The sequence below is a fragment of the Mangrovimicrobium sediminis genome, assembly GCF_004745945.1.
Lineage (GTDB): Bacteria > Pseudomonadota > Gammaproteobacteria > Pseudomonadales > Halieaceae > Mangrovimicrobium > Mangrovimicrobium sediminis.
In genome coordinates, this window is record NZ_SRLE01000005.1 from 343445 (window position 1) to 400505 (window position 57061).

General features: G+C 66.4%; 49 protein-coding genes (1 of these 49 only partly in view). 16 read left to right on the forward strand and 33 right to left on the reverse strand.

The window, feature by feature from the left end:
- Positions 1-1533, reverse strand: the 5' portion of a protein-coding gene (locus E4634_RS06465) for an acyl-CoA dehydrogenase (protein ID WP_135441967.1). The gene continues 969 nt to the left of window position 1, outside the view; only the first 1533 of its 2502 coding nucleotides appear in the window; it begins with the start codon at positions 1531-1533; its stop codon lies beyond the left edge, outside the window.
- Positions 1534-1665: 132 nt separating this feature from the next.
- On the opposite strand from E4634_RS06465, the gene E4634_RS06470 reads away from it, so the two are divergent.
- Positions 1666-3714 (forward strand): alpha/beta hydrolase family protein, encoded by a 2049-nt coding sequence (locus E4634_RS06470; protein WP_135441969.1) that lies wholly within the window; start codon positions 1666-1668, stop codon positions 3712-3714.
- A gap of 42 nt (positions 3715-3756) precedes the next feature.
- Here the strand turns inward: E4634_RS06470 and E4634_RS06475 are convergent, their stop codons facing one another.
- The gene (locus E4634_RS06475) at positions 3757-4983 is read right to left on the reverse strand and encodes a 4Fe-4S dicluster domain-containing protein (RefSeq protein ID WP_167854794.1); all 1227 of its coding nucleotides are present in this window, start codon (positions 4981-4983) and stop codon (positions 3757-3759) included.
- A gap of 242 nt (positions 4984-5225) precedes the next feature.
- Here E4634_RS06475 and E4634_RS06480 point away from each other — a divergent pair, with 242 nt between their 5' ends.
- Positions 5226-6191 (forward strand): alpha/beta hydrolase, encoded by a 966-nt coding sequence (locus tag E4634_RS06480; protein WP_135441973.1) that lies wholly within the window; start codon positions 5226-5228, stop codon positions 6189-6191.
- An 18-nt stretch (positions 6192-6209) separates the two neighbouring features.
- On the opposite strand, the gene E4634_RS06485 is transcribed toward E4634_RS06480, so the two are convergent.
- Together E4634_RS06485 and E4634_RS06490 are read right to left on the reverse strand one after the other, a co-directional pair.
- Positions 6210-6767 carry a c-type heme family protein gene (locus E4634_RS06485; protein ID WP_135441975.1) on the reverse strand — a complete coding sequence of 186 codons (558 nt, stop codon included), beginning with the start codon at positions 6765-6767 and terminating at the stop codon, positions 6210-6212.
- A complete protein-coding gene (locus tag E4634_RS06490; protein WP_135441977.1) occupies positions 6767-8059 on the reverse strand; it encodes an NAD(P)/FAD-dependent oxidoreductase in 1293 nt (430 codons plus the stop codon). The genes E4634_RS06485 and E4634_RS06490 overlap by 1 nt, the downstream gene beginning before the upstream one ends.
- Before the next feature lie 135 nt (positions 8060-8194).
- Between E4634_RS06490 and E4634_RS06495 the strand changes: the two genes are divergently transcribed.
- Both E4634_RS06495 and E4634_RS06500 read left to right on the forward strand, forming a co-directional pair.
- Complete coding sequence (locus E4634_RS06495) at positions 8195-8533, forward strand: ArsR/SmtB family transcription factor (protein WP_206046816.1); 339 nt, start codon at positions 8195-8197, stop codon at positions 8531-8533.
- 422 nt (positions 8534-8955) lie between these two features.
- Positions 8956-9678, forward strand: coding sequence for a Crp/Fnr family transcriptional regulator (locus E4634_RS06500; RefSeq protein WP_135441979.1), 723 nt, complete (start codon positions 8956-8958; stop codon positions 9676-9678).
- Positions 9679-9717: 39 nt separating this feature from the next.
- Here E4634_RS06500 and E4634_RS06505 read toward each other — a convergent pair whose 3' ends face one another.
- The 5 genes from E4634_RS06505 to E4634_RS06525 form a co-directional block, all read right to left on the reverse strand.
- Entirely contained in the window at positions 9718-11571 is a 1854-nt protein-coding gene (locus E4634_RS06505; protein WP_135441981.1) for a hypothetical protein, read from the reverse strand.
- Positions 11572-11903: 332 nt separating this feature from the next.
- Positions 11904-12206 (reverse strand): DUF3240 family protein, encoded by a 303-nt coding sequence (locus tag E4634_RS06510; protein ID WP_135442146.1) that lies wholly within the window; start codon positions 12204-12206, stop codon positions 11904-11906.
- A 2-nt stretch (positions 12207-12208) separates the two neighbouring features.
- Positions 12209-15274, reverse strand: coding sequence for an efflux RND transporter permease subunit (locus E4634_RS06515; protein WP_135441983.1), 3066 nt, complete (start codon positions 15272-15274; stop codon positions 12209-12211).
- Positions 15274-16302, reverse strand: a complete 1029-nt coding sequence (locus E4634_RS06520) for an efflux RND transporter periplasmic adaptor subunit (RefSeq protein ID WP_135441985.1) — start codon at positions 16300-16302, stop codon at positions 15274-15276. Before E4634_RS06520 ends, E4634_RS06515 begins: the two co-directional genes overlap by 1 nt.
- Positions 16299-17510: a TolC family protein gene (locus E4634_RS06525; RefSeq protein WP_167854795.1), complete on the reverse strand. Its 1212-nt coding sequence runs from the start codon at positions 17508-17510 to the stop codon at positions 16299-16301. Before E4634_RS06525 ends, E4634_RS06520 begins: the two co-directional genes overlap by 4 nt.
- A 132-nt stretch (positions 17511-17642) precedes the next feature.
- Here E4634_RS06525 and E4634_RS06530 point away from each other — a divergent pair, with 132 nt between their 5' ends.
- Positions 17643-18140 carry a helix-turn-helix transcriptional regulator gene (locus E4634_RS06530; RefSeq protein ID WP_135441989.1) on the forward strand — a complete coding sequence of 166 codons (498 nt, stop codon included), beginning with the start codon at positions 17643-17645 and terminating at the stop codon, positions 18138-18140.
- Between the two features lie 83 nt (positions 18141-18223).
- The gene (locus E4634_RS06535; RefSeq protein WP_206046817.1) at positions 18224-18877 is read left to right on the forward strand and encodes a hypothetical protein; all 654 of its coding nucleotides are present in this window, start codon (positions 18224-18226) and stop codon (positions 18875-18877) included.
- Between the two features lie 79 nt (positions 18878-18956).
- Here E4634_RS06535 and E4634_RS06540 read toward each other — a convergent pair whose 3' ends face one another.
- Positions 18957-19673 (reverse strand): hypothetical protein, encoded by a 717-nt coding sequence (locus E4634_RS06540; protein ID WP_135441991.1) that lies wholly within the window; start codon positions 19671-19673, stop codon positions 18957-18959.
- An 80-nt stretch (positions 19674-19753) separates the two neighbouring features.
- On the opposite strand from E4634_RS06540, the gene E4634_RS06545 reads away from it, so the two are divergent.
- A complete protein-coding gene (locus E4634_RS06545; protein ID WP_434783496.1) occupies positions 19754-20815 on the forward strand; it encodes a zinc-binding alcohol dehydrogenase family protein in 1062 nt (353 codons plus the stop codon).
- A complete protein-coding gene (locus E4634_RS06550) occupies positions 20812-21552 on the forward strand; it encodes an SDR family oxidoreductase (protein ID WP_240725108.1) in 741 nt (246 codons plus the stop codon). Before E4634_RS06545 ends, E4634_RS06550 begins: the two co-directional genes overlap by 4 nt.
- Before the next feature lie 13 nt (positions 21553-21565).
- Here the strand turns inward: E4634_RS06550 and E4634_RS06555 are convergent, their stop codons facing one another.
- On the reverse strand, positions 21566-22717 hold the full coding sequence (locus E4634_RS06555; RefSeq protein WP_135441993.1) for a hypothetical protein: 1152 nt from the start codon (positions 22715-22717) through the stop codon (positions 21566-21568).
- Between the two features lie 12 nt (positions 22718-22729).
- A complete protein-coding gene (locus tag E4634_RS06560; protein WP_135441995.1) occupies positions 22730-25285 on the reverse strand; it encodes a M1 family metallopeptidase in 2556 nt (851 codons plus the stop codon).
- A gap of 150 nt (positions 25286-25435) precedes the next feature.
- Between E4634_RS06560 and E4634_RS06565 the strand changes: the two genes are divergently transcribed.
- A complete protein-coding gene (locus E4634_RS06565; protein ID WP_135441997.1) occupies positions 25436-26401 on the forward strand; it encodes a porin family protein in 966 nt (321 codons plus the stop codon).
- On the opposite strand, the gene E4634_RS06570 is transcribed toward E4634_RS06565, so the two are convergent.
- From E4634_RS06570 to E4634_RS06580, 3 genes are read right to left on the reverse strand one after another with little or no spacing between them, the layout of a single operon-like run.
- Positions 26383-27663: a TIGR03790 family protein gene (locus E4634_RS06570; protein ID WP_135441999.1), complete on the reverse strand. Its 1281-nt coding sequence runs from the start codon at positions 27661-27663 to the stop codon at positions 26383-26385. The genes E4634_RS06565 and E4634_RS06570 overlap by 19 nt on opposite strands.
- Before the next feature lie 41 nt (positions 27664-27704).
- The gene (locus E4634_RS06575; protein ID WP_135442001.1) at positions 27705-28586 is read right to left on the reverse strand and encodes a ribose-phosphate diphosphokinase; all 882 of its coding nucleotides are present in this window, start codon (positions 28584-28586) and stop codon (positions 27705-27707) included.
- Positions 28586-30151, reverse strand: a complete 1566-nt coding sequence (locus E4634_RS06580; RefSeq protein ID WP_135442003.1) for a thymidine phosphorylase family protein — start codon at positions 30149-30151, stop codon at positions 28586-28588. Before E4634_RS06580 ends, E4634_RS06575 begins: the two co-directional genes overlap by 1 nt.
- A 235-nt stretch (positions 30152-30386) precedes the next feature.
- Here E4634_RS06580 and E4634_RS06585 point away from each other — a divergent pair, with 235 nt between their 5' ends.
- Positions 30387-32675 (forward strand): fatty acid cis/trans isomerase, encoded by a 2289-nt coding sequence (locus tag E4634_RS06585; RefSeq protein ID WP_135442005.1) that lies wholly within the window; start codon positions 30387-30389, stop codon positions 32673-32675.
- Positions 32676-32682: 7 nt separating this feature from the next.
- Here the strand turns inward: E4634_RS06585 and E4634_RS06590 are convergent, their stop codons facing one another.
- Complete coding sequence (locus E4634_RS06590) at positions 32683-33927, reverse strand: cytochrome P450 (protein WP_135442007.1); 1245 nt, start codon at positions 33925-33927, stop codon at positions 32683-32685.
- A 256-nt stretch (positions 33928-34183) separates the two neighbouring features.
- On the opposite strand from E4634_RS06590, the gene E4634_RS06595 reads away from it, so the two are divergent.
- Positions 34184-34627: a tellurite resistance TerB family protein gene (locus E4634_RS06595; protein ID WP_135442009.1), complete on the forward strand. Its 444-nt coding sequence runs from the start codon at positions 34184-34186 to the stop codon at positions 34625-34627.
- A gap of 21 nt (positions 34628-34648) precedes the next feature.
- Here E4634_RS06595 and E4634_RS06600 read toward each other — a convergent pair whose 3' ends face one another.
- A complete protein-coding gene (locus E4634_RS06600; RefSeq protein WP_135442011.1) occupies positions 34649-36328 on the reverse strand; it encodes an HAD family hydrolase in 1680 nt (559 codons plus the stop codon).
- Positions 36329-36503: 175 nt separating this feature from the next.
- Here E4634_RS06600 and E4634_RS06605 point away from each other — a divergent pair, with 175 nt between their 5' ends.
- The 3 genes from E4634_RS06605 (at position 36504) to E4634_RS06615 (ending at position 38908) form a co-directional block, all read left to right on the forward strand.
- A complete protein-coding gene (locus E4634_RS06605) occupies positions 36504-36713 on the forward strand; it encodes a cold-shock protein (RefSeq protein ID WP_135442013.1) in 210 nt (69 codons plus the stop codon).
- 106 nt (positions 36714-36819) lie between these two features.
- Positions 36820-37008 (forward strand): hypothetical protein, encoded by a 189-nt coding sequence (locus E4634_RS06610; RefSeq protein ID WP_135442015.1) that lies wholly within the window; start codon positions 36820-36822, stop codon positions 37006-37008.
- 313 nt (positions 37009-37321) lie between these two features.
- Positions 37322-38908, forward strand: coding sequence for a cryptochrome/photolyase family protein (locus E4634_RS06615; RefSeq protein WP_135442017.1), 1587 nt, complete (start codon positions 37322-37324; stop codon positions 38906-38908).
- A 77-nt stretch (positions 38909-38985) separates the two neighbouring features.
- On the opposite strand, the gene E4634_RS06620 is transcribed toward E4634_RS06615, so the two are convergent.
- Positions 38986-39351 (reverse strand): YkgJ family cysteine cluster protein, encoded by a 366-nt coding sequence (locus tag E4634_RS06620; RefSeq protein ID WP_135442019.1) that lies wholly within the window; start codon positions 39349-39351, stop codon positions 38986-38988.
- A 307-nt stretch (positions 39352-39658) separates the two neighbouring features.
- Between E4634_RS06620 and E4634_RS06625 the strand changes: the two genes are divergently transcribed.
- Positions 39659-40408 carry an MBL fold metallo-hydrolase gene (locus E4634_RS06625; RefSeq protein ID WP_135442021.1) on the forward strand — a complete coding sequence of 250 codons (750 nt, stop codon included), beginning with the start codon at positions 39659-39661 and terminating at the stop codon, positions 40406-40408.
- Positions 40409-40411: 3 nt separating this feature from the next.
- A complete protein-coding gene (locus tag E4634_RS06630; RefSeq protein WP_135442023.1) occupies positions 40412-41245 on the forward strand; it encodes a sulfite exporter TauE/SafE family protein in 834 nt (277 codons plus the stop codon).
- Between the two features lie 10 nt (positions 41246-41255).
- Here the strand turns inward: E4634_RS06630 and E4634_RS06635 are convergent, their stop codons facing one another.
- The 15 genes from E4634_RS06635 to E4634_RS06700 all read right to left on the reverse strand — a co-directional run bounded on the left by E4634_RS06635 (position 41256) and on the right by E4634_RS06700 (position 57002).
- Positions 41256-41684 carry a DUF6691 family protein gene (locus tag E4634_RS06635; protein ID WP_135442025.1) on the reverse strand — a complete coding sequence of 143 codons (429 nt, stop codon included), beginning with the start codon at positions 41682-41684 and terminating at the stop codon, positions 41256-41258.
- Entirely contained in the window at positions 41681-42145 is a 465-nt protein-coding gene (locus tag E4634_RS06640) for a YeeE/YedE family protein (RefSeq protein ID WP_135442027.1), read from the reverse strand. Before E4634_RS06640 ends, E4634_RS06635 begins: the two co-directional genes overlap by 4 nt.
- A 73-nt stretch (positions 42146-42218) precedes the next feature.
- Positions 42219-42743: a carboxymuconolactone decarboxylase family protein gene (locus E4634_RS06645; RefSeq protein WP_167854796.1), complete on the reverse strand. Its 525-nt coding sequence runs from the start codon at positions 42741-42743 to the stop codon at positions 42219-42221.
- Entirely contained in the window at positions 42740-43105 is a 366-nt protein-coding gene (locus tag E4634_RS21445; protein WP_167854797.1) for a hypothetical protein, read from the reverse strand. The genes E4634_RS06645 and E4634_RS21445 overlap by 4 nt, the downstream gene beginning before the upstream one ends.
- 115 nt (positions 43106-43220) lie before the next feature.
- Positions 43221-45161, reverse strand: coding sequence for an outer membrane protein assembly factor BamB family protein (locus E4634_RS06650; protein WP_135442031.1), 1941 nt, complete (start codon positions 45159-45161; stop codon positions 43221-43223).
- Between the two features lie 96 nt (positions 45162-45257).
- Positions 45258-46484: an OmpP1/FadL family transporter gene (locus tag E4634_RS06655; protein WP_135442033.1), complete on the reverse strand. Its 1227-nt coding sequence runs from the start codon at positions 46482-46484 to the stop codon at positions 45258-45260.
- A 61-nt stretch (positions 46485-46545) separates the two neighbouring features.
- Positions 46546-47163 carry a cadmium resistance transporter gene (locus E4634_RS06660; RefSeq protein ID WP_135442035.1) on the reverse strand — a complete coding sequence of 206 codons (618 nt, stop codon included), beginning with the start codon at positions 47161-47163 and terminating at the stop codon, positions 46546-46548.
- 32 nt (positions 47164-47195) lie between these two features.
- Positions 47196-47798 carry a hypothetical protein gene (locus E4634_RS06665; RefSeq protein ID WP_240725109.1) on the reverse strand — a complete coding sequence of 201 codons (603 nt, stop codon included), beginning with the start codon at positions 47796-47798 and terminating at the stop codon, positions 47196-47198.
- 83 nt (positions 47799-47881) lie between these two features.
- Complete coding sequence (locus tag E4634_RS06670; protein WP_135442155.1) at positions 47882-49789, reverse strand: DUF3604 domain-containing protein; 1908 nt, start codon at positions 49787-49789, stop codon at positions 47882-47884.
- A 23-nt stretch (positions 49790-49812) separates the two neighbouring features.
- Entirely contained in the window at positions 49813-50577 is a 765-nt protein-coding gene (locus tag E4634_RS06675; RefSeq protein WP_135442037.1) for a hypothetical protein, read from the reverse strand.
- Positions 50578-50604: 27 nt separating this feature from the next.
- Complete coding sequence (locus E4634_RS06680; protein WP_135442039.1) at positions 50605-52032, reverse strand: DUF1254 domain-containing protein; 1428 nt, start codon at positions 52030-52032, stop codon at positions 50605-50607.
- Positions 52033-52046: 14 nt separating this feature from the next.
- Positions 52047-53087, reverse strand: coding sequence for a DUF1214 domain-containing protein (locus E4634_RS06685; RefSeq protein WP_135442041.1), 1041 nt, complete (start codon positions 53085-53087; stop codon positions 52047-52049).
- Between the two features lie 35 nt (positions 53088-53122).
- Complete coding sequence (locus E4634_RS06690) at positions 53123-54331, reverse strand: hypothetical protein (RefSeq protein WP_135442043.1); 1209 nt, start codon at positions 54329-54331, stop codon at positions 53123-53125.
- A gap of 104 nt (positions 54332-54435) precedes the next feature.
- Complete coding sequence (locus E4634_RS06695) at positions 54436-55485, reverse strand: DUF2860 family protein (protein WP_167854798.1); 1050 nt, start codon at positions 55483-55485, stop codon at positions 54436-54438.
- A 497-nt stretch (positions 55486-55982) separates the two neighbouring features.
- Positions 55983-57002, reverse strand: a complete 1020-nt coding sequence (locus E4634_RS06700) for an AraC family transcriptional regulator (protein WP_167854799.1) — start codon at positions 57000-57002, stop codon at positions 55983-55985.
- Positions 57003-57061 lie beyond the last annotated feature (59 nt).

Below are 57061 nucleotides of genomic sequence, written 5' to 3' on the forward strand. Positions count from 1 at the left end.
GCCGAACACCATGAGACTGCGGGTGAGGATGTTTGCCCCCTCGACGGTGATGGCGATGGGTACGGCCTGGTAGGCGCGGGCGAGGAAATTGCGTGGCCCGGTGATCACCCCGCGCCCGGCGACCACGTCCATGGCGTGGTTGATCGCCTGGCGCATGAGTTCCGTGTTGTAGTACTTGAGCAGCGCCGACGGCACCGAGGGGCGTACGCCGCGATCGAGCATGCCGGCGGTCAGCAGGCGTGCGGCGTTCATCTGGTAGGTGTAGCCGGCCAGCGGTTCCAGGGCCTCCTGCACGCCTTCGAACTGGCTGATCGAACGCCCGAACTGTTCGCGGGTGAAGGCGTAGCTGCCAGCGGCCAGGCCGGCCAGCTTGCCGGCGCCGGTACCCAGCGCGGGCAGGGAAATCGAGCGGCCGATGGACAGGCACTCAAGCAGCATGGTCCAGCCCTTGCCGAGCATGTCCTGGCCGCCGATCACCTGGCTCATGGGGATGAACACGTCGGTGCCCCAGGTGGGGCCATTCATGAACACGGTATTCATCGGCAGGTGGCGGGCGCCGGCGTTGACGCCCGCCAGGTCCCGCGGCACCAGCACGCAGGTGACTCCGACCACTTCGTCCTCACCGAGCAGTCGTTCCGGGTCGTAGACCTTGATGGCCAGGCCGATCAGCGTCGCCACCGGCGCCAGCGTGATGTAGCGCTTGTTCCAGGTGACCTTGAGGCCGAGTACCTGTTCACCCTCCCAGTCGCCCATGCAGACGATGCCCTTGTCGGGAATCGCGCCGGCGTCCGAGCCGGCGATCGGCGAGGTCAGCGCGAAGCAGGGTACCTCCTCGCCGGCGGCGAGGCGCGGCAGGTAGTGCCCTTTTTGTTCATCCGTGCCGTAGTGGTGCAGCAGTTCGCCCGGTCCCAATGAGTTGGGCACCATGACGGTGACCGCCCCGGACACACTGCGCGTGGAGATTTTCATCACGATTTCCGAGTGCGCGGTGTGGGAGAAACCCAGGCCGCCGAACGCCTTGGGGATGACCAGGCCGAAGAAACCGTTGTTGCGAATATAGTCCCAGGCCTCCTCGGGCAGGTCGTATTCCTCGTGGGTGATGGCCCAGTCGTCGAGCATGTCGCACAGGGTTTCCACCGGTCCTTCGAGGAATGCCTGCTCTTCCTCGGACAGCTGGGCGGGACGTGCCTGCAACAGGTGCTGCCAGCGCGGCCGGCCGGAAAACAACTCGCCGTCCCAGTCCACCGAGCCGGATTTCAGCGCCTCTGCTTCGGTGTCCGACAGGTGCGGCAGCATGCCTCGTACATAGGCCAGCAGTGGGCGGCTGAGGCGTTTCAGGCGGAACTGGCTGGGCACGACCAGCAGCCAGGCAATACCCAGTAAGATGGCGCCGCAGACCAGGCTGAACAGGCCGAAACCGTCGAACAGCCAGCCGACCAGGGTGGCTGCCCCCAGCACGGTCATGACCGAACCGCCGCCGGAGCCGCGGTAGAGCAGCACGATGGCGGCGAGGAGGAAAAACAGGATGCTCATGGTGCAAGGTCTCCGCAAACAGGTCTTTATACGGTAGCGCATGCCAAAGGGATTGCCAGCCGCGCCGCGGCCGCGCTTCATGCCCCTGTACAAAGCGGCTACACTGCCCGGCGTTACCTGCTGGAGATGCCCATGATTACCCGCCTGCTGCCCCTCGTGCTGGGCCTGGTCGCCTGCCAGGCCACCACGCCGCCCGAAGCCCCGAAACCCGCTGCGGGTGCGCTCGCGAACACGACGCCCGATCTCTCGAACACGACGCCCTATGGCGCCTGGCCCTCCCCGATCACTGCCGCCTCTATCGAGGAGGGCAGTCGCTCCCTGCACTCCCTGGCCTACGACGGCGGCTACCTGTACTGGGTGGAGGGTCGTCCGCAGGAGGGTGGCCGCAATGTCATCGTGCGCTGGCGGCCGGACTCGCCAGTGGAGGACGTCCTCCCCGCAGACTTCAACGCACGGACCCGGGTGCACGAGTACGGCGGCCGTTCGGTGCTGGTGGCCGACGGTACCCTGTGGTTCAGCAATTTCAGCGACCAGCGCCTGTACCGCATGCGTCCGGGCGAGGAGCCCCGCGCGATCACCCCTGACCTGCCACTGCGCTACGGGGCCTGTGCGCTGGATGCGCCGCGCGAGCGACTGATCTGCATCCGCGAGGACCACCGCGGCGACGGGGAACCGCGCAATACCCTGGTGGCGCTGCCCTGGGACGGTATGTCCGAGGGCGAGGTACTGTTCGGCGACAGCGATTTCGTCGCCGCTGCCAGTCTCTCTCCCGATGGCCGGCGCATTGCGTTTGTCAGCTGGGACCACCCCAACATGCCGTGGGACAACACCACCCTGTGGAGCGCCAGCTTCGACGCCACCGGTGCACTTGGCGACCTGGCCGCCCACAACGGGCCGGGCGAGGCGGTCATGGACCCGCAGTTCGACGCCAGCGGCCGGCTCTACGCCATCAGCGACCGCGACGATTGGTGGAAGCTCTATCGCATCGTCGGCGAGACCTTCAGCCCCGTGCCCACCGGATTGTCCGCCGTGGAAGTGGGCGGGCCGGCCTGGAGCATCGGAGAGCACTTCTATCGATTCCTCGACGACGGCTCGATACTCGCCCAGGTCGCGCAGGGCGGCGTGTCCAGCCTCTACCGCCTGGATCCCGCGGCGGGCAGTGCGCAGCCGCTGGCACTGGAGAGTGCCGCGGTGGTCGACTTCCTGCCGCGCGATGGGCAGCTCTATGTGATCAACGTCAGCGCCGCCCGGCCCACCGAGTTGCTGGTCACGGAGCTGGACGGAGGTTCCGCGCAGGTGATTCGCCGGGCCAAGGACGATAGCCCCGACCCCGCCTGGATCCCCGCTTACCAGCAGGTCAGCTTCCCCACCGGCGAGGGCGCGACCGCCCACGGTATCTACTACCCGCCGACCAACCCGCAGGTGGCGCCGCCGGCGAACAGTACACCGCCGCTCATGGTCTTCGTACACGGCGGGCCGACCTCGGTCGCCTCGCCCGGTTATTCACTGTCCAAGCTGTACTGGACCAGCCGCGGCTTCGCGATTCTCGACGTCAATCACCGCGGCAGTACCGGTTATGGCCGGGAGTTCCGGCAGGCCCTGTACGGCCTGTGGGGCGTGGTCGATGTCGAGGATGCGGTAGCCGGCGCCAGCTGGCTGGCGCAGCAGGGCAAGGCGGATCCGCAGCGCCTGGTCATTCGCGGTGGCAGTGCCGGGGGTTACACCACCCTCGCCGCGCTGGCCATGCACGAGGTGTTCAGCGCCGGGACCAGCCTGTTCGGGATCAGCGACATCGAGGCGCTGGCTCACGACACGCACAAGTTCGAATCGCGCTACCTCGACCAGTTGATCGGCCCCTACCCCGAGAGCAAGGCGCTTTACGTGGAGCGCTCCCCGATCCACCACCTGGACGGCTTCAATGCGCCGCTGCTGTTATTGCAGGGCCTGGAGGACCGCGTGGTGCCGCCCAACCAGTCGGAGATGATTTTCGAGGCCCTCAAGGCCCGCGGTATTCCCACCGCGTACATCGCTTTCGAGGGGGAGGGGCACGGCTTCCGCCGCGCCGAGAATGCCATTCGCGCCCGCGAGGCCGAGTATGCGTTCTATGCGCGTATTCTCGGCTTCACGCCGGCGGAGCCGCTGCCGCCGGTGGATATCGTGGGATTGCCGGCGCCGCAGTAGCGGCACCCGCTTGGCTTTACGGACCCGGCGCCCGAGGCTGGCTCAGTAGGTTTCGATATGCAGGCGGCCGGCCTGCATCAGGCGGTGCTGCAGGTCGTCCGCGGGCAGGCCGTGCTCGCGGGCAATGTCGGCCATCACCTCGATCACGCTCTGCTCCATGCTGATCAGGCCGCAGATGAAGATATAGCCCTGGTCGTCGGCTAGCACGCTGGCGACCACGCCTGACTGCTCGCGCAGTACGTCCTGTACATACTGCCGCGGCTGCTCCGCGCTGCGCGACAGCGCCATGTGCGTGCGGAGCAGTGTCGAAGGCAGTGCCAGCAATTCGTCGTAGTAGGCCATCTCGCCGGGCGTGCGCCCGCCGTAGAACAATTGCAGGGGCTGCCGCGGTGTCGGGTCCATGCGCTGCTGGCGCTGGATGAAGCCGCGCATGGGGGCGATGCCGGTGCCGGTGCAGATCATCAGGACCTGCGCCTGCGGGTCCTGCGGCATGAGGAACTTGTCGCCCATCGGGCCGATGCAGCGTACTTCGGCGCCTTCTTCGAGGTCGCACAGGAAGTTTGAGGCCACGCCGTGGTAGGGCTTGCCGTCCCACTCGTCGACCAGGCGTTTCACGGTGAGCGCCATTTCCCGGCTGCCCGCGCGCTCGCCATCGCGATCGCTGGCGATCGAGTAGGCGCGCATGTGGTGCGGGTGGCCGTGGGGGTCGAGGCCCAGCGGCAGCACGCCGACGTTCTGGCCTTCCAGCCACGGGTAGGGGTTGTCTCCGAAATCCAGCACGATGTGGTGGATATCGGTTTCCGCATCCGCGCTGGTCACACGCCGGTTGCTGACGATACGCGCCGTGACCGGGTCGTGCTGGGTGTAGAGAAACGTGGTCGCGGTGCTTGCGGAGGCGGGGGCGGGATTGCCCAGGCCGGCTTCCTCCTCATCCAGCGCCATCGGCACCGCGTGGCCGTCCACCTCGAGTTCCGCCGGCAGTTCCTCCCAGGTGAACTGCTCTTCCAGGGAGTACAGCTGGCCCTCGGGCACCATGCGCCAGGACAGGATGGCGTCGGTGCTGCAACTGTGCAGGCACTCGTGCTCGCCGGTGCAGCGCTCGGGGTCGATGCCGAAGTACTGGCCGTCCTCGGACATTTGGATGGCCTCTTCCGGGCAGACGATTTCACAGCTGCCGCAGCGGGCGCAGGTGGCGGGATCGATGAGGTGTTGCTTGACGTAGCCGGCGGCGGTTTCCGCCAGGCCGGTGGACTGGGTGGCTGCTGTCATGGTGCTGTACTCGCTGTTGTTCCTGTTATGGGCTCGGCCGTGTCCGTGGTCTGGCCAGTGCTGGCGGCGCATGTTGCGTGCGACGCTACTGACGATGCCGGGCTCCCCCTCTTATAGGCCACATGGTAGAAGTATCGCCGGGCGGAAAAATTGATTTGCGTCATGGGAGCGGGGATCGACCGCAATGGCGCCGGGCGCGGCACTTCGCTAAGCTCTGGCCACAAAAATAATGAGGAGTTGTTATGGATTCACGCCACCTGGTCGACCCGGAACTCGTTGCCGGTCTGGACTTCCTGCCCACCATGGACTTCGCCTCCGGCAACCTGCCCGCACTTCGCGCGCAGTTGCAGGAGCTTTACGACCTGCAGGCGCGCGAACTGCCCGCCGGGGAAGTTCGCCAGCGCGAGGTGTTGGTGCCGGGACCAGCGGGCGCGCCGGATGTGCGCGTGCTGGTCTACGAGCCGGCCAACCGCACCGGCGATGCGCCGCTGCCCGCCTACCTGCAGATTCACGGCGGCGGCTACGTGCTGGGGACGGCCGACATGTCCGCCGGGCTGTGCGCGGCAATCGTCAATGCCCTGCACTGCGTCGTAGTGTCGGTCGACTACCGGCTGGCACCGGAAACCGCATTCCCCGGCAATATCGAGGACTGCTACGCCGCCCTGCACTGGCTGCATGCGCAGGCCGGGGAACTGGGTGTAGACCCGGCGCGCATCGGCGTCGGCGGCGAGAGCGCCGGCGGCGGACTCGCCGCGTCGCTGGCTCTGCTGGCCCGCGACCGCGGCGAAGTGCCAGTGGCACACCAGCAATTGATCTACCCGATGCTCGACGACCGCGTGCCGCGCGAGGTGCATCCCTACACCGGCGAATTCGGCTGGACCCGGGAGCACAGTGCTTTTGGCTGGCGCAGCCTGCTGGGTGGGGAGCCGGGCGGCGAGGACGTATCCCCCTATGCCGCCGCCGCCCGCGCCGATGACCTCGCCGGATTGCCGCCGGCATTCATCAGCGTGGGCTCGCTGGACCTGTTCCTGGAGGATATTCTCGAGTACACGCGGCGCCTGACCCGCGCCGGGGTCAAAGTGGAGCTGCATGTGTATCCGGGTGCCTACCACGGCTCGGATGTGGTGGCCGCGGCGCGGCTTTCGCGTAACCACATGCGCGACCAGATGGCCGCCCTCGCCGCCGGCCTGGGTTGTACGCGGGGGTAGGCTAGCTGGAGAGGGGGATCAGTCTGGCGTGGCGGGCCAGTCGATAAGGAACGCGCCACGCAGTTCCCCGGCGCTGAAGCCGGTGGCAGTGTCCTGCGGATACTGGCGGGCGATTTCGTCGCGCAATACAGGGGCGAGATTGTCGCCGTGGCAGAGCAGGCACTTGGGAGCTGTATCGATGCTCTTCATGTAGCGGGCGCTGCCGTCCTCGTGGACGGTGAAACTTTCCAGCGCAGTATTCGCTGCTGCTCCTGAGAGGTCCGCGGCGAAGCGTTCCATGGTGGCGCGGGCGTCGGCGTCCGCGGCGTTGTCCGGGTTGCGCGTGCGCAGGGCGGTGCGCGAGACATCCGCCCCGCTGCGTTCGGACAGTTCAGCAGCCACCGCCGGGGCAGCCTCTGAGCACACGCCGATCGCGGCCACCGGCCCGCCGCTGGCGATGGCCGCCTGCAGCTTCCCACCCAGCGTCTGCTGGAATTCCGCCGCCAGGGCCTGCGAGCGGGCCTCGCGCGTGTCCTCCTCGGCCAGCGCCGGTACGGCGAGGCCGAGGAACAGTGCTGCTGCCAGGGTACGCCGCATCACGGGGCCTGCTGGTGGTCGCCGGACTTCAGGCGCACGATGCCCAGGGCCTTGAGCACGTACTTCTCGTAAATCGGTTCGGTATTGCCGGTGCGCATCTTGCGCATGAAGTATTTCTCGAAGGCGATCTTGGCAAGGTGGACCCATTTGCCCTGTTTCGCCCAGGTGAGGTTGCGCGGGGGAATCTGCGGCAGAGCGACGAAGGCGACACCGTCGTCGCCGAGGTCGGCCAGGCAGATCGCGTTCCAGGTGGCCTTGTGGCTGACCGGGCGGCCGGCGATGTCGTCCTCGATGTTGTGGACGATCGCGGTGACCATGGACTCGATCATGTAACCGGTCTTCGGCGCACCCGTGGGTACCGGGGTCACCTCCACCGGGGGGATGGCCACACACACGCCGGCGGAGTAGATGTTGGGGTAGGTCGGGTTGCGCTGGTGTTCGTCGATGAGTACGAAACCGCGCGGGTTGCACAGCTCTTCCACCGCGGCGACCGCGTCCACGCCCTTGAAGGCGGGAATGAACATGTTGAACTTCGACGGCAGCTCGTGCTGGCGCAGGGGCTTGCCCTCGGCATCGTGCTCTGTGACCTTGACCATGTCCGCCTGGCACTCGTCGATCTTGGCGTTGGTGATCCACTTGATGTGGCGCTGGCGCAGCTGCGATTCGAGCATGTTCTTGGAATCGCCCACACCACCCAGGCCCATGTGGCCGACATAGGGTTCGCTGGTGACGAAGGTCATCGGCACGCGGTCGCGGATCTTGCGCTTGCGCAGGTCCGCGTCGAGGATCATGGCGAATTCATAGGCCGGGCCGAAGCAGCTTGCACCCTGTACCGCGCCAACTACTACCGGCCCCGGGTTGCGCAGGAACTCCTCGTAGGCGACGGCGGATTCCGCCGCGTGCGGCGAGGTGCACACGCTGTGGCTGTGGCCCTGGGGCCCGAGCCCGGGGATTTCCTCGAAGGCCAGTCGCGGGCCGGTGGCAATGACCAGGTAGTCGTAGTTCAGGGTCTCGCCATTGGCCAACTGCAGGCTGTTGTTTTGCGGGTCGATGCTGGAAACCGCCTCGGCGACAAAACGGATTTTCTTCTTCTCGACATGCGGGCGGATGGGGACCAGTACTTCCTCCATCTTGCGCCAGCCGACGGTCACCCACGGGTTGGAGGGGGTGAACTGGAAGTGCTCGCTGGCGTTGACCAGGGTTACCTCGTGTTGCTTGCCCAGCGTTTTCTTCAGATCATACGCTGCCGGCATACCACCGAGGCCGGCACCCAGGACGATGATGTGTGCCATGCGGAACTCCCTTATTATCTGGCGGACTATTCGTATGCACTGCACCCGGGAACCACGGCTCTCGATGTGCATTGCAAGCTTGCAGTACCGGCAGTATATTAGCAATATCTAATTTAGGGAAGTTTGATTTAAAGCATGGCTGTACACGACTCCACGGAATCCCGGGACGCCCCCCTGTCCGAAGCAATGTCGGAACACGCGCGCGAAGCCGCCAGTTTCCTCAAGGCCCTGGCCAACGCCAATCGCCTGCAGGTGCTGTGTGCGCTGAGTGAAGCGGAGTTGTCGGTCTCGGCGCTGATGCAGCGCGTACCGCTGTCCCAGTCGGCCATGTCCCAGCACCTTGCGGTGCTGCGCGCGGACGGCCTGGTCGCTACTCGGCGCGAGTCGCAGACGGTCTACTACCGCATCGCGCCTGGCCCGGCCATGGCCCTGATCGAGGTATTGCACGACCATTTCTGCGGCACGCCTGGCTGAGCCGGCTTCCTTCCCAACCGAGGGGTCAGAGCCGTGGCTCTGACCCCGGGCGCACCTCCCGGAAATCCACGACGAGTCAATGCAGCAGCGGGCAGGAAGGGGTCAGAGCCGTGGCTCTGACCCCGGGCGCACCTCCCGGAAATCCACGACGAGTCAATGCAGTAGCGGTCAGGAAGGGGTCAGAGCCGTGGCTCTGACCCCGGGCGTATTCCCCGGCATCTGACGACAAACCCAAAAAAAAGCGGCCGCTCAGGCGGCCGCAATCAGCGGGGGGTAGGAAGGTTTCTAAACCCTAGCAAGGCGCCTTCTGCGGCGGACTGACATTTCGCAATTCCCGGGCAATTTGGTCATAATCGCGTTGGATACCGCAGCTTCCGCGGCGCGGACCGCGGGCGCTCCAGGATGCAGGCACGAGTAGGAACATGAGCGAATCAAGGATTGCGACGGCAAAGGCGAACCCGGGAAAAATCGATGATTTCACCTGCAACGATTGCCCGGTGCGCGACCGCATGCTGTTCGCCGGTATCGACCTGCGCGGTACGGAAGACCTGCTGCGCCCGGTCCGCCACCTGTGGTACGAGCCCGGCGAAACCATCTACCACCAGGGCGGCGAGGCCTGTGCGCTGTACAGCGTGCGCCGCGGCGTGGTGAAACTGTCCTCCAGTTCGCCGGATGGCGACGTGCGCATCGTGCGCCTGCTAGGCCCGGGTTTCACCATCGGGCTGGAAGCCCTGGTCGAGGATGCCTACGAGCATCAGGCGTCCGCCCTGAGCATGGTCGACGTCTGCCGCATACCCGCGGACGCGGTGCAGAAACTGGCGCGCGACCAACCCCCGCTGTGCCGCCGCCTGATGCAGCAGTGGCACGACCAGTTGCAGCAGGCGGACGCCCACCTCACGGAACTCACCACCGGCGTGGTGCGCGAGCGCGTGCTTCGCCTCATTCACATCCTCGACGACTTCGGCCGCAGCGGCGATACCGAGTTTTACCTGCCCTCCAACCAGGACTGCGCGGCGCTGGTGGCCGCGCGGGTGGAGTCGGTCAGCCGCGTCATGGCCAGCCTGAAGCGCGCCGGTTACCTGGTGCGCGTGCCGAGCGGTGGTTGGCGCCTTGACCGCAGCCGCGACCCCGCCGCGAAGGAGTAGCGCCGCGACCACCGGCCCGGCGCGGCAGTCACCTGCCGCTTATGGCACCCGGGTGATATAGAGTCCGGCCAGCGCGGCCTCCTCCTCTTCTTCTGCACCGGGCACGCCCATACCTGCGCTGATCACCAGCCACCTGCCGCGAAAACCGTCGCGCTCCAGTGCCAGGCTGGTGAGTACCGAATCCTCCGGAGCCTGGGAGTCGAGCAGTGGGCCTGGGGTCCGGGTGTTGAGCAGGGTGAGCAGGGTGGGTTCACCGGGCGGCCGTGCCAGGTAGAGAGTATCCGTGGGTGACGGCTCGCCGCTGCTGGCCTTGAATGCCACGCGGTATCTCCCGCCCCTGCTGGATACCGCTGCAAACGCCGAAGAGCGCCAGCGCGGAATCTCGTCATCCTCCTCGCCGCCGGGTGCCGTGCCCGGCACCAGTCCGGAATACACCCAGTAGAGGAAATCGCTGATGTCCTCGCCAGTGCGGGCGAGACGCAGCAGTTCCCCGGTGCGGGTGTCGAGGACGAACATGCCCTGGTCCACGGGAACCTGTACGTCCTGGTAGCAGCGTTCCGCCCCGGGCTCGCACACGCTGTTGGGGTCCCCCTCACCGAGGTACTCGCCGGTGTTGTTGCAGTAGTCACGGCGGGCCTGGCTGCCGTCCGCGGGACAGTACAGCCGCAGCGTGCGCGTGGCGTCGCCCCAGGCGGCCCAGAATGCCAGGAAGCGGCCATCGTAGGACAGTCCTTCGCCAAAGCGGCCGAACCTGGTGCCGGCTGCTTCGCCGGGCACATCGTCGTCGAGGCCCACCAGGGTTTCCAGTGTGGGGGCGGGGGAGAGCGGCGCGCGGTAGATGCCACCGCACAGCGGGTCCGCCTCGTCGTCCAGGCCGACAAACACCGCATGCGGCGAGCCGCGCCGGTCGAGCGCGGCGCTGGGCGGAGCGGTGGAGCCGAAGCTGGTGCCGGGTGCGCATTCGCCGGGGTTGGGCACGGGCGTATCGGAGTTGGCGATCAGGGTGACATAGTTCGCCTCGCCACCCATCTCCGCGTTCGCCAGTTCGCGGTAGAACACCCCTGTCTTCGGCGTGCCGTCGAGGTAGTTGCCCTTGAATACGATCTTGTTGTCATCGGTGACCGCCGGGGCACCGGGGAACACGTCGAATGCAGTCGCATCCCCGCCGACACCGGGGACGGCGTAGAAGGGAAACTCGGGTACTGCGCCGAGCTTGCTTGCGCCGGTCAGGACCTCGGCGCCATTGCCCCGCCCGTCCAGCGTGACGTAGATGCCGGTGGTTCCCGCGCGGGTGTCGCTGCCATCGGGCAGGGTGTAGTTCCAGACCGGGTCGTGATTCCCGCGGGTCGCCACGGCGGCGCTGCGTATCCCGATGCGCGGTATCGACGGGAATTCGATGAACTGTGCCGGGTGCTGGTCAGGGGGCAGCGCGACATTGTTCGGGTAGGGCACCGGTTCACTTTTACTGAACAGTGGGTGAATGTCCGCGGCGCGCTCGCCCATATCGCGCAGGAAGATGCCGCTCTGGGGTTCGCCTCCCGGCGGACCGCCGCGGCTGCGGCCGCGGAACACCACCAGGCCCCGGGCGTTGACCGAAGGCTGGTTGAAACTGTTGAAGGTATTGCCGGCGCCCGGACCGGGCACGGGGTCGTTGCCGTTGGCGACTGTGGTCCAGCGCAGGCCGGTGGTTGGCGCGGGATCCTCCTGGCCTGAGGCGCTCGTCGCGTACCCGCAGGTCCAGGCCGCCAGGGTGAGTGCGACTGCGAAACTTCCGGTGCGGCGCAGGGAACTGCAGGGCGGCATGCGCGCCGCCCTGCGCGGACCGGGCATCGGCGATCTTTCCCGTGCCTGGTCCGGGTTGTCTTGTGCGCTTTTCATGGGGGATGTGTTCATGCGGGCTACTCCTTGCCTCGGTCCGGGATGTCATTATTGAAATCGTGCCCCGGCACGGTGCTGGTCGCGCAGTGCCGCGCACTCATCCTCGGTCGTCATCGAGCGCAATTTTTTGCGTTATTCGTTGCGCTCCTGTTGCTGAATTTTCTTGCGAATCAGGTCCTGTTTGGGTGTCAGGGCTTGCAGGGCGGTGCTGCCGATACCGCTGGCGATAGCCGTGACGAACAACAAGCGAGCGAACTGCTGCTCAGCTTCGCTCCTGTTATGTATAGCCAAGCAGCTTTTCTTCGTAAAGTTGGGATTCATCCCGCGCGTGCAGGTGTTTCAATAAGTCACGCGCCGGTCAGGTGCCCGCAGCCAAGCAGCGGTGTGATCCAGTAGCGGATCGGGCTGGCGGCGCTCACGGTATTCAGCCTCGCCAGCAGTGCAGCCTGGTGTTCCTCCGCGTGCATGACCTCGACGCGGCACAGCCGTCGATAGCCGGCGACCTGCTCGCGCAGGTCGTACTGGCTGTGCTCGCGGCTGTAACCGTCGATAGCCTGCAGGTTGAAACCCGAGATCTCGGGCAGCTCGATCAGCGCGTCGATGAGGTCGTCGCGGATACCCTCGGAAACGATAGCGACGAGAACTTGCATATTCACGGGTTCCTCCGTTGCAGCCACAGGTAGGCCACCGGCAGTGCGTACAGGGTGGTCAGGGTCGAGGTGAACAGGCCGCCGGTCACCACGATGGCCAGCGGGCGCTGGATCTCCGCGCCCGGGCCGCTGGCGAAGATCAGCGGCAGCAGGCCGAACATGGCGGTGGACGCGGTCATCAGGATTGGCCGCAGGCGTTTCACCGCGCCGCTGGTCACACGGCCGTGGTCTTCGGGAATCACCGAGCGCGACTGCTCGAAGTGGCTGACCATCACCACCCCGTTGAGTACCGCCACCCCGAGCAGGGCGATGAAGCCGACCGAGGCCGGCACTGACAGGTACTCACCGCTGGCGAACAGCGCGGCGATGCCGCCCATCATGGCGAAGGGCACGTTGGCGAGGATCAGCCCGGCCAGCGCCAGCGAACGGAAGGTGCCGAACAGGATCATCAAAATCAGCAGCAGTGCGGCGGGCACTACCAGCAGCAGGTTGCGCATGGCGCGCGCCTGGTTCTCGAATTCGCCGCCGAAGTCCACCGAGTAGCCGGTGGGCAGTTGCAGGTCCTGCGCGATGCGCCCCTGCAGTTCCTCGACCAGGCCGACGATGTCGCGCCCGGAAACGTTGCTGGTGACCACACCGAAGCGGTTGCCGCGCTCGCGCTCGATCAGCAGCGGTCCCTCCTTGAAGCTGATCTCGGCGATGGCGCCCAGCGGCGCCACCGCGCCGTCCGGCAGGCTGATCAGCTGTTCGCGCAGGGTGGCGATGCTGCTCGCCGGGTCCACCGGCGCGCCGCGGCTGGAGATGACCAGCGGGAAGCGCCGCTTGCCCTCGATGATCTCTGCGGCCACGGTGCCCTCCAACTGGGCGCGTACCTGGCGTCCCAGGTCGGCGACGGTCATGCCGTGGTGGGTGGCGAACTGCTGGTTGAGGCGGATGTTGAGGAAGCGGCCGCCCTCGATCACCGCGGCCTGGATGTCCACGGCGCCGCGCATGTCCTGCAGGATGGCCTGCACCTGCGCGGTGATGCCGGCCAGGGTAGCGACGTCGTTGCCGAACACCTTGATGGTCAGGTCGCCGGTGGAGCCGGTGAGCATCTCCGCGACGCGCATCTGGATCGGCTGGGTAAAGCCGAAGTTGATGCCGGGGAAGCGCTGCAGCACTTCGCGCATGCGCGCAATGAGCGCCTCCTTCGAGTCCACTTCCCACTCGTCGCGCGGCCGCAGTTCCATGAACACGTCGGTCTCGTTCAGGCCCATCGGGTCCAGGCCCAGTTCGTCGGAGCCGGTGCGGGCGACGATCTGGCGGATCTCGGGCACCTCGGCGAGCAGCGCCGCCTCGATCTGCTGGTCCAGGGCTACCGAGGCCTCCAGGGAAATGCTCGGTGACTTCTCCAGCTGCACGATGACATCGCCCTCGTCCAGGGTCGGCATGAAGGTCTTGCCGGTAACGGCGAACAGGGCGAGGCTGGCCAGCAGCGCCACCAGCAGGCCGGCGAACAGCGGCAGCGGACGCGCGAGAACGCGGCCCAGGGTGCCCAGGTAGGCCTGTTGCAGGGCGCGCACGAAGCGCGGCGTGCGGTCACTGCCGGCATCCAGCAGCAGGGAGGCGAGCACTGGCACCACAGTGAGCGCCAGGACCAGCGCGGAGAGCATGGCGAACACGATGGTCAGCGCCACAGGGGTGAACAGCTTGCCCTCGAGGCCGGTCATGGTGAGCAGCGGGGTGAACACGATGAGCACGATCAGCGTACCCGAGACCACCGGCGTGGCGACGTCCTTGGCGGCACGGTAGACCAGGTGCAGCCGCGGCAGGCCGGGCTTGTCCGCCAGCCGCGTGGCAATGTTCTCGACCACCACCACGGACGCGTCCACCAGCATACCGATGGCGATCACCAGCCCGCCCAGGCTCATCAGGTTGGCCGACAATCCGAAGCCGGACATCCACAGGAAGGTCGCCAGCGCCGCCAGCGGCAACGACAGCGACACCACCAGCGAGGCGCGCAGGTCGCCGAGGAACAGGGTCAACAGCAGGATCACCAGAACCACAGCCTCCAGCAGCGCCTCGGAGATTGTGCCCACTGCCGTGTCGATCAGCAAAGAGCGGTCGTAAAACACGTTGAGCCGGGTACCCGCGGGCAGGCTGGCCTCCAGCTCGGCGAGCTTGGCCTTGACCCCGGCGACGACCTCGGCGGTGTTGCTGTCCTTGAGCGCGATCACCAGCGCCTCGGCGGCTTCCTCGCCGTTGCGCGTCACCGCGCCGTAGCGATTGAGGTGGCCGATGCTGACCTCGGCGACGTCGCCCAGGCGGTAGTCGATGCTGTCGTGGGAGGCGACTACCAGGGCGCGGATGTCCTCCAGCGAAGTCAGCCGGCCCTCGGTGCGCACGATGAGGGTGTCGTTGCCTTCGACGATGCGCCCGGCGCCGGTGTTCAGGTTGTTCTGCTGCAGCAGGTTTTCCAGCTCGCCGGTGCCGATACCCAGCGCCGCCATCTGCCCCGCGCGCGGGGTGATCTGGAAGGTGCGGGCATAGCCGCCGAGCACGTTGACGTCGGCGACCCCGGCCACCGCGCGCAGCGCTGGCCGCACTTCCCAGTCCAGCAGTTCACGGCGCTGCATCAGCGTGAGCCCCGGGTTTTCCAGGGTGAACATGAACATCTCGCTGAGCGGTGTGCTCATCGGTGCGATACCGCCGTCGAGGTCCGCCGGCAGGCTGTCCCAGAGCCCGGCCAGGCGCTCGCTGACCTGCTGCCGCGCCCAGTAGATGTCGGTGCCGTCGGCAAAGTCGAGGGTAATGGCGGTGATCGCGTACTTGGTGGTCGAGCGCAGCATCTGCTGGTGCGGGATACCGAGCAGCTCGGTCTCGATCGGCAGGGTGACCTGCTGCTCGATCTCCTCGGGGGTCATGCCCGGCGCCTTGAGGATGATCTTCACCTGGGTCGGCGAGATATCCGGGAAGGCGTCGATGGGGATGCCGACCCAGGCGCGCGCGCCCAGCGCTACCAGTACCACGGCCAGCAGCAGGACGAATACGCGCTGGGTGAGGGAGAAACGGATGATGGCGTCGAGCACTATTCGCCTCCCAGCCCCAGCAGGATGCCCTGCACGGCGCTTACCGAACTGGCCAGGATGTCAGCGCCGGCCAGTGAGGCCTCGCTGTCCACGTAGTAACCCGTCGCCGTGGCGCCGAGGATCTCCACCGGCGCCAGTTGCAGCCGTGGCCCGGCGCGCAACAGCAGCGCCGGTTGCCCGTTCCAGTGCAGCAGGGCTTCGCGCGGGATCTCATAGCCGGCGACCGCGTAGAAGGGCCTGACCATCAGTTGCTGGCCGGGCAGCAGCGCGCAGTCCTCGGCCAGCGGCGCGCTCCAGGCGCGCAGGAAGAAGCCGTCGGCGATGCCGCTGATGCTGTCCACGGCCAGTGCGCAATCGCCGAAGCGCAGCTGGGCGAGACCCTGTCGCGCTTCGATCGGCACCGCGACGCGCAGGCGCAGGGCCTGCGCCGGCACGATCAGCGCCAGCTCGCCGCCCTCGGGGATGCCCGGTTGCGCCTGGGCGTACTGCACGCGGCCCGCGGCGGGCGCCAGCAGGCTGATACGCTCGGGGTCGTCGTCCGCCGTGCGCAGCAGTTCGGTGAAGTGGCGCAGGTGCTCGTATTCCAGACGCAGGGTGAAGTAGCTGTCGCTGATTTCCTGCCAGCGCCCCTCGTCGATAGCCTGCTGCTGGTACAGCTTGCGGTTGCGCTCGAAGCGCTTGCGGGCGTTTTCGTAGCGCTGCCCGATCACGTCCGCCTCGGTGAGCATGTGGTGAATTTCCGGGCCGGACAGCTCGGCCAGCACCTGGCCCGCGGCGACCTGCGCGCCGGGCTCGACGCGATAGGCGATCTGCTGGATGCGCGCCGGGGTCACCAGGCTGAGCGCCTCGCCGGGGCGGAAGGTCACCTCGGCGGCCAGCGGTGGGCCGCTGTAGCCGTCACCCGGGGCGACCGTGGCGTAGTCCAGGCGCAGGGCGCCGAGGTCGTCGATGGCGACATCCTGGGCCAGCGTTGGCAGCGCCCAGGCTGTCAGGGTTAACACCAGGGTCAAGAGGTAGCGTGCTTTCATAACGGGATTCCCGCGGCCTGCCGGCGCATCGCGCCGTTCTGGCCGATGAGCAGACGGTTGATGTTCACTTCGGACTGGCGCTCGAGATCCGCGATCAGGCGGCTGATCCACAGCTCCCGTCCGAGTTCGTTCTGGTCGCGCAGGGCCTGTGCCTGGGCGCGTACTTCGGCGCTGACCTCGGCGGCCTCTTCCAGCAGGGCCTGGCGCAGGTGCAGGTGCTCTGCCTCCTGTTGCAGCTGTTGCCAGCTCTGGGCGAGGTTCGCGCGCAGCTGGTCGCGCTCGCGGTCGTAGCTGCGCGCGGCCTCGCGCCAGCCGCTGCGGCTGGCCTCGTCGGCGCTGTTCAGCAGGCCCAGGGGAATCTCCACCGAGACGCCGTACTGGGTCTCGTCCAGCGCGGGCGTTTCCACCCGCTTGGCGCCCAGGCGCAGCTGCCAGGGCGCGGCGCGTTCGCTGCCCGCGGCCAGCATCGCCTGCTCCTGCTCCCAGCGCAGGTCGAGCAGCTGCAGTTCGGGGTGCGACTGCCAGCCGGCCTGGCCCGGCAAGTCCGCTTCTTCCAGGTCTGCCGGCAGTACGGTCATGCCGGTAAGTGCGCGGAAGCGACCCAGCCAGCGCTGTTCCTGTGCCCGCTGGTCCGCCGCCTCCAGGCGTGCGGTGACCAGTTCCTGGCGCATCAGCAGCAGGCCGTAGCGGGTGGTGGCGCGGGCCTCGAACAGGGCCTGCTCGCGCGCCGCCAGGTCTTCGAGCAGGGCGATGCGGCGTTCGGCCTGCTCGCGCATACCGGCGGCGATGCGCGCCGACCAGGCCGCCTCGCGCACCAGGCCAGAGTAATACAGTGCGCGCAGTGCCTGGCTGGTCTGCGCCAGGGTGTCGTCCAGCTCGCGCAGGCGGGCGTCCTGTTCGCGCAGGTAGGGGGATTTCAGCGGCAGGTTGATGCCGATCTCGGTTTCGTCGGTACCCAGGTCTTCCTGGCTTTGCAGGTAGCTGGCGTCGATCGAGGGCAGCGCCGCGAGCCAGGCGGAGGCGGTAAACGGCGCCTCCACCGGGGTGGCGGCATTGCGGGCAAGCGCCGCCTGCAGGGCGTCCTCCAGGCCGAGCTCTCCGGCGTGCGTGGCGGCCCGGGCGGCCGCCGGGAGCGCGGTGGCAACAGCGAGCGAAGCGGTAAGCGGGAGCACGGCGGCAAGCAGCAGCGCGCGCGGCAGATGGGGCATGATCGGGGTCTCCGGCTGCGGTACGCTGTGCAATGTAGGGCTGGCTGCGCCGGAAAACATCGGGCAAGTGTTCATCATGAGCCTGTGGTACACTTGCCGGATACGTTGTAACTGGTTGTTTATTAAAGAAAAGTGAAAGATGTCCTGATTATTGCAGTGCTCGGGGTGATCATGGTGCTCAACGCCATGGACGTGGCCACGGACGTCGGGCTGGGTGTGCCCATGTGGCATATCATCGAGGAGGCGATGATCGTCGTCGCCTCGGGGGTCACGTTTCTCTACCTGTTGTGGGAGATGCGCCAGCACAAGCGGGAGCTGAGTTCGCTGGCGGACGACCTGTCGCGCGCCGACCTGCGGCTGCAGGATGTCACCGAGAAGATGCGCAGTGCGCGCAGCCATTACGCGGAGGCGATCCAGCAACAGTTCAGCGACTGGAGCCTGACCCAGAGCGAGCAGGAGGTGGCCATGCTGCTGCTCAAGGGGCTCAGCTTCAAGGAGATCGCGATGCTGCGCGACACCCGCGAGAAAACCGTGCGCCAGCAGGCCTCGGCCATCTACACCAAGACTGGCCTGGAGGGGCGTCACGCCTTTTCCGCGTTCTTCCTCGAGGACTTTCTCGCCCCGCGCTAGGCGCTGCTGGCCTACACTTCCCCGTGCTGGCGGGCGACTCGTTCCTCCCGCTGCACACCCAGCCGAGCCGAGAGGAGACCGCCGTGAAGCGCACCCTGTTACCTGTTGCAGCCTGCCTGTTTGCCCTCGCTTGCACCCAGTCCCACGCCGACAGCGTCGAAGCCCGCTGTGACATCTACCCGGCGGGGGACGACCACGCCAGCCGCATGCTGGCCTGCCGTTTCAGCCAGCGCCAGGGCTACGTGACCATTACCCGCGAGGACGGTGTGGTGTACGACCTCGTGCCGGACCCGCAACGCGCCGGCCGCTATACCGACCAGGACGGCCAGCCGGTGGTGCGCGACGATGACCTCGGCGACCAGGGCCTGATCTTCCGCCTGGCCGGGGAGAGCGTGTACGTATACTGGAGCACCGCCGCACTGCAGCCGACGACGGACAATCCCACCGCACCGTTCAGCACCGATGACTACGATGCCACGACCCTATTGCGCTGCCGCGGCGCGCAGGCCGCGGACTTCGGCCAGTGTCCCGCGGGTATCCTGCGTATGGACGGCGGGGAAGGCTCTGTCGTCGTACTCAGCCCGGCAGGCGAGCAGTTCACCATCAACTTCATGCGTGACTACGTGAACGCGACCAACCGCGAGGTCGAGGCGACCCTGCAGGGCGATACCTGGACGATCACTACAGGGTCGGGCGAGGTTTACGAGGTGCCGGTCGCCGCCATCGAGGGCGGTTAGTCACAGCGACTCGCGCTACCGCTGGGCGAGCATCCGGCGGCCGGCGACGCGGGAGGACGCGCGCCGGTGTTTCGCCGTTTCAGGCCGCTGCCTCCGGCGTCTTCAGGGTGATCCACAGGGATTGCGACAGCGCCAGCACCCGGCCACTGCTGTCGGCGATCGCCGTCGCGCCGCGCGCCTTGCGTCCCTCCCGCCCCAGCGGCCAGCAATAGACGACCAGCGGCTGGTCGCCGGGCACCGGCGCTAGCAGGCTGGCGCTGAGTTCGCCGAGCAGGACCAGCGGCCGCTCTGCGCCCACCGCGGCGAAATACCCCGGGCAGTCCAGCGCCGCCCAGACGATCTCCGGCCGCACGAAACCCTGCGCATCCAGCTGCGCGGCGCGCGGGCGCCACTCGCAGGCCAGCAACTGCCAGTCGTGGACCGGTCCCGGGTGCAGGCACAGTCCGTCATCGTCGCGCTGCGTGCCGCACACATAGCACTGCGGGTAGATGTGCTGCTCGCGGGCGGCGAAGCGCGAGGCGGCGTCGCGGGCGAGGTCTGCGGCGGGTGCCGGCGGGTGGGCGAGGTCCAGTTCGGTGGGCCAGGCGGTGGCGACCAGTGTGTCGTCGTCGAACAGCGCAACGGAACCTTCCTCCCCGGCGCGCACCTGTAGTGGTCGCTGCAGCGGCGGTGGCGCGTGCAGGCGCACCCGGGCCGGGCCGTCGATGTGGCGCGCCAGCAGGCCGCAGGTGTAGCCGCCGTTGGCGGAGGTCGGCGGCCCGTTATACTGGGCGGGAATTTCCACGTTGGCGAGCATGCTGGCCTTTCTCCTGTGCGTCGAGAGGGGCAGTATAACGCCCGCGTGGCCGCGAACGATGCAAGCACAGGAGGGACGGCGTGCCCACACAACAGATTTTCCCCGGCGCGAGCATGCGCGCGGTCGGCTACCAGCATTCACTGCCGGTGTCCGACGCCGACTGCCTGCAGGATATCGAGCTGCCCACGCCGCAGCCCAGCGGGCGCGACCTGCTGGTGGAAGTGCGCGCGGTGGCGGTGAATCCGGTCGACACCAAGCTGCGCCTGGCCACCGCGCCCGAGGCGGGGCAGTGGAACGTGCTGGGCTTCGACGCCGCCGGCGTGGTGGTCGCCGCGGGGGACGGGGCGACCCTGTTCCGCCCGGGCGATGCGGTCTGGTACGCGGGCGACCGGCGCCGCGCGGGCAGTAATGCACAGTACCAGCTGGTCGACGAGCGCCTGGTCGGCGCCAGGCCCGCGACACTGGACTTCGCCGCCGCGGCGGCCCTGCCGCTTACCGCGATCACCGCCTGGGAGCTGCTGTTCGACCGCCTCGGTGTTGCGCGCGACCCGGCGCGCAGCGGTGAGTCGCTGCTGGTGCTGGGCGCCGCCGGCGGTGTCGGTTCCATGCTTATCCAGCTGGCGCGCCGGCTCACCGGTCTCATCGTCATCGGCAGCGCCTCGCGCGAGCGCAGCCGGGCCTGGGTCGAGGGCCTCGGCGCGCACCACGTGGTCGATCACGGGCGCCCGCTGGATGCCCAGTTGCACGCCCTGGGCCATACGGGCGTGGACTACGTGACCAGCCTCACCCATACCGACCAGCACTTCGCACAGATTGTGGAGTGCCTGCGACCGCAGGGGCGCCTGGGCCTGATCGACGACCCACAGGCCATCGATATCCGCGCGCTGAAACCGAAGAGCCTGTCCCTGCACTGGGAGTACATGTTCACGCGATCATTCTTCGGCACCGAGGACATGGTCGCCCAGCACGAGATCCTGCAACAGCTCGCCGCCCTGGTGGACGCGGGAGAGATTCGCACTACTCTCGGCGAGCACTACGGCGAGATCAACGCCGTCAACCTGCGCCGCGCTCACGCGCACCTGGAGTCGGGCGCCGCGGTGGGCAAGGTGGTGCTCGAGGGCTGGGGGGAGGCAGGCGCGTGAACATCCTCATCACCGGCGCCAGTGTCGGTCTCGGTCGCGGCATGGCGCGCGAGTTCGCCGCCGCCGGCCACTCCCTGGCCCTGTGCGCGCGGCGCGTCGATGCCCTGCAGGCGCTGCGCGATGAACTGCTGGCGGCGGCCCCCGGCATCCGGGTCAGCGTGCGCGCCCTGGACGTCAACTGCCACGAGGATGTGTTCAGCGTATTCCGCGACTTCGCCGCGGAGTTCGGCACCCTGGACCGCATCGTGGTCAACGCGGGGGTGGGCAAGGGCCAGCCCCTGGGTACCGGGTATTTTCACGCCAACCTGGCCACCGCGCAGACCAACTTCGTCGCCGCCCTGGCCCAGTGCGAGGCCGCCATGGAGCTGTTCCGCGCCCAGGGCAGCGGACACCTGGTGACCATCAGCTCGATGAGCGCACTGCGCGGCATGCCGCGCAACATGACCGCCTACGGCGCCACCAAGGCCGGGCTGGCGTCGCTGTCGGAGGGCCTGCGCCTGGAGTTGCTGGGGACGCCGATTCGCGTCACTACCGTGTACCCGGGTTACATCCGCACCGAGATCAACGACTTTGCCGGCAAGCTGCCCTTCGAGGTGGACGAGGCCACCGGCAGCCGCGCCATCGTGCGCGCTATCGAGAGCGGTCGCGACGAGGTCTACGTGCCGGCCTGGCCCTGGCGCTGGATCGGTATGCTCATGCGCGTCGCGCCGCTGTGGCTATTGCGGCGCATGATCTAGTGCGGCGCATGATCTAAACCCGCGGGTCACCGAGCAACCGGCGCATACCGACGCGGTATACCGTCAGCAGCGCGTACAGGAACAGCAGCGGTATCACGATACTCTTCAGCAGCAGCGCCACCAGCAGGTCGATGGTGGAGGCGGCGAACTCGCTCATGTGCGCTTCCAGCGCGTCCACCCGCGCGCTGAATTGCGCCGGTGACAGCAGGTTGGCGGTGCGCCAGGCCAGGCCGCAGTCCTCGCCGCGCAGCTGCAGTTGCAGGCATTGCAGTCGCTCGCGCTGTTGCGCGAGCCGCTCCTCGCTGCGCCCGATCTCGCTGTCCAGCGCCGCGACCAGCGTCGACTGGGTTTCCACCGCTGCGCGCGCTTCGGCGACTTCGGGGCGGTCCTCGCCCAGCGGGTTCCAGCGCTCCAGGGCGGGCAGTCCGGCGCGCGCCGTGTCCAGCTGCGCTTGTAGCTCCGCCAGTTCGGCGCGGTCGCGTTGCAGCCTGTCGCGTTGTGCCTGCAACTGCGATTCCAGGGCGGAGATCTCCTGTTCGGCCACCTCCACGCCCTGCGCCGTGGGCGTCGCGGTCGCGCTGCTCAGCTGCTGAAGTTCGCCCTGCATGTTCTCCAGGGTGGCGCGATTCGCCGCCTCCCGCTCGCGCAGGAAGTATTCATCGACGTAGCCGCTGGCCATGGCCGCCAGCGCCAGGGCGAAGCGCAGGCAGGCGGCGAGCAGGAACAGCTGCAGGCACAGGCGGAAGCCGCGCTGGGCCCGCCACAGGCTGCAGCAACCCAGGGCAAAGGCGAGAGCGCTGAGCAGTATGTTGAACACGCGGTCGGCGACAATCACCAGCAGCAGTTTCTGCAGCGCCAGTGAGGCCAGCGCCACCAGCAGCACCGCAGAGAAACGCTCGATCAGGTCGTTGATCGGGTCCAGCACCTCGCCCAGGGAAAAGCTGAACAGCCAGGGGGTGAACTCGGTGCCCTGCAACACGGAGACCAGCGCGTTGATGCCGCGGGCGGTGGCATAGATCACGCCGCCGCGGGTGAGGGCATCGTCCAGGTAGGCGCCGGAGAAGCGGTCCACGCCCCCCGACCACGCCAGCGCCACCAGGGCCAGTGCCGCGATGAGCAACAGCGCCTGGCGCGGGCCGATGGCGGAGAAGTCAGGTTTGCGCATGGTCGTTCCGGCTCAGGGTTGGGGTGTCGCGCGCAGGCGCTGCGCCCGCCACAGTGGGTCCGCGGACTGCAATATCTTCAGGCGCAGCTGGCGGTTGTAATCGGGGTGTGCCTCGAGGAACGCGGTGACCGTCGCGGCGGCTGTCGCGCTGTGGTGATTGGCTAGGGTGGCATCCAGCCAGCGCTTGGGGAAGAAGATATCGCCGGTGGCCTGGATCTCGGCGAGCAGGTCCAGGCTGGCGCGGATGTATTTTTCCGACTCCGCCACCCGCAGCGGGTGGTGCAGGTTGGCCAGCGCATCCAGCACCCAGGACTCGGTGGTGCGCATCTCCTCGCCGGCGAGGCTGGCGAAAAACGCATCGCGCACCGCCGGGTCCGGCGACAGCGAATCCGCCAGGAACTGCAGGCGGCGCGTTTCGTCGGGATTCTCTGTGTGAGCCAGTTGTGCGGCGATAATCGCCGCCGACTGTCGCGGCAGCTTGATCGCCAGCCACTGGGCGAGCTTGATGCGATAGCGCTCGGACAGCGGCAGGCCCTCGATCTGGCGCTCGCCGGACCACACGTCCTGCAGGCGCAAGAGGGCCTCGGGCGTCTGCGCAATGTCCGCGAAACTGTCGAAGTACAGCTTGCGCAGCCCGGGTTCGTCCCGCGCCAGCATGCTCTGCCACAGTGTGTGTTCCAGCGCCGCGGCACTGGCTTCGCGCTCATTTTCCGGCAGCAGCGTCCAGTAGATACGGCGCAGCTGGGACAGCGCGAGGCCGAGCACCAGTTGGTTGTCTTCGCGCGCGATGAGCTCGCCCAGCGCTTTGAAATAACGCGTCGGCGTGGGACCGGCGCCGGTCAGCAGCTGTTCGTAGAGGTTGACCAGCAGGGAGCCGCGCGCCAGTGGCTCCAGCGATGCCCAGTGGCGCAGGCTGTCCGCGCTGGCGGGAAACAGCCCGTAGCCGCGGCCGTCGGCGTTGAACAGCAGCTCGCCCGGCGCCGCGGGCAGCGGCGGCTGCAGGGCGGTGCGCGGACCGTCCACGGTCAGCGCCTGCGTCGTGAAGCTGCCATCGCCCATCGACAACAGGGTGAAGGATTGCGGCCAGCTGCGCCCGCGGCCGTCGGGATCGACCTGCAGTAGCTGTGCGCCGCGCGCGTCGCGCTCGAGCTGGAACTGCGGTCGCCCCGCGCTGTTCACCCAGACCTCGCTCCAGGCGGCCAGGTCGCGTTCGCTGCGCCGGTCGAGAATGGCGATAAGCGCTGGCCAGGTCGCATTGCCGAAGGCGTACTCGCGCAGGTACTCGCGCAGCCCGTCGCGCAGTGCCTCGGCGCCGAGGATGTCTTCCAGCTGGCGCATCATGATCGGCGCCTTGTCGTAGATGATGTCGCCGTACAACTGCCCGGCCTGGTTCAGGTTGGGCAGCGGCTGGCGGATCGGGTTGGCGCCGGCGGTGCGGTCCACCGAGTAGGCGCCGGGGTAGTGGCGAACCAGGAAGTTCAGCGCATGGTCGATGTCCGGGAAGCCCGGGTTGACGATCTTCGCGGCCATGAAATTCGCGAACACTTCCTTGGTCCAGACGTCGTCGAACCAGCGCATGGTGACCAGGTCGCCGAACCACATATGGGCGGTCTCGTGGGCGATCAGCGAGGCGCGGCCGAGCAGTTCTTCATCCGAGGGCGCCTCGTCCAGTAGCAGGCTGTCGGCGCGGTACAGGATGTTGCCCACGTGCTCCATGCCGCCGTACTGGAAGGCGGGCACCAGGGCCAGGCCGAACTGGGCGAAGGGGTAGTCGATGGCGGTGTAGTCCTCCAGCCAGGCCAGCGCCGCGCCGTGCAGTTCGAAGATGGCGTCGAGGTTACGCGCCAGGCGCGCGGCGTCCGGCTCGCGGTGCAGGAGCACGATCTCGCGCCCGTCCACCTCGCGCGTCACGCGCTCGAAGCGCCCGGCGACGAAGGCGAACAGGTAGGAGCTGAGCGGCGCCGTGCGCGCGAACTGCATCTGCCTGCGCTTCCCGTCGCGGCGCTCGCTGGCCAGCGGGGCGTTGGCCAGGGCGGTCCACTGCGCGGGCAGTTCGAGGGAGAGTTCCCAGGTGGCCTTGATGTCCGGCTGGTCGAACAGCGGGAAGGCGGTGCGCGCGCGGTCCGGTACGAACAGGGTGTAGAGGTAGTCCGGGTTGCGGTTGAGCGAGCTGTCGCCGGCCTCGAAGCGAATGTCGATGCGGTTGGCGCCGCGCTCCAGTTCCGCGGCGGGAATTACCAGGTGTTCGGCGTCGAAACGGTAGTTGGAGGGAGCGTCGTTCACCATCACCGCTAACAGCTTGTCCGCTTTCTCGCGGAAATCCAGCTGCAGCGGCTCGCGCACCTCGGCCAGCTCGAACTCGATGCGCATGTCGCCAGTGATCGCCGTGCCGGCATCCGCGGGTACGCGCAGTGCAATGCGATAGGCCACGGCGGAGAGTACCTCGGCGCGGGCCTGGGCGAGGGACTGCGCGACGCCGGGTTCTACCACCGGGTCGGGGCGCTCGCAGGCGCCGAGGCCGAGGGCCAGCAGCGCAGTGGCGCAAAGGCGTGTGAAGCGTTCATACATAGGTGGTATCCGGCCGGCGCGGCGCTGTGCCGCCCAAAAACCGGACCAGCTTAGCAAAATTGGTATTATTTCTGGTAATCGGGTGCCTGCTCCTTATACTGAATCGTCATCGGTGATTTTTACCGGGACCCAGGGGAGAGGGGCTGAACAGTGACGTTCGGGGCGCATAATCTGGCCTGCAAGCTCATTCCGTTGGCGTGTGCCTTCAGCGGCGCCGCGGCGGCGACCCCCGAGTGGACGGAATTCGCCATCTCCGCCGACTCCACCCTGTTTGCCACCCACGTCGTTCCCGACCGGCAGCAGCGCATTCGCGAGGCGCGCGTGGCCTCGGCGCTGAACCTCGCGCTGGACAGCGGCCTGTTCCAGCTGGATACCGCCTACACCCTGCAAAGCCGCGTCGACCGCAACATGGTCGAGGCGCGCAATGGTGTTTCCGAGCAGCTGCGTGCGCGCCTGCACAGCCAGGCGCTGGACCAGATGCTCGGCGTGCAACTGGGCGTGAACGCCGACGGTCTGCGTGTGGCCGGCGGCGACAGCTACCGCTCGCGGCTGGCGCCGGTGCTCTCCGCGTCCATCGACGGCCTCGCGCGTATCGATCTCGGCTACGAGTACCGCCTGGAGAAGCCGGCGGAGAATGCGGTGGAGAGCACTTACTCCGGTTACTCCGTGCAACTGGAAGGCAGCCTGCCCTGGGCGCGGGACCTGTCCTGGTCGGGCCGCTACAGCAACGCCGACATTTTCGACGATGGCAGCGCGTTCACCCGCAACGTCGAGAGCTACACGCTGGTATCCACCTATCGCTTCAGCGAATCACTGGAACTGCAGCTCTCGGCCGCGGTGCAGGAAAACCAGAAAGTGCTGGAGGCCGTCACCGAGTCCTCGCAGCAGGAGCGCTATGGCACGTCACTGGCCTGGTCGCCCTCGCCGTTGCTCTCGCTCGGGCTGCGCCTGAATGCGCTGGAACAGTCGCTGGATGACTCGCGCGAGTTGTTCGGCGGCGGTGAACTGACCTTTTCGCCGCAGCCCAGCTGGGAACTGAGCTTCAGCTACGGACTGCAGCCGGCCCAGGAAGAGGCCGCCTGGATGCTCCGCACCCGCTACGATTTCGGCGGCTGAGCCGCCGCTACCGGCTCCAGTTTGTACACCGCCGCGTAGGGCGGCAGCAGCGGAAAACTCTGTGGCGACCCGGTCACCTCGATCTCCCCACCTACCGGCCTGAACGGTCCGTTTCTTGATGGTGCCGCGAACAGCTGGTAGCGGCCGCGCGCGAGTTGCGCGCTATGTACGCGCAGCATGTCGCCGCGGTCCTCGATCCGGTAGCCGGTGTAGGGCGCCGCCAGCGGGTCGCCGATGAATACGCCCTGGCCGGGCATGGCCACGCTTTTCCAGTAGGCTTCGATGAGCGTGCGGCCGGCCAGGTACTGCTCGATCATGCGCGTGGGATTCGGAAATTTGGAGAGGATGTTGCACGGCTCCACCACCGTGCCGTAGCTGCCGGTGGCGCCGGCGCGCAACCATTGGGCGGCGCTCATCTGGCGGCTGTCGGTGAGCATGCCGCCGGTGGAGGTGAGGTGGTCGGCGACCGCCCCCGGCAGGTAGCGGTTGCTGGCGATGCCTTTCACAAAGCGCGCGCCGGTGAAATAGAACAGGATGTTATCGGCGCCCTCTACCGCCTCGGTGCGCGGTGTGTGTATGTCCAGGCGTTCGCCGAAACGGTGCACCGCCTCGCTGAAGTACACCCGGCGCACGTTGCGCGAGCGGTCCGGTGTCTCCACCAGGTAGGCAGCGGGCGGCGCCGTGCTGTAGGCCGCGAACCGGCCGCGAGCCGCACTGCCGCGCTCGATCAGCGCGCGCGCCTCGTCGACACTCTGGGCGCCCAGCAGCATGGTCGGGCGCATGTCGAAATCCTCCGCGGGGGTGAGGCTGGCGCCGAGGGCATAACGACTGAGCGCGGTGTTCTCGCAGCCGCTGGCGCAGTAGCGGCGGTTGAAGCCGAAGGCGAAGGCGGAACTGATGGACATGCAGCCGACCTTGTAGGGTTCGGCCCAGGCCAGCAGGTAGGCTTCGGTCTGCGGCGGGATCTTCGACTCCACCACGCGCTTGAGCACCGCGAACTCCCCGGCGCTCATTGCCGGACGGTCGGGTTCGAACTCGATATACACCATGTTTTCCGCGGGAATGCTGTGGGCCAGCCGGTAGTACTCGGCCATCTCCCGGCTCAGCGGGTCGCGGTCGTTGACCACCACGACGAGGTTGTGCGCGCCGATTCCCTGCTGCGGCAGCAGGATCTCGGGCAGGGTGTCCGCGGCGAAAGTCGCCGTGCAGGCCAGTGCCAGCAGGGCCAGGAAAACGCCCCGCAGTAGCGCGTCCAAACTCACGCCAGCGGCTCCGCCTGCAATGCCCCGGCCAGGGCCGGGACTCACTTGGGCGGCTCCGCTCGCAAAGCCTCGGCCAGGGCAGGCGCTAGGCCGAAAGCATTACTTGGGTGGGTGACGCTATCGGAGCTCCAGATATCCCCGATACCCGCCGCGCGCAGCTGCTGCAGCGCGTCGCCGACGAACAGGGCATGGGTGACCAGCACGTCGACGCGCGCCGCGCCGGCGGCGAACAATGCGCGTGCCGCCTGCGCCAGCGTGTGCCCGGTGCTGGCGATGTCGTCCACCAGCACCACCTCGCGGCCGCTGTAGTCCGCCGCCGGCAGCGCGATGCTGACCTCGCGGTCGCCGCTGCGGGTCTTGCCGGCCACCAGCCAGTCCAGGCCGGCCGCTGCCGCTACCGCCGCTACCCATTGCCCTGACTCCTCGTCCGGACCCAGCAGCAGCGGGCGCGTCTCGCGCGCGGCGAGGAACTGGCCCATCAGCGGCGCCGCGCTCAACGCCAGGGCGGTGTGCGCCGGCACAGCTTCCTGCAGTCGGCTTACCCGGTGCAGGTGCGGGTCGACGGTAATCACCGCGTCGAACAGGCCGGCGAGGAAGCCGCCCACATGACGCTGGCTGACTGCCTCGCCGGGCTGGAAGGCGATATCCTGGCGCATGTAGCACAGGTAGGGTGCGACCAGGCTAAGGTGCCGGGCGCCGAGTTCGCGTGCGGTGCCCGCCGCCAGCAGCAGCTCCACCAGTTTGGTGTTGGGCTGGTCCAGGCTGCGCATGAGCACTACCCGGGACGGCAGCTCAGGCGGCAGGCGCAGGCGGCTCTCGCCGTCGGGAAAGGCGTGTACCTCGATGGCCTGCACATCGACCGCCAGGGCCTGGGCGAGGGCGGAGGCCTGGGGCAGGGAGTCGGGAAAGGCCAGGACCAGCATCAGAACTCGGCGAACAGTTGGGGCACTTCGTCGGCGCCGCCCAGGCGATAGCCGCTGTCCTGCTCCACCAGCGCGCAGGCGAAGCGGAAATCCGCGGGGAAGGAGGCGTGCACGCGGTACAGCGGTTCTCCCGCGGTCACCTTGTCGCCCAGCTTCTTCAGCAGGTCGACGCCGGCGCCCTTGTCCATGGGTGCGCCGGCCATGCGCGCAATCCGAGCGACCTGGTAGTTGTCGATGGCGATCACGGTGCCGTCGGCGGGGGCCGGGACTTCGCGCACCAGGGCGCCGGGTTGTGGCGGGTCGGCCTGTGCGCCCTGGGCCTCGATCAGGCGCTGCATCTTGGCCAGGGCGCGGCCGGAATCGAGGATGTCGCGGGCGATGTCGAAGCCGTCGCCGCCGCGCACATCCGGGTCGAATTCGAGGACCCGTCCGGCCAGGCGCAGGGCCTTCTGGCGCAGGTCGGCGGGGGCCTCAGGTTCGTTGCGCAGCACCTGCATCACGTCGCGCGCCTCGAGTACCGGGCCGATGCCGCGGCCCACCGGCTGCCGGCCGTCAGTGACCACCACCTGCACGAACAGGCCGAGGCAGTCGCCCACGTATTCGAACAGCTTGCGCAGGGCGAGGGCGTCGCGCATGTGGCGCACCTTGGCGCTGGGGCCGACCGGGATGTCGATGACCAGGTGGGTGGAGCCGGCGGAGATTTTCTTGGACAGGATGGAGGCCACCATCTGCCCGGGGTAGTCCAGGCCCAGCGGGCGCTCCACGGAGATCAGGATATCGTCCACCGGTGCCAGGTTGGCGGTGCCACCCCAGATCAGGGCGCCGTTCTCGGCATCGACGATCTCGCGCAGCCGCGCCGGCGGCATCTCCACCTGCGCCAGCACCTCCATGGTGTCGGCGGTGCCCGCCGGCGAGGTGATCGCGCGGCTCGAGGTCTTGGGCATGAGCAGGCCGTGGGCGGCGACGATGGGCACCACCAGCATCGACGTGCGATTGCCGGGGATGCCGCCGACGCAGTGCTTGTCCGCCACCAGTTCGCGCTGCCAGCGCAGGCGCTCGCCCTGGGCGACCATGGCGCGGGTCAGGTTCATCACCTCGTCGCGGTCCAGGCCAGTCTGGCCGGAGGCGACCAGGAAGGCGGCGATCTCCATCTTCGCGTAGCGGTGTTCCGCGATGTCGCGCACGATACCGAGCAGTTCCGTGGCGTTCAGCCGCTCGCCCTCGATCTTGCGCCGCACCGCTTCCATGGAGGCCGGCGGCTCCGCGTGGCGCACGCCTACCGCGGCTCCCGGTTCGAGACCGAGGCTGTTGAAGGCCTCCTCGGACAGGCCCAGTTGCTCCGGGGCGACCAGGCTCTCGTCGTCGACCACGTTGAGCACGGCGATCACCCGGCGCCCGTCCCCGGCCAACACCTCGACCTTGGCCAGCGCCTGGAAACCCTCGGCGCGGTACACCGCGCACTGGCGGTGCAGGTAGGCGACGTTTTCGCGGTAGGTGTCGATGCCGATTCGGCGCAGGGCGAGCTGGCCCACGGCGGTGGTGTTGTTATCGGGTGTGTCTGTCACGGCGCTGGCGGACCCCGTCCCCTGTGATGGCGCCAGTCTAACCGCGGGCGGTGATGCGGGCCAAGACGAGATGTGGAAAGACGAGATGTGGAAAGACGAGATGTGGAAAGACGAGATGTGGAAAGACGCGATGTGGAAAGACGCGATGTGGTGAAACCGCTGTTACGACTGTCCCACTCGCTCCGGGCTACAACTCCCAGTACCATAGGCTGTTTGATTCGCCGGAGCACCCGCCATGTCCCGCCCACTTCTGACCCTGCTGCTGGTGCTCGGCACCGCTGCGCTGCCGCGGCCCGCCCTGACGCAGGAGAGCCTCGCCGTGCGCGCGGCCGGCGTCATCGAGCAGCGCTGCATGGTCTGCCACGGCTGCTACGACGCCCCCTGCCAGCTGAAGCTGGAGGCGCGCGGCGGACTGGAGCGCGGGGCCAGCAAGGCGCTGGTATACGACGCGGCGCGCCTGCTGGATGCGGACATGACCCGCCTGTTTCTCGACGCCCACAGCGAGGAGAAATGGCGCAAGAAGGGGTTTTACCCGGTGCTGGACCCCAACCAGCCGGAGCTCGGACTCATGCATCGCATGCTGGCGCTGAAGCAGGCCCACCCGCTACCGGTTTCGGCACCGTTGCCGGAGGGCTTCGATTTTGCCCTGGACCGCGAGCAGCAGTGCCCGAAGCCTGACGAATTCGATCGCTTCGCCAGCGAGTACCCCTACTGGGGCATGCCCTACGGGCTGCCGGGACTCGAACCCGCCGAGCACAGCACGCTCAACGACTGGCTGCAGGCCGGTGCACCCGCGGTGCCCCTGCCCGATCTCGAGCCGGAACTGCTGCGGGCGATCGAGCGCTGGGAGGGCTTCCTCAACGCCGCTGACAACAAGTCCCGCCTGATGGCCCGCTACCTCTACGAGCACCTGTTCCTGGCCAGTTTGTACTTTGGCGATGCCGGGCAGCCGGCATGGTTCCGCCTGGTGCGCTCGAAGACCCCGCCCGGCGAACCGCTCAAAGTCATCGCCACGCGGCGCCCCTTCGACGCGCCGGGCAGCGATATTTTCTACTACCGGTTCATGCGCCTGCCGGTTACGCCCCTGGCCAAGATCCACATGCCCTACCGCCTTGATGACAAGCGTATGGCACGCTACCGCGAACTGTTCCTGGCGCCGGACTATGCGGTGGAAACGCTGCCCGGCTATGAACCGGCGCTGGCGAGCAACCCGTTCAAGACCTTCGAGGCGATCCCCGCGAACTTGCGCTACCACTTCCTGCTGGACGAGGCGCGCTTCACCATCATGAACTTCATCAAGGGGCCGGTGTGTCGCGGACGGGTGGCCCTCAACGTGATCGAGGATCGCTTCTGGGTGATGTTCGCCAACCCGGACATCATCGACATCGAACAGGATGAGGCGTTTCTTTCTCGCGAGGCGGACAACCTGCAATTGCCGACCGTGCGCACCGGTACGGCGATCGACCTGGTCGCCTGGCGCCGCTACTCGAAGAAGGTCAAGGTTTATACCGACGCGCGCGCCAAGTATATCCATGACGAACTGGCCGGGCGGGTGAAGCGCAGGGATGCCCACCCTATCTGGGACGGCGACGGCGTCAACGATAACGCCGCGCTGACCATCTTCCGTCATTTCGACTCCGCCTCCGTCGAGAAAGGTTTTATCGGCACCACGCCGAAGACGGCGTGGGTGATCAGCTACCCGCTGCTGGAGCGCATCCACTACCTGCTGGTCGCCAACTACGATGTCTACGGCGCGGTATCCCATCAGTTGGTTTCGCGCCTGTACATGGATTTCCTGCGCATGGAGGGCGAGTCGAATTTCCTCATGTTCATGCCGGCGGGCGAGCGCGAGGCGCTGTGGCGCCACTGGTACCGCGACGCGCCGTCCTCGGTGACCGATTACCTGGAGGAACACTATGCGGTGACGGCCAAGGACCTCGGTATCGAATACCAGACCGACGATCCCAAAGTGGAGTTTCTCGAGGCTATGCGCGGGCATATCTACGGCGCGAAAAACCCGCGCTGGGATTACCACGGGGTAGCTGGCGAAACCACCAGCGTACTGTTCGATGACCTCGTCGCCGATGTCGGCGTGCACAACAGCTTCCTGCCGCAGGTGATCTACGTCAACGTCGTGGGTCCCCGGCGCGACGAGGTCTATACCATCATGCGCGACGCGGGGTATTCCAATATCGCGCAGCTGTTCGATGAGGCCGAGCGACGCCTGCCGCAGGAGGACTCGCTGACCATCGTGCCCGGCTTTCTCGGCGCCTACCCGAACTATTTCTTCATGGTCAACGAGGCCGAGCTACCGCGCTTTGCCGCGGCAGTAGCCGCCCTGGACAGCGAGCACGCCTACTACCGGTTACAGCAGCGCTGGGGTGTGGGGCGCAGCGACCCCTGGTTCTGGCGGGTCAGCGACAAGTTCCACGCCATGATCAAGCGCGACGGTGACGTCGGGGCGGGCCTGCTGGACTACAACCGCTACCAGTCGGGCAGCAAACCCAGGGACGTGCCGGAGTAGCGCCCCCCTAGCCGGCGGGGGCGGGATCGAAGGCGATCGGCAGGCCCTTGAGCCCGCCTGCGCCCATGAACGGGCGGTAACCCACCGGCCCGGTCTGGCGCGGGTTGCGCACGCGCTGGGCCAGCAGGTGGAAGCCCTCCTGGATCTGCGCGCGGGCGATGAACTGCCCGAGGCAGATATGCGCGCCCAGGCCGAAGGCACTGTGGCGATTGGGGTCCTTGCGCCATGGGTCGAAGCGCTCGGGGTCGGGGAAGGCGTCCGGATCGCGGCCGATCACCGGGTTGGTAAACCACAGCAGCGTTCCCGCCGGCAGCAGCACGTCGCGATAGCTGACGTCCGCGGTCAGTTCGCGCAGCAGTGAAGTGGAGCTGCGGTAGCGCAGGGATTCCTCGATCACCAGCTTGCAGTACTCCAGATCCTCCGCGCATTGCGCATAGACGTCCGGGCGCTGCAGCAGGGCGTGCATGGTCAGGGTCATCACGTTCTTCGAGGTGTCGTAGCCCGCCACGAACAGGTTGATCAGCATGTCGTAGAGTTGCCGCTCGCTCATCAGGCCCTGCCCGGTTGCCTCGATCAGCGCGTCCAGCAGGTCCGCTACCGCGGTGGTGCGCTCGCCGGCGCGGCGCCGCGCCACCAGGTCGATGACGAACTCGTCCATCAGCAGCATGGCGCGCTGGAACAAGGGAATGGTTTTCGGGTCCATGGACAGGGCAACACCGAGCGCCTCGAGGGAGTCGCGAATTTTCGGGATCACCTCGCCCGGGGCGCCGATCAGGGCGCACATGACCGAGATCGGGTAGTAGGAGGCGAACTCCTCGAAGTCGAAGGCGCCTTTGGGCACCCACTCGTCCAGCAGCACGCGCATCTTTTCGCGCATCAGCTCGCGCCGCTCATTGGCCCGGCGCGGTGTGAACATCGGCGCGACGATGGCGCGCAGCTGCTGGTGGGCCGGTCCGTGCAGGTTGAGAACCTGCTCGTTCATGAAACGGCCCCAGGGCGTGTCGCGCACGTCGAGGATGTCGGCGACGCCGTCCAGTGGCACGCGCATGTTGCCGTCCTCGTGGCGGAACAGGTCCTTCATGGCGGCGTATTCGTGGACGACGTAGCCGAAGTCCGAGGTGGCCAGCCAGGGGTGCGTGGCGCGGGCGGCGAGAATGTAGCGCATCGGGTCCGCGGCGAAGTCGGTGCTGTCCAGCGGCAGGTGCGGCAGTTGCAGCTCGGCGAGGGGCTGCTCGGTGGTGGCGGATTCCATGGCGTCTGCCCCGGTTATGATTATACGAAACAAACTATCATAACTAGCGCGATAAAACGAGCGCGCCCGCGATTGCCGGACGTGTGCACCGGGGCCTCCGGGACGCAAGCGGGCGCCTGTGGTAGCTTGGGCGCACCGGCACGGGGGCGGGCGTGCTGGCAAAGTGTTCGGACACAGAAATCAGTCCCGTCAGGGCAGGAGTAGTGATGACCGCTAACGGTGATGCAGACAGCGCGGCGAGGAGGGCGGCGGCACGATGATTCGCGCACTCAAGACCCTGTTCGACCCCGAGCCGGCGATGAGCGAGGAGGCGATCCAGCAGCAGGTGCGGCTGGTCGCCGCTGCCATGCTGATCGAGACCGCGCGCGCGGATTTCGCCGAAGACGCCGCGGAGCGCGACACCATGGAAGTCCTGCTGTGCAGTGTCCTGGCGCTGCCACCGGAGAAGGTACGCGATCTGATCGCCGCCGCCGCGGCGCGGGTGGACGCCTCCACCTCGCTGTATGAATTCACCCGGGTGATCAACGACCACTACAGCGCCGGGCAGAAGCTGCGCCTGATCGAGGCGATGTGGGCGGTCGCCTACGCCGATGGCGACCTCGACAAGTACGAAGAGCACCTGATCCGCAAGGTGGCGGAGCTCACCTATGTACCCCACGCGGACTACATCCGCGCCAAGCTCGAGGCCAGTGCCGGGTAATCGCTGCAGCTGTAAGCGCTCTCAGCGGCGGCCGCGGCAGGCCAGTACCAGGGCCCAGAATTCCGCGAAATCGTTGACCACCACGTCCGGCTTGTGCGGATAGCGCTCGTCGCCGGGAAAAATCTTGTTCAGCCAGGGCAGGTCCCACTGGGCGCCGTTGAAGAATACGCTGGTGACGCCGGCGACCTTGGCGGCGATGGTGTCGGTGGTGGAATCGCCCACGTACCAGACTTCGGCGCCGGCATTCGCCCCGAGATTGCGCAGCGCCAGCTGGATCTGGTCCGGGTGGGGTTTGCGCTGTTGCGTGTCGTCGCCGCAGACCGCGGTCACGAATAATCCAGACCAGTCCTCGCCATCCACATTGGCCACCTCGTGGTTGAAGAACTCGCGGTCGCGGTTGGTGATCACGCCGAGAGTGAGGCCGAGTCCCGCCAGCCCCTCCAGCATGCTGCGCACCTTGGGCTCGAAGGGCAGCGCCTTGCCGAAGTAGTTGCGGTAGTGGCGCTTGAACGCCTCGTGGGCCACCTGCTTGGCCGCGTTGTCCTCGCCGAACAGTACCTCGAAAATGTCGGTGCGCGAGATCTTGCGGTCCGCCTTCACCCGCGGGTGCAGTTTCTGCCGCTCGCGCACGTAGTCCACCAGGCGCTGGTCCTCCGGCGATTTCGCCTGCTGCGGGCCGACCAGCGCATCCATCAGGCCCAGGTCCTTGAGTTCCGGCAGCAGGTCGTCGACGGCGTGGTACATCGCGTCCAGCGTGTCCACTAAGGTGGCATGCCAGTCGAACAGGATGATGGCGGGCGCCGTCAGGCTCGCCACAGCGGGGTGCCAGTCCGGCTCCTGCCGCGGCGGCGGGGGCTGGCGCGGCGGGCGTCGTGGTGGCCGCACCAGCGGCAGGCGGCGGCTGGGATGGGCGCACTCGAGCAGGTCCAGCAGTTGCTCGAAATCGTCGACGGCGGCGTCGGGGCGACCGCCGCGCATCTCGTTGGCGGCGAACAGGCGCTCAAGTTCCGCGGCGCCCTGCAGGCCCGCGTTGTAGTAAACGGCGGTCACCCCGGCGCGGCGCGCGGTGATGACATCGGTGACGCTGTCGCCCACATACCACAGCTGTTTATCCGCGCTCGTGCTGAGCTCGCGGGCGCACTCCCACAACAGGTCCGGGGCCGGTTTGTAGCGCGTCGCCTCGTCGCCGCAGCGCGAGGCGCCGAGCAGGGACTGCCAGCGCCCGTCGTCGACCACGGCCAGTTCGCTGTCGAAGAATTCCCGGCTGCGGTTGGTGGCGACGCCGACCGGGATGCCCAGCTCACGGAGCAACTGCAGGTAGTCGGCGATGCCCGGCTGCAGGGGCGAGACCTCGCCGTAGAAATTGCGATAGCTCGCGTTATAGGCGCGGTGGGCGATCTGCCGCGCGTCGTCATCGTCGCCAAACAGTGCGTCGAAGATTTCAGTGCGCGAGGTGCGCCGTTCGGCGAGTACCGCCGGGTGCAGCTTGCGGTAGATGCGGATGTAGCGGATGAGTTTTTCGTCGTCGGCGCTACGCGCGGCGCTCTCCGGCACCATGCGCTCCATCAGGCCGAGGGCCTCGAGCTGCGGCAGCATGTCCTCGATGGCCAGGTACATGGCGTCCAGCGTGTCTACCAGGGTGCCGTGCCAGTCGAAGACCAGGGCATGCGGCCAGGGCAGCGCTAAAGATTTCGGTATCATAAGACTGCGCGATGCGGTATCATGTAGGGGTACTTGTATGTCTTCTTATTTGTGTCCCGCGCTTAGCGATAGTTCTTTCCGACCTTCCTGTTTGTAGAACATAACATAAATAGTGTTGCCCTCAGGTATCCCTTCCCGCAAGGGTTTCTACTTTATTAGCGTATAGGAAAGAGTTATGTCCAAAGTAACTGGCAAGGTCAAGTGGTTCAACGAGTCCAAGGGTTTCGGCTTCATCGAGCAGGCATCCGGCCCCGACGTTTTCGCGCATTTCAGCGCGATCCAGGGTTCCGGTTTCAAGACGCTGCTCGAAGGCCAGGAAGTCGAGTTCGTCGTCACCCAGGGCGCCAAGGGCCCGCAGGCGGAAAACATTACCGTCATCAGCTGAGTTTACTCGCGGTCGCGACGGGCAGTGGCCTGTCGCGCCGCGCGTTTTCTCCTGTCCCGCTGCAGGGCGGGACGTTATTTTTTCAACCCGATAATGGATAAAAGTCATGGCTCGAGTTCCGACACGTAAATCTTCACCGAAAAAGCAGGCTGCGGCAGTAGAGACTTCCGATTCCATTGCCGAGCAGACCGAGGCATTCCTGAAGCGGGGCAAGAAAATCGAAGTCGTGGCCTCCGGTATCAGCGGCCAGCCCACGCTCAAGGCGCGCAAGCCCGCCAACCAGCGCGGCAGCTGAAACACCAGCGAGTGCGGTGGGCGCAAGCAGCGCCGGCCGCAAGCGCGAACCACTACCACAGGCCCAGGCATCCGCCGGCGCAAAACAGCCTTGAGCTGATACAGCCTTGAGCCTGTTCCAGCCTCGAGCTATTCACAGCCTTGGGCTAATTACAGCCATGAGCTAATCACAGCCATGAGCTGAATACCCCCGGAGTTCATGACCGCTGCGAGTTCATTGCTGCCGCCAGTGCGCTCAGCCTCGTGCGCCAAACTCGCGCGGAAATTTAGCTACCAGGCCTGATCCCGCACATTCCCCGCTGCGTACCGAGGGGATGACTCCCGCACAAAGCACGACCGCGCCCGGCGACGGCCCCGCCCGCACGTTGCGGCTGATCCTTGGCGACCAGCTCAACGCGGCGCATTCCTGGTATCGCCAGCGCGACCCGGACACCCTCTACCTGATCGCCGAACTGCGCCAGGAAACCGACTACACCAGGCACCACGTGCAGAAGGTCTGCGCGTTCTTCGCTGCCATGCGTGCCTTCGCCGCAGCGCTCGAGCAGGCCGGGCACCGCGTGCTGCATCTCACCCTGGACGCGACCGCCGACTGCGCGGACCTGCCAGCGCTGTTGCGCCAGTGCCTGGAGCGCTACCACTGCAGGCACTTCGAGTACCAGCGACCGGACGAGTACCGTCTTGCGCAGCAACTGGCTGCGCTGGCGCGGGACCTCGAGGTGACCAGCGCCTGCTGCGACAGCGAGCATTTCCTGCTGCCGTTCGAGGAACTCGGCGACTACGTGAAGCCGGCGAAGAGCGTGCGCATGGAGGGTTTCTACCGCAAGCTGCGCCGCCGGTTTCGCTACCTCATGGATGGCGAGGAACCGGTCGGCGGACGCTGGAACTACGACAGCGAGAACCGCGAGTCGCTGTCGGCGCAGGACATCCAGGCGCTGCCTGAACCGCTGCTGTTCAGCAACCCGGTCGGGGACATTCTCGAGCGGCTCGCCGCCCACGGTGTGGAAACCTTCGGCCGGCCCGAAGCGCAGCTGCCCTGGCCGGTCACCCGCGAGCAGGCGCGGCAGTTGCTGCGTTTTTTCTGCGAGACCTGCCTGCCGCACTTCGGCACCTTCCAGGACGCGATGACCGCGCAATCGCCCCACGCCTGGAGCCTGTACCACTCGCGCCTGAGTTTTGCCCTGAACGCCAAGCTACTCTCGCCGCGCGAGGTGCTCGACGCCGCCGTGGCGCGCTGGCAGACACCGGACACCGGGGTCGGCATCAGCCAGGTGGAGGGCTTCGTGCGGCAGATTCTCGGCTGGCGCGAGTACGTGCGCGCGATGTACTGGATCAACATGCCGGACTATGCGGCGCGCAACGCGCTGGATGCGCAGCGCGCGCTGCCGGCGTGGTTCTGGACCGGCGAGACGCGCATGAACTGCCTGCGCCAGGCCATCGGCCAGTCGCTGCAGTACGCCTACGCCCACCACATCCAGCGCCTGATGATCACCGGTAACTTCGCCCTGCTGGCCGGTATCGACCCGGATGCGGTGGACGCCTGGTACCTGGGCGTTTATATCGACGCCATCGAGTGGGTGGAACTACCCAACACCCGCGGCATGGCGCTGTTCGCCGACGGCGGCTGGATCGCCTCCAAGCCCTACGCTGCCAGCGGCAACTATGTGAATCGCATGAGCGACTATTGCCGGGACTGCCACTACGCGGTGCGCGGCAAGACGCAGGCGGACGCCTGCCCGCTCAACAGCCTCTACTGGCATTTCATCGACCGCCACGCCGCGCGGCTGGCGGGCAACCAGCGCATGGCCCTGCCGTTGAAAAACTGGCAACGGCAAGCCGCCGATGAACGGGAACGCATCCTGCGGCGTGCTGAAGACGTGTTGGCCTCGATCGAGGTGCTGTGAGGCCGTGGCCTCGCCGGGACCTGCAGCGAAACCGCGATCCAGCCTTGCCCGCTGACTTCCAGGCTGGCGGACACCGCTCAGGCGGTTTCCGCCTCCACGGGCAGCGGCGGCAGCACCAGCGGCGGCAGGCCGTGGGCGGCCCGCGCCCGGTCGCAGTCAGCGTTTTCCTGGCCGTCTTCGCCGCTGCGCTGAAAGTCGCGACAGGGACTCGGCCGGTTGTCGTAGATTGTGCAGCGCACGGCGCCGCCCACATCGCCCAGCAGGGCGGTACAGCGCGGCGCGGGATTGTTGGTCCCGCTCATGCAGCTGCGCAGGGGGCCACACTGTTCGGTGAGATTGTCGGGTACGCCGCCGCCTGCGCCCTGTGTCTCGCCCCAGTAGAAGGACACACGGAAGAACGCGCAGCAGGCACCGCAGGTCAGGCACGGTGAAGTGCTACTCATGGATAAAAGACTCAAGCGTTTCAACTGGCGAGACAAAACGCGTGCGGCCGGACAGCGCATGCGCCAGGACTGGCGCGGGTAGACCGGGAAGGTCAGACAGGTGGCTACGCCCTTCGGGTCGCTCAGGGGAACCCCCATCCCGAAGTGGCGGCAAAATTATCAGCTTCCAGGCCACCCGGCAAGAGGTGCGACCTCCGCCGCCAGCCGGTTCCAGGATACATTAGAAAGTGCTAATATTTGTGCGCACTGATCGGTCAGTATGCGCGGAAGTCGGCGTTTTGCGGCCGCCGGCAACGGGAGTCCCAGTATGATTTTTCGCCAGTTGTTCGAGCCTTTGTCCAGTACCTATACCTACCTGCTCGGCTGCGAACGCACCGGCCAGGCACTGCTGGTCGACCCGGTTTACCCGACCTGGGAGCGCGACCTGCAGGTATTGGAGACACTGGGGCTGACGCTGTCCTTTACGCTGGAAACCCACGTGCATGCGGACCACATCACATCCGCACGCAAACTGCGCGAGGCGGTGGGTAGCCAGGTGGTATTCCCCGCTGCATCCGCCGCGGCGTGTCCGGACCTGCAGGTGCGCGATAACGAGATGTTCGTGATGGGCGATGTCGCGCTGCGTGTGTTGTACACCCCGGGCCACACCGACGACCATCACTGCTACCAGTTCCACGACCGCCTGCTGACCGGCGACGCCTTGCTCATCGACGGCTGCGGCAGGACGGACTTCCAGAACGGCAGTGCCGAAGACCTCTACGCCAGCATCAGCCAGCGGCTGTTCACCCTGCCCGACGACACCCTGGTCTACCCCGGCCATGACTACCAGCAGCGCCGGGTCTCCAGCATCGCGCAGGAAAAGGCGCGCAACCCGCGCCTGGGCGGCGGGCGCTCGCTGCCCGAATTCATCGAGATCATGGATAACCTGGACCTGGCCTACCCGAAATTCATCGACTACGCGGTGCCCGGCAACCGCCAGTGCGGCGAGTGCCCCAGCGACCTGCCGGAGAAACTCGAGGCTTACTGCGACAGCATGACCGAGAGCCCGCAGGGCTGAGCCATGCTCGAACTGCTACCACTGCTGTTTGGCCTGGTTGTCGGCCTGGCGCTGGGGCTGACCGGTGGCGGCGGCTCCGTGTTCGCCATACCCCTGCTGGTGTTCGGGTTGCACATGAACGTGCACGAGGCGGTCACCCTGTCCCTGGCCACGGTCACCGTGGTGGCGGCGATCGGCTGCAGCAACGCCGCGCGCAACCGGCTGGTGGATTTTCGCGCCGGCGGCATTTTCGCCCTGGCGGGCATTGTCGCCGCGCCCTTCGGCGTGATGCTGGCGGACCGGTTGAGTGAGAAGAACCTGTTGCTGGCGTTCAGCGTGCTGGTCATCGCGGTGGCGCTGACCATGTGGCGCAAGGCCAGTCGCAACGCCGTCAACAGCCGGGTAGTGCGGGCCAACTTCGTCGACCCCGCGGCGCCCGAGGGCGGCGCGATCTGCCAGTTGAACCCGGACACGGCCGCGCTGCGCCTGACCGCGCCGTGCAGCGTGGTACTGGCGTTCACCGGTCTCATCACCGGCGTGTTGTCCGGCCTGTTCGGGGTCGGCGGGGGGTTTGTTATCGTGCCGGCACTGACCTTCGTCACCCAGCTCTCGATTCACCGGGCGGTGGCGACCTCGCTGTTTGTCATCGCCCTGGTGGGCGGTTCCGGTGTGGTGTCGGGGTTCGTCGCCGGGCGCGAGATTCCCTGGCTTATAGCCGGCATTTTCCTGGTCGGCGGCGTGGGCGGCCTGTTCGCCGGACAACTTGTCGCCAGCCGGCTCGCCGGGCCGACCCTGCAGAAGACCTTCGCGGTTTCCATGCTGGTGCTGGGCGTGGTAACCATTGCCGCCAAGCTCTAGCCCGGTAGAATCAGTCCCGCTTGCCGGAGAACCAGCGCCCCTGGACGTACGCGCCGGCGAGCATGCCGCCCACGCACCACAGCAGCGGCCAGTTGCCGGCGCCGAGTCCGGCGATCGCCGGCCCCGGGCAGACCCCGCTGAGCCCCCAGCCCACGCCAAACAGCGCCGCACCGCCGAGGGTGCGCCGCATGGTCTCGTCCGGCCGCAGGCGGAACGCCTGCGCAAACAGCGGCCGACGCAGCAGGCGCGGTGCCAGCTGGTAGACCAGCAGCGTGGTCCCAGTCGCGGCGCACAACACCAGCAACAGGCCGAGGTCGTCAAAGCGCAGGAAGCTGAGGACAACCTCCGGCTGGATCATGGTGGCCAGCGACAGGCCGAAGCCGAACAGCGCGCCGCAGGCGAGCACCGTGGCAGAGAACGCAAAACCGCGCGAGTTCACAGCCCCAGCCCCCGCACCAGTTGCGCGGTGATAATGGCGACGCCGAGGAACACCAGCACCGCGAGTAGCGACAGCAGGTTGAGGCTGGCGACACCGCAGATGCCATGGCCGGAGGTGCAGCCGTTACCCAGGCGCGCGCCGAAGCCGGCGATGAAACCGCCGATGAGCAGGTAGGGCACTGGGATTTCGGTGACCGGCACGGGGTTGCCCAGGCCGTAGCGCCACAGGGCGGCGCCAAGCACCAGGCCTGCGGCGAACAACAGGCGCCAGTTGCGCGAGCGCAGGAAATCCTCGCGCTGGAAGCCGGGGCAGCGGGAGAACCAGGACCAGACCGTGGAGAACACGGAACTCATGCCGCCGACCAGTCCGGTGCCCAGGTACAGCGCGCTGACTGCAAGGCCGATCAGCAGGCCGCCGGCCAGGTAGTGCTGCATACCCAGGGGAAAGTAGGTGTCTATCATCGCCGCGCCGTACCCGGTGGAGAAGGGATGGGCACTTTACACCAGGCCCGGCGGGCTTACCAAGCTGCGGGGTTCAGGCCGGCCCGCCGAATACCGGGGCGCCGCGTTCGTCGAAACTGAGCAGGGTGGTCTGCGCCCAGGGCGGCTCTTCGGTGCGCAGCGCCACCAGCGGTTTCTGCTGGCTCCACTTCATCACGTCCAGGCAGATCTCGGCGATTTGCGCGGCGCTGAAGTGCTGGTGCAGCTCAGCCTTGAGTGCGTCGTCCGCCCAGGCCGGGCGCATGATGATGGCGTCACACAGGCGCAGGGCGGCGATCACCGCGGGCGGGAAATCGCTGGTTTCGTAGCGGGCTATCTTGCGCTGCATGGCCTCGTCGAAACCCGCTTCCTGGGCGTCGCGCAGCCGCAGTGAGCCGCAGATACGGCAGTCGTGAATCTGCGCGCAACGCAGGCGTACGATCTCAGTGGTCAGCGGGTCCAGGGTATTCGCCCTCACCACCGCATTGGCGAATTCTCCCATGGCCTGTTCCAGCGGGCCGCCCACGGAATCGCCGGCGGTCAGCTCCGCGGCCGCGAGCCTGGGCTGATGCCCGCTCACGGCAGCACCCGCGGCATGACCAGTTGCAGGCGGTAGTGCATGTCGATGGCGTAGAGCGCGCAGAAAAACTTGTAGATGGTGTCCGCCGATTCGAACTCGCGCAGTCGTGCCACCTGGTCGTCCTCGAGGGTGCTGACCGAGGTGACGAACTGTTCCGTCGCCGCCAGGAACGCCTGCTCGCGCGGCGTGAGCGCGCGCGGCGGCTGCCATGAATGGTCTGTGAGAATGCTCTCGATGCAGGCGGTGCACAGGGCCAGCAGCTCATCGTCCAGGGTCGCGCGCGCCTCGACCATCAGCGCGTCGAGTGCGGCCAGTGGCGCCGGGTGGTCAGCTCCGAGCAGTGCTTCCAGGGTGATGGTCATGGCTGCCTGCACTCGGGTTTGGGAAAGCCACCATAGCAGTGCCGAGGCGGCGCGGTGTGATGAACGGCGGCCGCTAGCGGTCGCGACAGGTGGTGTGCGATGTTTTCCACGGTTTCTACTCCCCGGCTTCCGGTGCGGCGACTTCGTAGACCAGCAGCACGCCGCCGGGCATCTTGCCGGCGAAGCCGTAGCCGCTGTTGGTGACCAGCCGGCCGCCGACAGCAATCACCGAGGCACTGCCGCCGATGGAGCCGCCGCTGGCGCTGGCGCCGCTCACGGTCTGAAACTCGCGCGCGGTGTCGGCCTCCCAGAGCACGCTGCCATCGCGGATATCGTAGACCCGCAGATAGCCGTCGTTGGCGCCGGCAAACAGTAATTGCGAGGTGATGCCGGGCACGGTCTGGTTGCCGGGGTAGCAGGCCGGGCGTCCCCGGCACACGTCGTCCGGCGCCGGCGATTGCCAGCGGTAGTCGCCGCTGGCCACGTCCAGCGCGTAGAGTCCGGGACGGGCGGGGATGGCGTAGCTGCGCCCGTCCGGCACGTCGCTGACGGGCACGTAGAGTACGCCATCGTGGGCGGCCAGACCGAACAGGATGCCGCCGACCACGCCGCCGCGGCCCACGCGTTTCTTCCACACCAGCTTGCCGGTGTCGGGGTCGACGGCTACCACCTGGCCCGCCTTGTCCGCGGCCACCACCAGCGCCTTGCCGTCGCTACCGGTGGCCAGCACCGGGCTGGAGCCGAAGTCCACATCGGGACCGTCTTCCTCCGGGCAGTTGTGTTGCACGAGCTCGGCGCAGGAGCCGTTCCAGGCGTCATCCGCCGTCGCCTGGTAGTGCCAGCGGGTGGCGCCGGTTTTCATGTCGATGGCGACAATGCTGTCACTGAGTCCGGTGGCCGGGCTGGAGTAGTTGTCGCCGGTGGATACGTAGACCAGGCCGCGCTGCTCATCGACCAGCGGCACTGTCCAGATCGGTACCCCCGAGGGACCGAACTGCTGCGCACCGGACGCATTCCTGCCGCGCGGTTGCGGCGACGGGACCAGCCAGGTGCGGAACTTCTCCTCGCCGCTGGCCGGGTCCAGCGCGACCAGCGCCCCGCGGAAGGTGCAGCAGGGGTAGGTGGGGTCGCTGGCGGTGCCTTCCTCCAGCGACGAGGTGGGTACGAACAGGGTGTCCGCGGTGAGCGCCGCCGTGCCGCTCAGGGTCAGTGCCGGGTGCTCGTCCATGCGCTTGCGCCACACCAGCTCGCCGCTGCGCGCGCGAATCGCGTACTGGAAGCCGATGATGTCGCCGAAGAACAGCAGCGGGTCCGCCGCCGCGTCGCCCGGGTTCCAGTGTTCGATCAGCACCCCGGTCTTGATCTCGGCGGAGGCCTGGAAGGTCCAGTGGGCGCAGCCGCTGTCCAGGTCCAGTGCGTACAGAGTGCCGGACTGGCTGCCCACGAACAGCGTGTCGCCCGCGACCAGCGGCTGCGAGCGGGCGCGCACCGCACCGGGGAATGCCAGCGCATACTTGAGTTGCAGCCGGCCGACGTTGTCGCGCGTGATGCCCGCGTAGTCGTCGGGTATGAAATGGCTATGGCCGGCATCAAAACCCCAGCCGCGCAGGACGGGCAGCGCGTCGAGCTCTGGCGTCGCGCTTGCGCACATCACTGTCGTGTCGGCGTTGTCGCCGCTGCCCAGTCCGCGCGAGGTCAGGTACTGGGCGACCGCCTGTTTTTCTTCCAGCGACAGGGCCTCGGCCTGGGTGCGCATGACGCCCTCGGTAAGTGCCTTGAGTATCGACTCCGGGGTCATGAAGGCGAGGATGAAACGCTGCGGTGCGCGGTTCAGGCCGTGTTCGTGGCAGCTGACGCAAACCGTGTTGTAGACCTTCTCACCCAGGGCGGCGGTGCCCGGGTCCAGGTTCGCGGTGATGTCCTTGTAGCTTTCCGATTGCGCCCGCGCGGCGGGGTCATGCGTCGGCGCGGCGAGTGCTGCATGGGCCAGCAGCGCGCTGGTAGCGAGCGCGGCGACAAGGCCGCGCGCTAAGCCTGCGAGGACGGGTGCGATCATTATTATTTCCCGATGGTCGGTGATCGTTTCAGCAGCGACAGTGTACCCGCTGGCAGAAAAAATGCACTGTGCCGGGTGCAATTATTGAGAAGGGTCTCAGATACCGCCGTACTTCAGCCGCAGCTGGAACAGGAAGGTGTCGCGACTGACGTATTCGCCGGAGAACGAGCCGACACCGGGAATCGGGTCGGTAGTCACCGGGGCGTCACCGAAATCCATGTAGCTGAGTGCGGCCATGATCGCGTACTTCGGTTTCCACTGCCATTCCAGGGCGACGCCCGCGGACCAGATGGCGTCCAGGCGCAGGGTCATGGTGCGGTCTTCGTCGTCGATCATCTGGCTGGTGACCATGCCGCCGATACCCAGCGTGGTGCGCGCGGCCACCGGCAGTGAATAACTCGCGGCCAGGGCGTAGATATCGTTGAACGACTGGTCCGATTCGACAAAGCCGCTGCCGTTGAAATAGATCTCGGACAGCCTGAACGAGCTGAAGTCGATCCACGCCACGTCGAGTGTCAGCGCATGTGCGTTGTCGAATTCATGGTAGACGCCGAGGAACACCGATTGCGGGGACGTGCTCTGCACCTCGACATCAGCACCGATGACCCCCAGCTGTTGCATCACCTCCTGGGTGCGCGGCCCGAGCCCGGAGAGTTTGTTGTTGCCCTCCTGGGTGGCGTCGATTTTTGAGCTGTAGAAGGCCCCCCAGCGCGTGGTGTCGCTGGGCTGGTACAGCGCGGAGAACGCGTAGCCGAACTCGATGCTGTCGGTCTCGATGCGCGATTTTCCGTCTGCGTAGCCGGGGTCGAAAATGTTGGCGACCGAGCGCTCCTGTTCGTAACTCGCGTAGGTCACCGCGACGCTGCCCGCGACCGACCAGCGCTCGTTGATCTCGTAGGCCAGGCTGGGCAGGGCGCTGACAAACAGCGAGTCATACTCGCGGATGAAGTAGCGGCCCGGCCAGTCGCCGAGGTTGTCGGAAAAGCCGACGCCAAGCACGGCGAAGGAGAACGCCCACTTGTCGCCCAGTGGCTGCACATAAAAAATGCGCGGGACATAGGTGTCGCTGGAACTGACCGACGTATCGACAGACTCGCTGTTCTCGAAACCGCTCTCCCACTTGGATTCGCTGTTCAACCACATCAGTTCGACATCCAGCGCCGCCTTGTCGAAGCGCGTGCTGCCGGCGGGGTTGCTGCCCGCGGTGGCCGCGCTGTCCGCGGTGGCGGTAAGACCGGACAGCCCGGGGTAGGGTCGGGCGTGCGCCAGCGGGGCGGACACGAGCAGTAGCATGGCCAGTTGTAGCGGGAAGGCGTACCTCATTTGCAACTCTCCAGGGTTTGCAATGGTTGCGCGGCTGGCGCAGGGGTCGACACAAGCGCTGTCACAGCGGCTGGCGCAGGGTGTCCGAGGCCGTGTCGGCCAGGATGTAGGCGCCGGCGCAGATCATGACCAGCGGCACGAGCTTTTCACCGATGGCTGTGATCCTGCGCCCCAGTTCGGGATGGGCGGCGATGTAACCGGCCAGACTGGCCGACAGGGTGGCGCAGGCGAGAAACACCAGCGAACCGATAGCCAGGGCCCGCAGCGTGCTTTCCGCCGCCAGGGGTATGAAAATGGCCAGGCTGTCGGCGCTGTTGCCGAGCATGAGCAATGCCGTTGCCAGCATGCCACCGCCGGCGACCGCAGCGGGCGTGCCCGGTTGCGGCGTCGGCGCGGCGTCCGTGTTGCGACGCAGGACCAGCAGGCGCAGCCCCATGGCCAGCGGTATCACCCCGAGGTAACCGATCAGCCCCGGATCGACCAGGCTGCCGAGCAACGACCCCAGCGACGCCACCGCCAGCACCACAGTACAGGCCAGCAGGTATCCCGCCCGGTGCCTCGCGCGACGCTCCGGTTCGGCGCCCATCAACACGACGAGCAGCAGCAGGTTGTCGAGATTGGTGGCAATAAAGCCGGCCGCGACCACGACGGCCGGGCCGGCAAGTTCGCCGGGAATCATTGTCGGATGCTGTGCGGAATGCCGCCGCTCAATCAGTCGTCACACATCAACTCGATCTTGACCTTCGCCAGTTCCAGCGCCTCCATCGAGGTCGCTTCCACCAATTGTTGCTTGGCCGCCAGGCACTCCTGTGCTTCCTCCCGCGACTCCTCAGCGACGCTGCTCACCGCCGCGGCGTTCTTCGGTTCGCAGTAGGCCGACGAAACCCGGCGCAGGTTGGCGGTGTCCCCGGCTTTCTCCACCGCGACACAATCGCCGGTGCGGATCTCCCGCTGGTCGGTGACCACCTGGACCAGGCCGGCGCTGCCCATATCGACTTCGTAGAGCATGCCGCGGGTACTGCCCTGGGAACCGCTGGCGATAGCGCTGCCGGCGATAGTGCCGATAATCGCGTTGCGTGCCTTCTTGCTGGAGGACTTCCCTTTCGCCGAGAGCAGGCCCAGCGATCCACCCACCACAGCCCCCGCGGGGACAGCGCCACTTTTAAGGTCGACTTCCTTGCCGGCCTTGACTACGCCGTACTGCACGCTGACGCTCTGTCCCGCTCGCTGCGCCAGCGCGGGTGACTGTGCGGTGCCCAGGGCCAGGGTCACGGCGATAACGCCGGCCCGAACAATTGCTTTAGAAGATTCCATTTTTTTCCTCAACGGGTCATGTCACTCGGACAGTTCATAGTGTACCCCGCACCCTCGGGCGGTGTGTTGTCAGCGGACGCAGGTCAGGGCGCATACCAGATTGGCGAGGTATAGGCCCGCTCCTGCTGGCTGGGGGAAATACCCTGCGGCAGGTCGACGCCGTAGAACGCCGCATCGTAGGTGGTCCAGTTCGGGGTTGGGATCTCCAGCACACGCACGTAGTAGAACGCACGCTGACGCGGGTCGAACTCGGGGTCTTTCCAGTAGGCCAGCATCAATGCGTCGCCGATGCTGTTCGTGTAGGTGGCACTTGGTACATCCACGGTGTTGCCGACCGGCCGCTCGCAACGTCCTTCACTGGTGATCGCGCGATCATCGGAACACTGCACATCGTAGACACGCTCGTGCAACTTGCCCCTGCCGTCCAGCCAGCCCTTGACGATCTGCACGCGGTCCAGGTTCGCGCCATCCAGGTCGCGCAGGGCGCGAATGACGAAAGCGGGCGACTTCCCGCCCGGTGCGGAGTTCAAATCACCGCCCATCGGTACCCCGCGCAGGTAGCCGGTCTCGGCAAAGTCCGGGCGCTGTACATCGGCCTCGGTAAAGTCCCAGCCGGCGAATACACGTACCGTCATGCGTGTGCCGGTGGTGGTGTAGACTTCCTTGCGCGCCAGCGCATCCCAGATGCCTTCCCGTGTGTTTTCGCTCGCCCAGACACCTGCCAGGCCAGCCGCCAGTGAGTTGACATGGCGGATGGTGATGTCCGGTCCGCCCGGTTCCTGCAGGTAGCCGGTGATCTTCTCGTTGAACCTGTCCGGATTCGCACTCGGTTCACCGGGCGTCGCCTTGCCGAAAAAGTTGTCTTCCTGGGTCGTGGCCAGCGACGTGTGGGTGTCGGTGGAGCCGATCATGCCGAACTTGAAGGGGTTGGCGCCGAGTTTCTCCTCATAGGCCAGGCCGCGCTTGAGCGCCTCGCGCGCGTATTCCCTGGGTAGCATGTCCGGGGTCTTGGGCTCTGGGCCGAAGCTGCCCTTATCCCAGGTGCCGTAATCGGCAAACTCGTCGTTGGGCGAAAGGGCGGGATGTGCTTCGCCATCGCCCTTGATCTGCGTGACTTCCAGGATCGGCTCCCAGCGCATGCGGCGTTCGGCGTAATCCCGGTCCAGGCGCTTGCCGCCCATGGTCCTGTCGTCAAACATCAATCCGTTGGAGAGGTTGCCGTTGTGCGGTATCGCCAGCATGCGCCCGCCGGTCAGCTTCTCGTAGCCGGCCATCCAGGCCCACAGTTCCTCGGGGTCGGTGGTGTCGTAGTTGGACAGGGGAATGACCTGGTCGGCGCGCTGCTTGCCGTCCCTGAAAATAACATTGCGGTGAAGGTTGTTGCCGCCCGGGCTGGACGTCCACTCGAAGCCGATGAGTGCGGAAAACACGCCGGGCTGGTTGTATTCCTCGGCGGCACTTGTCAGCTTCTCCCACGCGGAGCGGGTCAGCGCGTCGTTGCCTGCCAGCGGGTCCTTGCGCGTGGCCATACCCTGGCCCCAGAGCGTATAGGCTTCGCCGTACTTGCCGGCGTAGACGAGTTCGGAGATCTTGCGTCCGAAGTCGGTTTTCAGCAGTTCGGGATTGCGCTCGGCGATCATCGGCGCCAGCCCCATGTTCTCCGAGTGATCCGAGACAACGATGAAATCCAGCGGGCGTTGCAGCTGGGCGCGTACCCCGTTGCTGGCGACCACCATTTCCCCGCGGGCGAAGCGATAGGCCTCGGCGGGGCCGAGGATATCGCCGATCATCCCGGCGTCGGTGGAGTAGGCGGTATGCACGTGGGTGTCACCCCAGAATACCTGCTGCGGATACCCGCGATTGAGGTAGGGCGAATACTCCGCCTGGCCGAGATGGTTGGCGCTGTCGGGTTGTTCACCGTAGCCGGCGTAATCCTGGGCGCTTACAGACGCTGTTGCGGTGAGCAGCAATGCGGCCAAGGTCTGTGTCATCTGGGTATTCATGTGCGATTCCCTTAGAAGGTCCAGGTCAGGCCGGCGCTGAAGCCGTATTGCTGGACGTCATAGACATAACCGTCATCGTCGTAGTCGACATCGAGAACGCGATAGCCGAGGGTTGTTCCAATGCTGTCCGTCCACTGGTAGCCCAGGTTGAACGAGGCGTCGTAGAAGATATCGGAGCCGATGCCGAGCCCGCCCATACCCAGCCAGCCGACCAGGTAGAATTTTGTATCACCCAGCGGTGTGCGACCCTTGAGCCCGACCATGGGGTCGATCCAGTCCTCGGAATTCTCGATGCGCTTGCCGGCCAGGAAGCCCAGGCCACCGCCGAATTTCAGCGTGGTGTCGACGTCCCAGTAGCGCGCGCCGGCGAACAGGTCCAGCACGCTCTGGTTCGCGTTGTACAACTCGTAGGTATAGGCCAGCGACAGCCTGGTGTCCTTGGTGATGCTGCGCAGGGTGAGGTCGAGTTCCTTTACCAGGTCTTCGTCCGAACGCGTATCCGTGTAGATGAAGTCCGCGAGGAAGCCGTGGCGACCCTGCTTGCCGCTGAAGATCAGCATGTAGCTGGCTTCGTTGTCGTCGAAGGCGTCGCTGGGGCTGATGTCGACCGGCACTTCTGGCAGCCCGGGCACCGTGGCGATATCGCCATCCAGGCCGGCGAACCACAGGTACGGGCTGAGGGAGAAATCCCAGCCGTCGCTCGCGGGGGCGGGGGCGGCGACAAACGCCGCTGGGGTCAGTGCGGTGAAAAGCGCTATGGCTGTCGATTTTTTCATTGCGGTATTCCTCGGCAGGGTGACGCCCTAGTTGGCACCCGTTGCGTCTACTTTGGTCAGCGGGGGTATTTTCCAGCTGCCGTCCAGGGCCTCCGGCTTCGGCCAGTACAGGCGCATCACCACGGAGAACGGTCCCGCGGGGGCCGGCAGCCAGTTCGGCTCCTTGTCCTTGCCCGGTGAATCGTGCTGGACGTACAGCGTGATACCGCCTTCGGCGTCGCGCACGAAGTCCGGCAACATGGGCGAGTTAACCAGGTAGCGGTCGATCGGGTTGGCCACCAGCAGGCTGGCGGGTTGCTCGTACATGGTCAGTGACCAGAACGAGTTGACCGGGGGTAACTGGCCCGGCGCGAAATACAGGGTGTAGCGATTGGCGCCGTCGAGCTTTTCGCCGTTGGCATCCACGTAGTAGCTGGGATAGATCGCCTCGGCCGCGCTGTGTCCCCAGATGCCGAGTACGGCGCCGGCCATGCGGTAGGGATAGTTGTTCTGCAGGTAGTCCCGGGTGCCGAAAATATCGCCCGAACCGACTTCACCGCGTTCTGCGCGCTGCTTGAGTTGCGCGAAGTCCTCCCAGGCGTCCGCGATACCCTGGGCGATGGCGGCCTGGATGTCCGGGGAAAATGCGTCCCAGTCGAAAGCCTTGCCGGCGCCGATGTCCAGTTTGGCGAAGCGCTGCATCAGTGCTTTTTCGGTGGGGTGGGTGGGACAAAACTGCAGGACAAAGTTCAACTGCTGGAAAACCGCGGGGGATTTGGTGATCTCGTCGCGCGTCAGCGGGGGGATGAATGCAATTTCCGGGGCGGCCGTTGGTGCCGGCTGGCCCAGGTACGCCGACAGCGGTTGCACCTTGTACTGCGCCTGGATGGCTTTGACATTGTCCATATCATCGGGACTGAACAACTGGGTCCGGTACACCGCGGTGACCAGTTCGGTCTCGGCGCGAATCACCTGGGTAATGCCCGGCGGAACCGTGCCCTGCCAGCCGGGCCCGGCCACCAGGAACTGGCCGCCGTCGTTGCCCGTGGTGCGACTGCCGATGTAGTCGAAGTTGTGGGTGTACAGGTCGATCAGCTGGATATTGAAGTAGCGCTCCTTCTCTATCGGCGGCACGGTCAGTACCAGCGGTTCAGTGCGCAGGTCCAGTCCGAGCCAGCTGTAGGGCGTATCGGAGTTGGGGGTCTGCACCGCCCGGTCCTCGGGCGTGTAGACCCGGGCGATATTTTTGAGCTGGTTCCAGGGGGTCTTGTACTCCGGGTTGGCGCGGTCCACGAACGAGCCGTAGATAATGCGGTAGTTGTCGACCATGGGGTTGGCGTAGGTGTAGGCCTCCCTGGCGATGGCGCGAGCTTCCTCCGCTGAAACATCGGCGTTCGCCTGTGCGGATTGGAACAGCAGCGCCGTGAACAGTGCGAACACGGCACCGGCAGCCCGGGTGTTGAGATTCATACGCATCGTGTTATCTCCTCTCAGTTGGCCGGTTGCGGTTTGGGGAACTGCCATTCGCCGTCGAGAATCTCCTGTCGCGGCTTGTACATGCGCACCGCATAGTTCCAGCCCGGTGAGATGGGAATGCAGTTCACCGGGTTGCTGTCACAGCCGCCGAAACGGATGGTGTAGGAACCGTCGTCGTTTTGCCCGGCCGAGGAATTGTTATAGCTGTTGACGCCCAGTGCGTTGTCATCCAGGTAGCCGTCGGCGTTGTACACGGTGATCGACCAGAAAGCATCGACCGGCACGTCCTTGACCGTCAACTCGTAGGTTGTGGTGCCATCATTTTTGCTGACGCTGTCCACGAGGTAGGAAGCGGCGCTCTTGGGCAGTCCGCCCCATCCGGCCGCGGCGCCGACCAGGTAGTCCACGGGACGCACATCTTCCTTGCGACCAAACGCGTAGGACGGGTCGAAGCCGAGGACGGCCAGGTCGTTCAGTGCCTTGCGGGCGGCTGTGAGGTTGTCGGTGTTCCAGTCGGGGGCCTCGAAGGGGCCCTCGCCGCCGCCAATGACTTGAATCTTGTCCTGGGCCGCGTGGGCCTTGTCCAGGTCGGCCGGGTCGCCGGCATTGTAGTAGGTGCGAAAGGTCGCGTAGGCGAAGCGCGTGCCCACGCTATCCTCGGTGAGCTCATAAGTGCCCGGCTCATCCTCGACAAACATGTAGTGGTCCTGGCTGATGACGTGCAGGGACATGTAGCGGCCGCCGATTTCCGGTAGCGTGATTTTCACCGGCCTGGAGAGGTCCATGATCAACGCCGAGTAGAGGGTATCCTGGTTCATGCGGATCACCGGCTGGTTGTCCGGTGTGGTGGGTTTGCGCATGTGAAACAGTTTTCCCACCTGTATGTGGAACGTCTTCATGTTGGCGCGGAACATGGTGTCGCTCTCCGCGCGCACGAAGTTCTGGACGTTGACCGGCACGTCTGCCGAGGTGGCACCGGCCCCGGTCAGGACTGCCAGGCCCAGCGCGCTGCGCAGGACGATGGATTTGCTGTGCTGCAGTTGCGGTCTTTTCATGATTCTCTCCATTGCGTTGCAGTTGCCATCGGGCGCTACCAGGGCAGCGCCACGACCGGGGATACGTTGAACCGAAGCTGGTAGTCGGGCCCGAAATCGTCCGGCGACGCCACGTAATGCCAGTACTGGACGCCGAACTTCCACGGGCGGCCCCCGAGCAACAGGGTACGGGACACGCCGATACCGAGCGGGAAGCTCAGCTTGTTGTCGCCATTGCGCGCTTCATGATTGTAGGAGAACGTTGGCGTACCGTTGATCTGCCAGCCGCCGCCCAGGTTGAAGGCGTAGAAGTACTGCCCGCCGGTCACGTTGGTGTCGTAGTCGTCCTCGCCCGCGATATCCCACTGGTGGGTGAGCAGCACGCCAACAACGCCCCAGGGGCGGGTCATGGCCAGGGCTACCTCCGGCCCCAGCAGCCACTGGTCGCGGCCGGCGAGGTCGTCGGTCGCGGTAGGCAGGGTGCCGACCACGCCGCCGAGCACGACGTAGCCGCCGGGCAGGGTCTTGCCCAGGGCCAGGTCGAAGCCGATATCGCCCAGTTGCCAGTCGACGCTGTCGAATTCCCCGATGCCCGCCGGTACGTCCTGCTCGATGACCACCGGGATTGCCGGCCGGAAGAATACGTTGGTGGTGTCGTCCAGCGGGTAGGGCAGTGACGGCTGGAACAACAGGCGCCAGCTCTCCTGGCCGCCAGCGCCGGGCAGGTCGCCCTGGTAGGCGGTGTAGTCCAGATTCAGGTTCAGCGTGCCCATGGCGGTGTTGGGGTTGGACAGTTCCGCCGCGATTTCTGCCGCCGAGGGGCTGCCCAGGCTGCCGTCACCTGCAACGCTCGCCTCGGCAACCTGTCCGGCGAAGAGTTGGAAATAGGTGTATTCACCGTCGCGGGTATCGCGCACGCGGTAGCGGTTGGCGTTCGCCGCGTCGCGCTCGAAGCTGAAACAGTTGGTCTCCTGTGCGGAGGAGTAGCAGACCTGGTTCTCGCCCTCCACCCGCCAACTGCGCTGGAACACCTCGCCCCAGGCTTCGATGCTGGCGCTGCCGTCGGCGGCGTAGTGGCCGACGGCGGAATGCCCCTGTCCGAGGTCGATACGTGCGGTGGCGCCGCTGACCAGTGCCTGCAATGTTTCGCGACCTTCGACAGGTATCCACTGTTCGGCATTCGCGCGCGGCGCGGCGACTGCAACCAGCAGGCTCATAAGTATGGGCACTACCCGCTTCTGGTCGCGGTTTTCCCTGGGCTTCACTGTGTGTCTCCCGAATTCGTGACCGGCGATGTCATGCTGCGCGCTTTAATCGCCGGAATCATGGATCTGGGTCAAGGTGCTGCACACAACGCTCAGCAGGTCACTTAGAAGCGCCGAAGCAGGGCGACGGTAACTGCGGCTACCGACGAGTCGTAGAAATCGAGCTTGTGCTCTTCCTCGAAGTAGGCCGCCGTGACATTCAGTGTCCACGGCTTCCAGCCGAAGGGGGCGGTGTAGAACGCGGTAGTGGAAATGCCGTAGCGCTCAGCGCTGTCCCGCGATCCGTACACCGGGTTGATCCGGCCATAGTCGAAGTTTTGGTAGAGGCCGTTGAAAACCCAGCGCCAGCGCTGGTTGTGGGTGTAGATATAGTTGAGGGAATAGCCGTAGCCGTCGTTGGCCATGGCGCCGCCGTCGAGGTCTGCATCGCGGTAGTGCAGGCGCGGTGTGAGGATGTGCCGGCTACTGGCGAGGTGAAATTCATAGCTGACCTGCAGGTTGTGGAGGTCGCCATTGCGGTCCAGCAGGTCTCGCTGCTGCTTGCTGAAGCCGAGCGCCTCGCCGCTGCGTTCCGTGTCGATCTCTACGCTTTTGCTGGTGTACTGCAGGGTCAGCCCGGTATTGAAGATGCGATCCCAACTGATGCGATAGCCGAGGCTGCTGCTCTCGGTGTCCTTGCGTTTCTCATTCAGCTGGTAGGGGTCTTCCCAGACATCAGCGGACAGGCTGGTGTTTACCAGGGCCGCGCCGAGGATGCCGGCGCCGCCGATATCCTGGCGTACGCCCGCGAGCGCGGAGAGGTCGAAGGTCAGGAAATCTTCCAGCAGGTTGCCGAGGTACAACTGGGTGCGGGTTTCGGCGAAGGTGTAGGACAACTCGAAGTTGAGCATGGGGATGACTGCGCTATCGCTGTCTGGCGAGCTGTCGATGTCATCGGTGTAGGCGTCGCCGACATCCACGATACCGCTGGCGAGTCCCGCGAGCAGGTTGCTCTCGAACTCGATGCCACCGGCACCGACGTTGACGTAGCCACTGAAGCCGCTCTTGTCCGGAATAATGGTTACCGCCTGCGCGGGTGTGCCGAACAGCAGGGCGCAACCGCCCAGCACCGATACGCGAGCCAGGCCGGCGATCGAATGGAAGTGAGTAGTCATGCCTGAGTGTCCCCGGTGAGTCTGGCGCCGACCCTGTCGTCGCGCTGAAGCCATAGAACCTTGCGAAGGTACTGAATCGTGCATTCCTCCGGGACCTGCCTGGACATGCGAGTCAACGTTCAAGAAAACTGCCTGTCCTGGGCTGGCGCCCGGTCAGCAATTCACGGCAACTGGCAATCGACGCAATCCTTCAGTTTTATGCAGGTTCTGGCGGTTTCGTCGTTCCCGTTTTTCCAGTCCAGGTACCGTCTGATTTTTAAGCACGAGAAGTGTAGGGATTTGGGGAGCGCGCGGCCTGTCATTTCGCGCCATACCCCGTCAGTGTCAAAAAACTTTTCTGCGCTGGACATGATTTTCCGGCTCAAGCCGCGGGAAGCTCCAGTGCGGGGATTATTGTGAAGAAAGTATTAAATTTTCATGACGAAACTTCGGGGGTAGGTCCCGGGAGTGATGGCGCTGCCGGCGAATGCCTGGTCGGAGGGGCGTCCGGAGGTTGGTCAAGCCCTGCCCAGCGCCGTGCGGAAGCACTGCGGGGAAAGTCCGTTTGCCTTGCGAAAGGCGCGGGTAAAATTGGACGCGTCGGTGTAGCCCAGGTCCAGGGCAATCTCGATGATTGGCTTGTCCGTGGTGCGCAGGCATTCCATCGCCATTTCCCGGCGCACCGCCAGCAGCAAACCGGAGAAACAGACATCGCGCTGTTCCAGCGAGCGCTGCAGGGTGCGCCGGCTGAGGTTCAGGCATTCGGCGACCAGGTCGACGGCGAGGTCCGGCCTGGCTATCAGCTCGACGATCTGTGTGCGGACGCAGTCGACGAGATCCCCGCTCAGCTGGCGTGTGCTGTTTCCTGGTGAAAGCTTCCTGGGGTCGTTGTCGTCGCAGGGCAGCCCCAGCTTGAGAATATCCACAGGGATGTCGATCCAGCTGCCCAGTCCGCATTGCTCCAACCGGGTGCCGGCAAACAGGTCCGATTCGGGGATGGCGACAAATTGACCCAACGGCAGGCTGATTGCAGGCGGGCACCAGTTGCGGCCCGCCGCCTGGCGGCAGCGATTGATGATGACGGCGAGGATCTCCAGGTGCGACTGGTACTGGCCGGTTTCCGGGCCGACGCTCCAGCCGACCTGGATGCGCCAGGTGTCCGCGCCGGTGACGATACCCAGGCTCTGTCCATTGGTCAGCAGGTTGTAGAGCCGCACGCCCTCGATCAGGTAGTCGCCGACCGTCGGCATGCAGTGCATGATGCGGCCATAGTCGCCGAGCACTGCCAGCGGTGCGGCCTGGCCTACCGTCAGGCCAAAATGCCTGTCATTCGCTGCCTGACAGGCCCTGTCGACGAAGGCGAACGCCTTCTCCACGCTGAGCAGTGCGTTCGGATACTGCAGGATATCCCCCGGCAGCCCGCTGTCCATGCTGACCTGCCTGGCGTCGATCCCGCGTTTATCGAGCTCATGGATATAGGGAGCCAGCGCGACGACTCTTGCGACACGCAGGGTCTGCTTGTGTATGACTGGATTCATCCTGCCCATCTCCATGGCCGTGGCAGCTATCGCACCGGCGCGGCACAGTCCGGCCCCGG

What these genes read in the sequence shown, in the direction of transcription:
- E4634_RS06590 (WP_135442007.1), bottom strand. Translation starts at nt 33,927, where the DNA reads ATGGAATCCGCCACCACCGAGCAGCCCCTCGCCGAGCTGCAACTGCCG.
- E4634_RS06510 (WP_135442146.1), bottom strand. Translation starts at nt 12,206, where the DNA reads ATGCAAGTTCTCGTCGCTATCGTTTCCGAGGGTATCCGCGACGACCTC.
- E4634_RS06625 (WP_135442021.1), top strand. Translation starts at nt 39,659, where the DNA reads ATGATTTTTCGCCAGTTGTTCGAGCCTTTGTCCAGTACCTATACCTAC.
- E4634_RS06655 (WP_135442033.1), bottom strand. Translation starts at nt 46,484, where the DNA reads ATGAGGTACGCCTTCCCGCTACAACTGGCCATGCTACTGCTCGTGTCC.
- E4634_RS06525 (WP_167854795.1), bottom strand. Translation starts at nt 17,510, where the DNA reads ATGCCCCATCTGCCGCGCGCGCTGCTGCTTGCCGCCGTGCTCCCGCTT.
- E4634_RS06650 (WP_135442031.1), bottom strand. Translation starts at nt 45,161, where the DNA reads ATGATCGCACCCGTCCTCGCAGGCTTAGCGCGCGGCCTTGTCGCCGCG.
- E4634_RS06665 (WP_240725109.1), bottom strand. Translation starts at nt 47,798, where the DNA reads ATGGAATCTTCTAAAGCAATTGTTCGGGCCGGCGTTATCGCCGTGACC.
- E4634_RS06505 (WP_135441981.1), bottom strand. Translation starts at nt 11,571, where the DNA reads ATGAACACATCCCCCATGAAAAGCGCACAAGACAACCCGGACCAGGCA.
- E4634_RS06680 (WP_135442039.1), bottom strand. Translation starts at nt 52,032, where the DNA reads ATGCGTATGAATCTCAACACCCGGGCTGCCGGTGCCGTGTTCGCACTG.
- E4634_RS06480 (WP_135441973.1), top strand. Translation starts at nt 5,226, where the DNA reads ATGGATTCACGCCACCTGGTCGACCCGGAACTCGTTGCCGGTCTGGAC.
- E4634_RS06685 (WP_135442041.1), bottom strand. Translation starts at nt 53,087, where the DNA reads ATGAAAAGACCGCAACTGCAGCACAGCAAATCCATCGTCCTGCGCAGC.
- E4634_RS06575 (WP_135442001.1), bottom strand. Translation starts at nt 28,586, where the DNA reads ATGCTGGTCCTGGCCTTTCCCGACTCCCTGCCCCAGGCCTCCGCCCTC.
- E4634_RS06540 (WP_135441991.1), bottom strand. Translation starts at nt 19,673, where the DNA reads ATGCTCGCCAACGTGGAAATTCCCGCCCAGTATAACGGGCCGCCGACC.
- E4634_RS06695 (WP_167854798.1), bottom strand. Translation starts at nt 55,485, where the DNA reads ATGACTACTCACTTCCATTCGATCGCCGGCCTGGCTCGCGTATCGGTG.
- E4634_RS06500 (WP_135441979.1), top strand. Translation starts at nt 8,956, where the DNA reads ATGAGCGAATCAAGGATTGCGACGGCAAAGGCGAACCCGGGAAAAATC.
- E4634_RS06490 (WP_135441977.1), bottom strand. Translation starts at nt 8,059, where the DNA reads ATGGCACACATCATCGTCCTGGGTGCCGGCCTCGGTGGTATGCCGGCA.
- E4634_RS06620 (WP_135442019.1), bottom strand. Translation starts at nt 39,351, where the DNA reads ATGAGTAGCACTTCACCGTGCCTGACCTGCGGTGCCTGCTGCGCGTTC.
- E4634_RS06485 (WP_135441975.1), bottom strand. Translation starts at nt 6,767, where the DNA reads ATGCGGCGTACCCTGGCAGCAGCACTGTTCCTCGGCCTCGCCGTACCG.
- E4634_RS06675 (WP_135442037.1), bottom strand. Translation starts at nt 50,577, where the DNA reads ATGAAAAAATCGACAGCCATAGCGCTTTTCACCGCACTGACCCCAGCG.
- E4634_RS06555 (WP_135441993.1), bottom strand. Translation starts at nt 22,717, where the DNA reads ATGCGCAAACCTGACTTCTCCGCCATCGGCCCGCGCCAGGCGCTGTTG.
- E4634_RS06615 (WP_135442017.1), top strand. Translation starts at nt 37,322, where the DNA reads ATGACTCCCGCACAAAGCACGACCGCGCCCGGCGACGGCCCCGCCCGC.
- E4634_RS06495 (WP_206046816.1), top strand. Translation starts at nt 8,195, where the DNA reads ATGGCTGTACACGACTCCACGGAATCCCGGGACGCCCCCCTGTCCGAA.
- E4634_RS06470 (WP_135441969.1), top strand. Translation starts at nt 1,666, where the DNA reads ATGATTACCCGCCTGCTGCCCCTCGTGCTGGGCCTGGTCGCCTGCCAG.
- E4634_RS06700 (WP_167854799.1), bottom strand. Translation starts at nt 57,002, where the DNA reads ATGAATCCAGTCATACACAAGCAGACCCTGCGTGTCGCAAGAGTCGTC.
- E4634_RS06595 (WP_135442009.1), top strand. Translation starts at nt 34,184, where the DNA reads ATGATTCGCGCACTCAAGACCCTGTTCGACCCCGAGCCGGCGATGAGC.
- E4634_RS06560 (WP_135441995.1), bottom strand. Translation starts at nt 25,285, where the DNA reads ATGTATGAACGCTTCACACGCCTTTGCGCCACTGCGCTGCTGGCCCTC.
- E4634_RS06585 (WP_135442005.1), top strand. Translation starts at nt 30,387, where the DNA reads ATGTCCCGCCCACTTCTGACCCTGCTGCTGGTGCTCGGCACCGCTGCG.
- E4634_RS06600 (WP_135442011.1), bottom strand. Translation starts at nt 36,328, where the DNA reads ATGATACCGAAATCTTTAGCGCTGCCCTGGCCGCATGCCCTGGTCTTC.
- E4634_RS06475 (WP_167854794.1), bottom strand. Translation starts at nt 4,983, where the DNA reads ATGACAGCAGCCACCCAGTCCACCGGCCTGGCGGAAACCGCCGCCGGC.
- E4634_RS21445 (WP_167854797.1), bottom strand. Translation starts at nt 43,105, where the DNA reads ATGACCATCACCCTGGAAGCACTGCTCGGAGCTGACCACCCGGCGCCA.
- E4634_RS06630 (WP_135442023.1), top strand. Translation starts at nt 40,412, where the DNA reads ATGCTCGAACTGCTACCACTGCTGTTTGGCCTGGTTGTCGGCCTGGCG.
- E4634_RS06520 (WP_135441985.1), bottom strand. Translation starts at nt 16,302, where the DNA reads ATGAAAGCACGCTACCTCTTGACCCTGGTGTTAACCCTGACAGCCTGG.
- E4634_RS06605 (WP_135442013.1), top strand. Translation starts at nt 36,504, where the DNA reads ATGTCCAAAGTAACTGGCAAGGTCAAGTGGTTCAACGAGTCCAAGGGT.
- E4634_RS06670 (WP_135442155.1), bottom strand. Translation starts at nt 49,789, where the DNA reads ATGACACAGACCTTGGCCGCATTGCTGCTCACCGCAACAGCGTCTGTA.
- E4634_RS06610 (WP_135442015.1), top strand. Translation starts at nt 36,820, where the DNA reads ATGGCTCGAGTTCCGACACGTAAATCTTCACCGAAAAAGCAGGCTGCG.
- E4634_RS06660 (WP_135442035.1), bottom strand. Translation starts at nt 47,163, where the DNA reads ATGATTCCCGGCGAACTTGCCGGCCCGGCCGTCGTGGTCGCGGCCGGC.
- E4634_RS06640 (WP_135442027.1), bottom strand. Translation starts at nt 42,145, where the DNA reads ATGATAGACACCTACTTTCCCCTGGGTATGCAGCACTACCTGGCCGGC.